The sequence below is a fragment of the Ureibacillus chungkukjangi genome, assembly GCF_044795995.1.
GTDB lineage: Bacteria > Bacillota > Bacilli > Bacillales_A > Planococcaceae > Ureibacillus > Ureibacillus chungkukjangi.
This window is the reverse complement of record NZ_CP085009.1, coordinates 2,494,527-2,552,197: the sequence shown is the minus strand read 5'-3', so window position 1 is coordinate 2,552,197 and position 57,671 is coordinate 2,494,527. Positions and strand designations below refer to the sequence as shown.

The 57,671-nt window shown below is 36.8% G+C and carries 53 protein-coding genes and 2 other annotated features (1 of these 55 only partly in view); of the genes, 50 read left to right on the top strand and 3 right to left on the bottom strand.

What is annotated here, in order from left to right:
• The 35 genes from LG296_RS12670 to LG296_RS12500 all read left to right on the top strand — a co-directional run.
• Positions 1–416, top strand: partial view of a DUF4097 family beta strand repeat-containing protein gene (locus LG296_RS12670; protein ID WP_404427003.1) — the 3' portion only. It extends 634 nt beyond the left edge of the window; the window shows 416 of its 1,050 coding nt (coding positions 635–1,050); its start codon lies off the left edge, out of view; its stop codon occupies positions 414–416.
• Between the two features lie 19 nt (positions 417–435).
• Complete coding sequence (locus LG296_RS12665; RefSeq protein ID WP_404427002.1) at positions 436–1,317, top strand: NAD-dependent epimerase/dehydratase family protein; 882 nt, start codon at positions 436–438, stop codon at positions 1,315–1,317.
• A gap of 343 nt (positions 1,318–1,660) precedes the next feature.
• Positions 1,661–2,668: a tetratricopeptide repeat protein gene (locus LG296_RS12660; protein WP_404427001.1), complete on the top strand. Its 1,008-nt coding sequence runs from the start codon at positions 1,661–1,663 to the stop codon at positions 2,666–2,668.
• A gap of 106 nt (positions 2,669–2,774) precedes the next feature.
• Positions 2,775–4,067, top strand: a complete 1,293-nt coding sequence (gene tig, locus LG296_RS12655; RefSeq protein WP_251401364.1) for a trigger factor — start codon at positions 2,775–2,777, stop codon at positions 4,065–4,067.
• A gap of 301 nt (positions 4,068–4,368) precedes the next feature.
• Entirely contained in the window at positions 4,369–5,637 is a 1,269-nt protein-coding gene (clpX, locus tag LG296_RS12650; protein ID WP_107934632.1) for an ATP-dependent protease ATP-binding subunit ClpX, read from the top strand.
• 286 nt (positions 5,638–5,923) lie between these two features.
• Complete coding sequence (gene lon / locus LG296_RS12645) at positions 5,924–8,242, top strand: endopeptidase La (protein ID WP_107934631.1); 2,319 nt, start codon at positions 5,924–5,926, stop codon at positions 8,240–8,242.
• Between the two features lie 3 nt (positions 8,243–8,245).
• Positions 8,246–8,827: a ribosome biogenesis GTP-binding protein YihA/YsxC gene (gene yihA, locus LG296_RS12640; RefSeq protein WP_107934630.1), complete on the top strand. Its 582-nt coding sequence runs from the start codon at positions 8,246–8,248 to the stop codon at positions 8,825–8,827.
• A 268-nt stretch (positions 8,828–9,095) separates the two neighbouring features.
• Entirely contained in the window at positions 9,096–10,457 is a 1,362-nt protein-coding gene (gene hemA / locus LG296_RS12635; RefSeq protein WP_107934629.1) for a glutamyl-tRNA reductase, read from the top strand.
• A gap of 329 nt (positions 10,458–10,786) precedes the next feature.
• Complete coding sequence (locus LG296_RS12630) at positions 10,787–11,614, top strand: inner membrane protein YpjD (RefSeq protein WP_107934628.1); 828 nt, start codon at positions 10,787–10,789, stop codon at positions 11,612–11,614.
• A gap of 121 nt (positions 11,615–11,735) precedes the next feature.
• Complete coding sequence (hemC, locus tag LG296_RS12625) at positions 11,736–12,665, top strand: hydroxymethylbilane synthase (protein WP_107934627.1); 930 nt, start codon at positions 11,736–11,738, stop codon at positions 12,663–12,665.
• Positions 12,658–13,425, top strand: coding sequence for a uroporphyrinogen-III synthase (locus tag LG296_RS12620; protein WP_107934626.1), 768 nt, complete (start codon positions 12,658–12,660; stop codon positions 13,423–13,425). Before hemC ends, LG296_RS12620 begins: the two co-directional genes overlap by 8 nt.
• Positions 13,412–14,392 carry a porphobilinogen synthase gene (gene hemB / locus LG296_RS12615; RefSeq protein ID WP_107934625.1) on the top strand — a complete coding sequence of 327 codons (981 nt, stop codon included), beginning with the start codon at positions 13,412–13,414 and terminating at the stop codon, positions 14,390–14,392. The genes LG296_RS12620 and hemB overlap by 14 nt, the downstream gene beginning before the upstream one ends.
• Before the next feature lie 2 nt (positions 14,393–14,394).
• Positions 14,395–15,681, top strand: coding sequence for a glutamate-1-semialdehyde 2,1-aminomutase (gene hemL, locus LG296_RS12610; RefSeq protein WP_107934624.1), 1,287 nt, complete (start codon positions 14,395–14,397; stop codon positions 15,679–15,681).
• A gap of 141 nt (positions 15,682–15,822) precedes the next feature.
• On the top strand, positions 15,823–16,767 hold the full coding sequence (locus tag LG296_RS12605) for a hypothetical protein (protein WP_107934623.1): 945 nt from the start codon (positions 15,823–15,825) through the stop codon (positions 16,765–16,767).
• A gap of 166 nt (positions 16,768–16,933) precedes the next feature.
• Positions 16,934–17,190: a binding site (T-box leader), on the top strand.
• 91 nt (positions 17,191–17,281) lie between these two features.
• A complete protein-coding gene (locus LG296_RS12600; protein ID WP_107934622.1) occupies positions 17,282–19,933 on the top strand; it encodes a valine--tRNA ligase in 2,652 nt (883 codons plus the stop codon).
• Positions 19,934–20,088: 155 nt separating this feature from the next.
• Complete coding sequence (locus tag LG296_RS12595) at positions 20,089–21,378, top strand: folylpolyglutamate synthase/dihydrofolate synthase family protein (protein WP_107934621.1); 1,290 nt, start codon at positions 20,089–20,091, stop codon at positions 21,376–21,378.
• The gene (locus tag LG296_RS12590; RefSeq protein WP_107934620.1) at positions 21,368–22,615 is read left to right on the top strand and encodes a folylpolyglutamate synthase/dihydrofolate synthase family protein; all 1,248 of its coding nucleotides are present in this window, start codon (positions 21,368–21,370) and stop codon (positions 22,613–22,615) included. The genes LG296_RS12595 and LG296_RS12590 overlap by 11 nt, the downstream gene beginning before the upstream one ends.
• Before the next feature lie 171 nt (positions 22,616–22,786).
• The gene (locus tag LG296_RS12585) at positions 22,787–23,434 is read left to right on the top strand and encodes a hypothetical protein (protein WP_107934619.1); all 648 of its coding nucleotides are present in this window, start codon (positions 22,787–22,789) and stop codon (positions 23,432–23,434) included.
• Between the two features lie 93 nt (positions 23,435–23,527).
• Positions 23,528–24,115, top strand: a complete 588-nt coding sequence (locus LG296_RS12580) for a nucleoside triphosphate pyrophosphatase (protein WP_107934618.1) — start codon at positions 23,528–23,530, stop codon at positions 24,113–24,115.
• 14 nt (positions 24,116–24,129) lie between these two features.
• Entirely contained in the window at positions 24,130–24,828 is a 699-nt protein-coding gene (gene radC / locus LG296_RS12575) for a DNA repair protein RadC (RefSeq protein WP_107934617.1), read from the top strand.
• A 512-nt stretch (positions 24,829–25,340) separates the two neighbouring features.
• Positions 25,341–26,360 carry a rod shape-determining protein gene (locus LG296_RS12570; protein ID WP_107934616.1) on the top strand — a complete coding sequence of 340 codons (1,020 nt, stop codon included), beginning with the start codon at positions 25,341–25,343 and terminating at the stop codon, positions 26,358–26,360.
• A 12-nt stretch (positions 26,361–26,372) separates the two neighbouring features.
• Complete coding sequence (mreC, locus tag LG296_RS12565; RefSeq protein ID WP_107934615.1) at positions 26,373–27,299, top strand: rod shape-determining protein MreC; 927 nt, start codon at positions 26,373–26,375, stop codon at positions 27,297–27,299.
• Entirely contained in the window at positions 27,300–27,824 is a 525-nt protein-coding gene (gene mreD, locus LG296_RS12560) for a rod shape-determining protein MreD (RefSeq protein WP_107934614.1), read from the top strand.
• A gap of 29 nt (positions 27,825–27,853) precedes the next feature.
• Entirely contained in the window at positions 27,854–28,522 is a 669-nt protein-coding gene (locus tag LG296_RS12555) for a septum site-determining protein MinC (RefSeq protein WP_107934613.1), read from the top strand.
• A 1-nt stretch (position 28,523) separates the two neighbouring features.
• Positions 28,524–29,321: a septum site-determining protein MinD gene (gene minD, locus LG296_RS12550; protein ID WP_107934612.1), complete on the top strand. Its 798-nt coding sequence runs from the start codon at positions 28,524–28,526 to the stop codon at positions 29,319–29,321.
• Between the two features lie 186 nt (positions 29,322–29,507).
• Complete coding sequence (locus LG296_RS12545; RefSeq protein WP_181417916.1) at positions 29,508–30,083, top strand: M23 family peptidase; 576 nt, start codon at positions 29,508–29,510, stop codon at positions 30,081–30,083.
• Positions 30,056–30,694 (top strand): site-2 protease family protein, encoded by a 639-nt coding sequence (locus LG296_RS12540; protein ID WP_235867530.1) that lies wholly within the window; start codon positions 30,056–30,058, stop codon positions 30,692–30,694. The genes LG296_RS12545 and LG296_RS12540 overlap by 28 nt, the downstream gene beginning before the upstream one ends.
• 43 nt (positions 30,695–30,737) lie before the next feature.
• Positions 30,738–30,818: a sequence feature (ribosomal protein L21 leader region), on the top strand.
• Between the two features lie 14 nt (positions 30,819–30,832).
• Complete coding sequence (gene rplU, locus LG296_RS12535) at positions 30,833–31,141, top strand: 50S ribosomal protein L21 (RefSeq protein WP_107934610.1); 309 nt, start codon at positions 30,833–30,835, stop codon at positions 31,139–31,141.
• 17 nt (positions 31,142–31,158) lie between these two features.
• Positions 31,159–31,503, top strand: coding sequence for a ribosomal-processing cysteine protease Prp (locus tag LG296_RS12530; protein ID WP_107934609.1), 345 nt, complete (start codon positions 31,159–31,161; stop codon positions 31,501–31,503).
• A 16-nt stretch (positions 31,504–31,519) separates the two neighbouring features.
• On the top strand, positions 31,520–31,819 hold the full coding sequence (gene rpmA / locus LG296_RS12525) for a 50S ribosomal protein L27 (RefSeq protein WP_107934608.1): 300 nt from the start codon (positions 31,520–31,522) through the stop codon (positions 31,817–31,819).
• Positions 31,820–32,056: 237 nt separating this feature from the next.
• Positions 32,057–32,584 (top strand): Spo0B domain-containing protein, encoded by a 528-nt coding sequence (locus tag LG296_RS12520; protein ID WP_107934607.1) that lies wholly within the window; start codon positions 32,057–32,059, stop codon positions 32,582–32,584.
• Positions 32,585–32,589: 5 nt separating this feature from the next.
• Entirely contained in the window at positions 32,590–33,879 is a 1,290-nt protein-coding gene (obgE, locus tag LG296_RS12515) for a GTPase ObgE (protein WP_107934606.1), read from the top strand.
• Positions 33,880–33,920: 41 nt separating this feature from the next.
• Complete coding sequence (locus LG296_RS12510; RefSeq protein WP_107934605.1) at positions 33,921–34,376, top strand: ACT domain-containing protein; 456 nt, start codon at positions 33,921–33,923, stop codon at positions 34,374–34,376.
• A gap of 109 nt (positions 34,377–34,485) precedes the next feature.
• Positions 34,486–35,358: a prephenate dehydratase gene (gene pheA / locus LG296_RS12505; protein WP_107934604.1), complete on the top strand. Its 873-nt coding sequence runs from the start codon at positions 34,486–34,488 to the stop codon at positions 35,356–35,358.
• A gap of 13 nt (positions 35,359–35,371) precedes the next feature.
• Positions 35,372–35,758 carry a thiol-disulfide oxidoreductase DCC family protein gene (locus LG296_RS12500; RefSeq protein ID WP_107934603.1) on the top strand — a complete coding sequence of 129 codons (387 nt, stop codon included), beginning with the start codon at positions 35,372–35,374 and terminating at the stop codon, positions 35,756–35,758.
• Between the two features lie 59 nt (positions 35,759–35,817).
• Here the strand turns inward: LG296_RS12500 and LG296_RS12495 are convergent, their stop codons facing one another.
• A complete protein-coding gene (locus LG296_RS12495) occupies positions 35,818–36,348 on the bottom strand; it encodes a transcription repressor NadR (RefSeq protein ID WP_107934602.1) in 531 nt (176 codons plus the stop codon).
• A gap of 146 nt (positions 36,349–36,494) precedes the next feature.
• On the opposite strand from LG296_RS12495, the gene LG296_RS12490 reads away from it, so the two are divergent.
• From LG296_RS12490 to LG296_RS12455, 8 genes are all read left to right on the top strand, one after another.
• A complete protein-coding gene (locus LG296_RS12490; RefSeq protein WP_107934601.1) occupies positions 36,495–37,757 on the top strand; it encodes a LysM domain-containing protein in 1,263 nt (420 codons plus the stop codon).
• Position 37,758: 1 nt separating this feature from the next.
• A complete protein-coding gene (locus tag LG296_RS12485; protein WP_107934600.1) occupies positions 37,759–38,616 on the top strand; it encodes a phosphotransferase in 858 nt (285 codons plus the stop codon).
• A 251-nt stretch (positions 38,617–38,867) separates the two neighbouring features.
• Positions 38,868–39,488, top strand: coding sequence for a Holliday junction branch migration protein RuvA (ruvA, locus tag LG296_RS12480; RefSeq protein WP_107934599.1), 621 nt, complete (start codon positions 38,868–38,870; stop codon positions 39,486–39,488).
• A 12-nt stretch (positions 39,489–39,500) separates the two neighbouring features.
• Positions 39,501–40,505: a Holliday junction branch migration DNA helicase RuvB gene (ruvB, locus tag LG296_RS12475; RefSeq protein WP_107934598.1), complete on the top strand. Its 1,005-nt coding sequence runs from the start codon at positions 39,501–39,503 to the stop codon at positions 40,503–40,505.
• Between the two features lie 17 nt (positions 40,506–40,522).
• Positions 40,523–41,563, top strand: coding sequence for a tRNA preQ1(34) S-adenosylmethionine ribosyltransferase-isomerase QueA (gene queA / locus LG296_RS12470; protein ID WP_107934597.1), 1,041 nt, complete (start codon positions 40,523–40,525; stop codon positions 41,561–41,563).
• An 89-nt stretch (positions 41,564–41,652) separates the two neighbouring features.
• A complete protein-coding gene (tgt, locus tag LG296_RS12465; RefSeq protein WP_107934596.1) occupies positions 41,653–42,798 on the top strand; it encodes a tRNA guanosine(34) transglycosylase Tgt in 1,146 nt (381 codons plus the stop codon).
• 143 nt (positions 42,799–42,941) lie between these two features.
• Positions 42,942–43,205 (top strand): preprotein translocase subunit YajC, encoded by a 264-nt coding sequence (gene yajC / locus LG296_RS12460; RefSeq protein ID WP_107934595.1) that lies wholly within the window; start codon positions 42,942–42,944, stop codon positions 43,203–43,205.
• A gap of 142 nt (positions 43,206–43,347) precedes the next feature.
• A complete protein-coding gene (locus tag LG296_RS12455; protein WP_107934594.1) occupies positions 43,348–43,986 on the top strand; it encodes a DUF421 domain-containing protein in 639 nt (212 codons plus the stop codon).
• Here the strand turns inward: LG296_RS12455 and LG296_RS12450 are convergent.
• Complete coding sequence (locus tag LG296_RS12450; RefSeq protein ID WP_107934593.1) at positions 43,972–45,489, bottom strand: oligosaccharide flippase family protein; 1,518 nt, start codon at positions 45,487–45,489, stop codon at positions 43,972–43,974. The genes LG296_RS12455 and LG296_RS12450 overlap by 15 nt on opposite strands.
• A gap of 92 nt (positions 45,490–45,581) precedes the next feature.
• Between LG296_RS12450 and LG296_RS12445 the strand changes: the two genes are divergently transcribed.
• From LG296_RS12445 to dtd, 7 genes are all read left to right on the top strand, one after another.
• Positions 45,582–45,899, top strand: coding sequence for a post-transcriptional regulator (locus LG296_RS12445; protein WP_107934592.1), 318 nt, complete (start codon positions 45,582–45,584; stop codon positions 45,897–45,899).
• Between the two features lie 269 nt (positions 45,900–46,168).
• On the top strand, positions 46,169–48,436 hold the full coding sequence (gene secDF / locus LG296_RS12440; RefSeq protein WP_107934591.1) for a protein translocase subunit SecDF: 2,268 nt from the start codon (positions 46,169–46,171) through the stop codon (positions 48,434–48,436).
• Positions 48,437–48,647: 211 nt separating this feature from the next.
• The gene (gene recJ / locus LG296_RS12435; RefSeq protein WP_107934590.1) at positions 48,648–50,981 is read left to right on the top strand and encodes a single-stranded-DNA-specific exonuclease RecJ; all 2,334 of its coding nucleotides are present in this window, start codon (positions 48,648–48,650) and stop codon (positions 50,979–50,981) included.
• Positions 50,982–50,997: 16 nt separating this feature from the next.
• Positions 50,998–51,510 carry an adenine phosphoribosyltransferase gene (locus LG296_RS12430; RefSeq protein WP_107934589.1) on the top strand — a complete coding sequence of 171 codons (513 nt, stop codon included), beginning with the start codon at positions 50,998–51,000 and terminating at the stop codon, positions 51,508–51,510.
• Positions 51,511–51,715: 205 nt separating this feature from the next.
• Positions 51,716–52,999 carry a glycosyltransferase family 2 protein gene (locus tag LG296_RS12425; RefSeq protein WP_202973773.1) on the top strand — a complete coding sequence of 428 codons (1,284 nt, stop codon included), beginning with the start codon at positions 51,716–51,718 and terminating at the stop codon, positions 52,997–52,999.
• Positions 53,000–53,204: 205 nt separating this feature from the next.
• A complete protein-coding gene (locus LG296_RS12420; protein ID WP_107934588.1) occupies positions 53,205–55,403 on the top strand; it encodes a bifunctional (p)ppGpp synthetase/guanosine-3',5'-bis(diphosphate) 3'-pyrophosphohydrolase in 2,199 nt (732 codons plus the stop codon).
• 18 nt (positions 55,404–55,421) lie between these two features.
• On the top strand, positions 55,422–55,874 hold the full coding sequence (dtd, locus tag LG296_RS12415; RefSeq protein ID WP_107934587.1) for a D-aminoacyl-tRNA deacylase: 453 nt from the start codon (positions 55,422–55,424) through the stop codon (positions 55,872–55,874).
• 52 nt (positions 55,875–55,926) lie between these two features.
• On the opposite strand, the gene LG296_RS12410 is transcribed toward dtd, so the two are convergent.
• Positions 55,927–57,603, bottom strand: coding sequence for an SH3 domain-containing protein (locus LG296_RS12410; protein ID WP_107934586.1), 1,677 nt, complete (start codon positions 57,601–57,603; stop codon positions 55,927–55,929).
• Between the last annotated feature and the right edge of the window lie 68 nt (positions 57,604–57,671).

Sequence of the window (57,671 nt, the reverse complement as noted above, 5' to 3'; positions counted from 1 at the left end):
GAATTGTCTTGGATCATTCAAATTTCACGAACGTTATTGCAACAACGGATAATGGTAGAATTTGTGTGGATCATTCAAGATCGGAAAAATTTGAGCTTTCAACAGATAATGGCCGAATCGAGCTTAACGAAGTAAGCGGTGAAATTTGGGCAACTACTGATAATGGTAGAATTGAAGGGTATATTCCTCAAGTGACAAAACCGTTACAATGGAAAACAGATAATGGCAGCATTGTTTTAAAAACTGATGAGGTATTAAATAATGTCACCTTATCCGTTAAGTCAGATTTCGGTCGAATCAGTGTTTATGGGGAAAAAGGGAAGAAGTTTCAATTTGGTGATGGCACGATTCCAATTCGTTTTAAAACGGATAATGGCCGTATAACAGTTGAAACCGCAGTACTTCAAGAAGTATAGGGATAGGGGGATTAGCGGTATGAAAAAGATATTGGTATTTGGCGGTACAAGATTTTTTGGGAAAAAGCTTGTTGAAACACTTCTGGAAGAGGGGCATGACGTGACAATTGCAACTCGTGGTAAAACTGCACATTCTTTTGGGGAAAAAGTCAATCAGCAAATCGTAGATCGCACGAATAAGAGTGATTTGGCATCAGCTTTTGCCGATACTCAATGGGATATTATTTACGATAATATTTGCTACTCACCTGATGATGCCTTGGCTGCGTGTGAGATCTTTGCAGGTAAAACCCAAAAATATGTATTTACTTCAACTATGTCTACCTACTCAGATTTAGGGGCTGAGCTTTCTGAGGGAGAGTTTGATCCCTACCATTATGAAATTCGTTACGGAGGTTTAAATGATTTTTCATATGGTGAAGGTAAGCGACTGGCAGAGGCGGTCTTCTTCCAAAAGGCGAATTTTCAAGTGGTGGCAGTTCGCTTTCCAATCGTTTTAGGAGAAGATGATTATACAAGACGATTACATTTCCATATCGAAAGAACTGCAGAAGGTAAGGCTATTAGCTTCTTAAATATGGATGCTCGAATGTCTTATATCTTGTCTGATGATGCAAGTGAATTTTTAAAATTTGCAGGTTTCTCGGAAATTGTAGGAGCATATAACGCAACCTCTTCGGGCACTTATTCATTAAAGGAATTAATGGAGATGATTGAAGGAAGTGTTGGGAAGAAAGCGAAAATTGCACTAGTTGGGGATGATGAGTCCCGTTCTCCTTTTGCTGTTCCAAAAGACTGGTATATGACTCAAGCCAAATCTATTGAAGCTGGTTTTACATGTCAGCCATTAGAATCGTGGCTACCAGACCTTATAAAAACTTTGTCTTCCCAAGTAAAATAAAAATTGAATGAGCTTAGTGCTACTTTTGTAAAGAGTTACTCTTTATTAAAAAGTAGCTTTTTTAATTATTAACTCATAATTTATGTACATTGAGGACTTGAAATATGAGACTTTAGTCCCTTCTATACCTTAGATTAAAAACGGGACAATACGGTTAATACTTGTATAAGTTAAAATAGATTGTTCGCATAGAAAATAAAATGATAAAATAACATGGATTGACTGGTAATATTTTCATTTGTGGATGTGTGGAGGTTTAAAGCTTCCTATCCACTAAAGTGCAACTAAGGCATATCGCTGTTCGTCCTATTGATATGCCAAGGTTTCTAATTGACATCCGGGAGTGAGACGTTTGAAGAGGAAACAAAAAAAGTATACAGCATTTAAAAATGTCGTAATATTTCCTGGTACAGTTGAAACATTAATTGCTCGTGCCCATGAATATGTTGAAAACTACCAATATGATTTAGCAAATAGCAGCTTTGAAGAAGCGTTGAAATATACTGAAGGCGATGAAGTGACATTAAGTGTTTATGCTTATTCACTATATGAAACAAAGTCATTTGAAAAAGCTAAAAAGGTTTGTGAAGAACTATTAAGTATTGGACCAACGATGTATTTGGAAGTTATGGAATTATATTTAACGATTTGTATGCAGCTCAAGCAATACAAACAAGTAGAAAGTATCATTTCATCTTTACTTGAGGAAGGGGCTATTCCTCAGGAGCAAATTGATAAATTCGAGCGACTGAAAGATATAAACTCAAATATTGCAGACAATGTTAAAAAACAGGAAGATATAATTGCTAGCGTGAACGAAATTGACGAGGACTTATTCCAGCTTGAAAAATTTCTGTCTCTTCCACCGAACAGACAGCTTACGTTAGTTCATGAATTAACTACTATGAATATTCGACCGATCGTACAGCAGCTAAAGGCTATCATAGAAAATGAAGAAACACATCCTTTTATTAAAAGTATTGTCTTAATATTACTTGTGGAGCAGCAGGTAGACGTTAATATAAAGATAAGTAAGTTTGAACAAGAAAAGTATGTGAACCCTACTGTATTGGAATTACCAACAAAAATGCCACAGTTTATCGCTGTATCAAAGATTATAATAGAGAAATTAGAAAAAGAGCCATCAACGTTGGAAATGGTAGAATACTTACTTTCTAAGCATGCAATAGTTACTTATCCATTTGAGTGGCTGCATTATGAAACTGAAGATGTAGCAATTAGTTATATTGATTTAGTAAGAGCGATGTTTGGTAGTGTGCAGGAAATGGATTATGAACTAGTAGAGTTTTTACAGATTCTCGAAAAGTTAACAGAACTACAAGAAGTATGAAAAAAGTTGAAACTACCAGTATCTATGTTATACTAAAATGGTTGTCAAAATCGTAGATACGAGTGGTTTGTCTAACAATTGTAAACTAATTTTGGAGGTATTATATATGTCAGCGAAATGGGAAAAACAAGAAGGTAACATTGGTACATTAACAATCGACGTACCAGCTGAAGAAGTAAACAAAGCGATCGATAAAGCTTTTGCTAAAGTAGTAAAAGAAATCAACGTGCCTGGATTCCGTAAAGGTAAAATGCCACGCCCAATGTTCGAAAAACGCTTTGGTGTAGAAGCTCTATACCAAGATGCTTTAGAAATTCTAGTTCCAGATGCATACTCAAATGCAATTGACGAAACTGGTATCACTCCAGTAGATTACCCAGAAATCGACGGAACTGAAAACTTCGCTAAAGGTGAAGGCTTCACTTTCACAGCAAAAGTTACTGTTAAACCTGAACCAAAACTTGGTGATTACAAAGGTTTAGAAGTGAAAAAAGCTGAAACAGTAGTAACTGATGAAGAAGTAGAAGCTCAAATTGAAGAGCAATTAGCTCGTAAAGCTGAGTTAGAAATTAAAGAAGACGCAGCAATCGTTACTGGCGACACTACTACAATCGATTTCGAAGGTTTCTTAGGTGAAGAAGCATTCGAAGGCGGTAAAGGCGAAGACTACGCATTAGAAATCGGTTCTGGTTCATTTATTCCAGGATTTGAAGAGCAATTAGTAGGCTTAAAAGCTGGTGAATCTAAGGATGTAGTAGTAACATTCCCAGAAGAATACCATGCTGAAGAGTTAGCTGGTAAAGAAGCTACATTCAAAGTAACTGTTAAAGAAGTTAAAACAAAGGTTCTTCCAGAGTTAAACGACGAATTCGCTAAAGAAATCGACCCAGAAGTTGAATCTTTAGAAGCGTTACGCGCGAAAATCAAAGAACAAACTGTTGAACAAAAGAAAACAGATGCTGAAAGTGCATTACGTGATGAATTAGTGGAAAAAGCTGCTGGAAATGCTGAAATCGAAATTCCTGAAAGCATGACTCACAACGAAATTCACCGTATGATCGACGAATTCGGTCAACGCTTACAAATGCAAGGTATGACTTTAGACCTTTACTACCAATTCTCTGGTCAAGATGAGCATGCTTTACATGAGCAAATGCGTCCTGAAGCTGAAAACCGTGTACGCGTTTCATTAGTTTTAGAAGCTATTGCAAAAGCAGAAAATATCGAAGTAACTGAAGATGATATTAAAGCTGAATTAGAAAAAATGTCTGGTCAATTCGGTATGACAGCTGACCAAATTTTAGCTGCATTAGGTGGAACTACTGAAATTTTAGAGAACGATATCCGTACTCAAAAAACTGTAGAATTCTTAGTTGAGAATGCAAAAATTACTGAATAATTTTCATTTTTTCGACAAGCAATTGCTTGTAAAAGTGTAAATTATTAGTTTAATATTAAGTTATGGACAAGGTACGGCATATTACCGTACCTTGTTTTCAAACTAGGAAATTTCAGATAGTTAATAATTTTTACATTAAAGCAATGGTTCTTAGTGGAGTTAATGTTTTAATTCTGACATACTGAATAATACATAGACAAAAAATGCTTATAATATATCTATTATGAGCTTATACAAACAACTTATTTGATAATGATTCTAGAATCTTGTAAGATTGTTGCTTGAATAGGGGTGAAGCACATTGTTCAAATTTAATGATGAAAAAGGCAATTTAAAGTGCTCGTTCTGTGGTAAGCCACAAGAACAAGTGCGCAAACTAGTAGCTGGACCAGGCGTATACATTTGTGATGAGTGTATCGAGCTGTGTTCTGAAATCGTTGTAGAGGAATTAGGGGTCGAAGAAGAAATCGATTTCCAAGAAATTCCGAAACCAAAAGAAATTTTATCGATTTTAGATGAATATGTTATTGGACAAGAGCGCGCCAAAAAAGCATTAGCTGTAGCAGTGTACAATCACTATAAACGTATTAATTCGAACAGCAAAATTGATGATGTTGAATTATCAAAATCGAACATCGTTTTAATTGGACCAACAGGTAGTGGGAAAACACTTCTTGCCCAAACTTTAGCTCGAATTTTAAATGTGCCATTTGCCATTGCAGATGCAACTTCACTAACAGAGGCGGGTTATGTTGGGGAGGATGTTGAGAATATCCTTCTGAAATTAATACAAGCAGCTGACTATGATATTGAACGTGCAGAAAAAGGAATTATCTATATAGATGAAATCGATAAAGTAGCTCGTAAATCAGAGAATCCTTCCATTACGCGTGATGTATCAGGCGAAGGTGTTCAACAAGCATTGCTTAAAATTCTTGAAGGTACTACAGCAAGTGTGCCTCCACAAGGTGGAAGAAAGCATCCTCACCAAGAATTTTTACAAATAGATACAACGAATATTCTATTTATCGTTGGTGGAGCGTTTGATGGAATTGAACAAATCATTAAACGTCGCCAAGGACGTAAGGTAATTGGATTTGGTTCTGATCTTAAGAAGATGGAAGAAGAAAAAACTTCACTTCTTTCGCAGCTAATTCCTGAGGATTTACTGAAATTTGGTTTGATTCCTGAATTTATCGGGCGATTACCAGTTTTAGCTTCATTAGAGCAGCTTGATGAAGATGCTTTAGTACAAATTTTAACTGAACCTAAAAATGCCCTAGTTAAGCAATATCAAAAAATGCTTGAGCTAGATAAAATTGAGTTAGAATTTAATGATGAAGCATTACTAGCAATTGCTAAAGAAGCAATTGAGCGAAAAACGGGTGCCCGTGGATTACGTTCAATTATTGAAGCAACACTGTTAGATATCATGTTTGAGCTTCCTTCACGTGAAGACATTGTAAAATGTGTTGTAACGAAGGAAACAATCACTGACAAAGAAACACCAAAATTAATTCTTGCTGATGGTACAGAATTAAAAAAGAACGATGAAAAAACTTCAGCTTAAGTAGCTTGAGTTCAGCATAGTTTATGATGATAAGAGCTGACTTCGAACTAGCGTCAACAACGCTTGTCGTAAGTCAGCTCTTTCTTCCAAAATAAACTTTATACATATAGAGTCTAATTTGAGCATTTATTTACATAATAAGTAGTAGGTAGGATAAAATGAATAAATGGAATTTATAATCCTGATTACAAAAATTTCTATGATTATGTAAGTGAAATGTAGATTTTTTAAGACATACTAACAAAGCGGGTTGTTTCGGAAAACGTGGATGGAGGTGAATACCCGCATGAGTAAAACAATCGAAAGTATACCACTCTTACCTTTACGTGGTTTATTAGTTTACCCTTCAATGGTTTTACATATCGATGTAGGGAGAGCAAGATCTGTAGCGGCTTTAGAGCATGCAATGTTAAATGACAATCAAATTTTCTTGGCAACACAACAAGATTTACGTGTTGAACAACCAAAGGAAGATGAGCTTTATTCAATTGGAACTTTAGTTAATGTAAAACAAATGTTGAAGCTTCCAAATGGTACACTTCGCATTTTAGTGGAGGGTATTAGTCGTGCAAAGATGACTAACTATCAGGAAGAGAAAGACTTTACGACAGTTGATTTAGAAGTGCATGAGGATGAAAAGGAAAAGGATCCTGAAATTGAGGCTTTAATGCGCACTCTTGTGAGCTATTTTGAAAAGTACGCTAAATCCTCAAATAAGATTACGACTGAAACGATTGATTCTATCACAGATATCGAAGAGCCAGGACGTCTAGCAGATATTGTGGCTTCTCATTTACCTTTCAAAGTTGCAGAAAAACAAGAGGTTCTGGGCATATTTAATGTCAAAAAGCGTCTTGATCATTTAATTATTCGCCTGCATGATGAGCAAGAAGTATTAAATCTTGAGAAAAAGATTAATTCTAAAGTGAAGCAAGCGATGGAACGAACGCAAAAAGAATATTATTTGCGTGAACAAATGAAAGCAATTCAAGCTGAGCTTGGTGATAGAGAGGGTAAAACTGGTGAAGTAGCAGAGCTGCGTAAGCGTGTTGAAAATGCTGGTATGCCTGAATCAACTCAAAAGGTTGCTATAAAAGAATTAGATCGTTATGAAAAGCTTCCTGCAGCTAGTGCAGAAAGTGGCGTTATTCGAAATTATATCGAGTGGCTAGTAACAATTCCGTGGAAAGAAAGTACAGAAGATCGCCTTGATATTCAGCATGCTGAAGAAATTTTAGATCGTGACCATGATGGTTTAGAAAAAGTAAAAGAGCGTATTTTAGAGTACTTATCTGTTCGTCAGCTGATGAACTCTGTGCGTGGACCAATTTTATGTTTAGCAGGACCTCCAGGGGTTGGTAAAACTTCTTTAGCAAGATCGGTTGCAGAAAGCTTAAACCGTAACTTTGTCCGTGCTTCACTTGGTGGGGTTCGAGATGAATCTGAAATCCGAGGACACCGTCGAACTTATGTTGGCGCGATGCCAGGTCGAATCATTCAAGGTATGAAAAAAGCAGGAACAGTGAATCCAGTCTTTTTACTTGATGAAATTGATAAGATGTCAAATGATTTCAGAGGCGACCCATCCGCAGCTATGCTAGAAGTACTCGATCCAGAGCAAAACGGTACATTTAGTGATCATTACATCGAAGAGCCATATGATTTATCACAGGTCATGTTCATCGCAACTGCAAATGATTTAAGTACTATCCCTGGACCATTACTAGATCGTATGGAAGTTATTTCGATTGCTGGATATACTGAAATTGAAAAAACGATGATTACAAAAAACCATTTAATTCCAAAACAGATTGGTGAAAATGGTTTGAAAAAGAATCAGTTAGTTATTAAAGATGAAGCAATTATTGATTTGATTCGTTACTATACACGTGAAGCAGGTGTACGTAATCTTCAAAGACAAATTGCGGCGTTGTGTCGTAAGGCTGCTAAAATAATCGTGTCAGGTGAGAAAAAACGTGTAACCGTAAATTCTAAGGTTTTAGAAGAAATGCTTGGTAAACACAGATATCACTATGGTCAAGCAGAAGAGGAAAACCAAGTTGGTGTATCTACGGGGCTAGCTTATACAACTGTTGGTGGAGATACACTTCAAATTGAAGTTTCCCTAACACCTGGTAAGGGTAAGTTAATTTTAACAGGTAAACTTGGGGACGTTATGAAGGAATCAGCTCAAACAGCGCTATCCTATGTACGTTCACTTTCCGAAAAACTGCAAATTGATAACGATTATTTTGATCAGAATGATATTCATATTCATGTTCCAGAAGGTGCGGTACCAAAGGATGGTCCTTCTGCAGGGATTACAATGGCAACAGCTTTAGTTTCAGCTATTTCTAACAAACCGATCAAACGTGAAGTTGGTATGACAGGTGAGATTACCTTGCGTGGCCGTGTTCTTCCTATTGGTGGACTAAAAGAAAAATCATTAGGTGCTCACCGTGCAGGGTTAACAACAATCATTATTCCAAAGGATAATGAAAAAGATATTGATGATATTCCAGAGAGTATTCGTGAGCAACTTACGTTTAAGCCTGTATCATCTGCAGAAGAAGTGCTGAATATAGCACTTGTTGGAGGTTTTTAAACAATGAAAGTCCATAATGTAGAAATGGTCATCAGTGCCGTAAAGCCAGAACAGTATCCAGAGGATGGACTTCCTGAATTTGCATTAGCTGGTCGATCAAACGTTGGTAAATCATCATTTATCAACAAAATGATTGGAAGAAAAGCATTAGCTCGTATTTCATCAAAACCGGGTAAAACTCAGACCCTAAACTTTTATAGAATCGAAGAGCAACTGTTCTTTGTAGACGTACCTGGTTATGGCTACGCAAAAGTTTCGAAAACTGAGCGTGAAGCATGGGGAAAAATGATTGAAAGATATATAACAGCGCGTAGTGTATTGCGTGCTGTTGTATTAATCATTGATTTACGTCATCCGCCTACTAATGATGATATAATGATGTATGATTTCTTAAAGTATTACAACATCCCTGCGATTATTATAGCTACTAAAGCTGATAAAATTAAAAAAGGGAAATGGGATCAGCATAAGAAAGTCGTTAGAGATGCGTTAGAAATGGACAAGAATGATCCATTAATTGTTTTCTCTTCAGAAACAGGACTTGGATTTGAAGAAGCTTGGCAAGAAATTGAAAAACGAATGTAAGTAATGCCTACATACTTTAATGCACTAGTGAAATTTCGCTAGTGCATTTTGTCTAATTTCGTCCTTTTATGCTAATAGAATATTCGCAATAGTTCTTTATAAGGCATCATTATTGAAACCCCATATAATATTTGGTACACTTACTTTAGAATAATTCTAATTTAAAATGATAAATAATTTCATAGCATGTTCACAAAATGAGTGTGGATAACGCTTTCTTTATGTTAGAATAGAATTTATGAAATAGATCGTGTGAGGTGTAAAGTTCATGCATACACTTGTAGTAGGCTTGAATTATAGAACTGCGCCAGTCGAAATTCGTGAGAAATTGTCGTTTATTGAGAGTGAACTACCGAATGCGATGGCTGCATTGAAAAAAGAAAAAAGCATATTAGAAGACGTAATTGTTTCAACTTGTAACCGAACTGAAATATATGCAGTTGTAGACCAATTGCATACAGGTCGTTATTATATTAAACAATTTTTAGCTAAATGGTTCGATATTTCTGTTGAGCAATTTGATGAGCATCTTTACATCCGTGAAGATGACGATTCACTGCATCATCTTTTCCGCGTTACGTCTGGAATCGACTCAATGGTATTAGGGGAGACGCAAATTCTTGGACAAGTGAAGAAAAGCTTTTTAGATGCACAAGAAGTAGGTACAACAGGTACTATTTATAATCAGCTATTTAAACAAGCTGTTACATTTGCAAAACGTGCACATAACGAAACAACGATAAATGAAAATGCAGTTTCTGTTTCTTATGCAGCTGTTGAGCTTGCAAAGAAGATTTTTGGATCATTAAAAAATAAGCATGTAGCTATTTTAGGCGCTGGAAAAATGGGCGAGCTAGCAATTCAAAATCTTTATGGCAACGGTGTAGGTAAGGTTACAGTTGTTAATCGAACTTTTGAGAAAGCAGAAAAGCTTGCATCTAAATTTAATGGTGATGCAAAATCGATGCAAGAGTTGCAATGTATGCTATTAGAAGCTGATATTTTAATTAGCTCTACTGGTGCTACTGACTATGTGATTGACTTTGAACTAATGCAATTTGTTGAACGTTTACGTAAAGGAAAACCATTATTTATGGTAGATATTGCTGTGCCACGTGATATTGATCCACGTATTAGCGATTTACCAAATGTTTTCTTATATGATATTGATGACTTACAGGGTATTGTAGAAGCAAATTTAGCAGAACGTGAACAAGCAGCAAAAGAAATCACTGATATGATTGGACAAGAGGTTCTTCAATTTAAGGATTGGTTTGCTACTCTTGGTGTTGTTCCTGTCATTTCTGCATTACGTAAAAAGGCGAATCGTATTCAAGAGGAAACGATGTCAAGTATTGAAAATAAATTGCCGGATTTAACTGAACGTGAAATCAAAATTTTAAATAAGCATACAAAATCCATCATTAATCAATTATTGAAGGATCCGATTTTACAGGCGAAGGAATTGGCAAATTCTCCTAAGGCAAATCAACAGCTTCAGCTATTCCAACAAATTTTTGGGATCGAAGAAGATGTAGTAGAAGAAGTGAACGCACAACAACTAAAAGACAAAGCGTTTATCGATAATTCACAGAACAAGTCTGTTTTAGATGGGAAATTGTCATTCTAATTTTATTCAACCTAGACGTTAGATTTGTTCTTAAAATCACAAATTTTTGTACAAGTCTCAAGTAAATTAACACTAACCAAATAAGAATAGTGTCAATTTAGTCAAGGCGTAATAATGATTATGAAATTGAGGCGTTTTCGTATCTGTATGTTAAAATTAGATACGAGGACGCCTATTTTTACAAAAATTTCATGCTTGCTACAAATTTAGACTTTAAAGTTCAGGACCATGTAGCTTGCAGAGGGATTTTATACATATGTATTACGCAAAAATTGTAAAAATGGTATTAGACTTCATAAAAGTTGTAAAAGATGAAGAAGGGTAGCGAAATGACACAATTAGCAATGGCTAGGCTTTATGAAATAATGGTTGTCTTATATGCAATTGGTATCGTTTTTTATTTCATTGATTTTTTCTATAAGCGTGTAAAAATTCGTCGATTTGGGTTTTGGTTAATCTCGATAGTTTGGGTATTACAAACAATATTCTTTTTACTGTATATTGTTGAAACAAAAAGATTTCCGATTCTTTCGTTAACAGAAGGAATTTATTTTTATGCTTGGTTACTTGTGACGCTTTCAATACTTTTACATTGTATAGCCCGTGTAGATTTACCTGTGTTTTTTATAAATGTACTAGGGTTTATTTTTGTCACAATCCATTTATTTGCTCCAACTCAAGTAGAAAATCCGCTAGTGAAATCACTTGAATCAGAGATGTTGTTCATTCATATTTCCTTTGCGATTCTTGCCTATGCAGCATTTTCACTTTCATTTGTTTTCTCTGTTTTATATTTGATTTTATATAGATTATTAAAACAGAAGAAATATACAAAATTATGGTCAAGACTGCCAGATTTGCATCAAACAAGTAGGTGGATGCTTTATTCGATTTTAGTCGGGGTGCCGATTATTTTTATAAGTCTGCTTTTAGGACTTGAATGGGCGTTTTTAAAACTTGATGCATTATCTATTTTTGATGTGAAAATTTTAGGTTCATTTGTTATTACGATTATCTATTTATTAATATTAGTGCTTCACCATAGTGGAAGGTTAACAGGGTTGAATTTCGCTTGGGCACAAATTTACACATTCTTGCTTGTAGTAATTAATTTCTTTTTAGGCAGTAAATTATCAAATTTTCATATTTGGTATTAACATAAAGGGTAAATATTGGGGTGAATCCTCCATTAGGTGCCAAAGAATTTAAATGTAACGCATGCTTGCGACATTAATATTTCCTTAGTCGCATTTGAAATAGAAAGGTAGGCTCATCATTATGAGAAAAATTATAGTAGGTTCTAGAAGAAGTAAGTTAGCTCTAACACAAACAAACTGGTTTATTAACGAGCTAAAAAATGCTGGAGTTCCTTTTGAATTTGAGGTTAAGGAAATTGTGACAAAGGGAGATCGAATCCTGGATGTTCAATTGTCTAAAGTTGGTGGTAAAGGCTTATTTGTAAAAGAAATCGAACAAGCTCTATATGACAAAGAAATTGATTTTGCGGTTCATTCTATGAAGGATATGCCAGCAGTTTTACCAGAAGGCTTAGTAATTGGTTGTATTCCTCCTCGTGAAGACGCAAGAGATGCATTTATCTCTAATGGACATGTTAAATTTGCTGACCTTCCAAAGGGAGCTATCGTTGGGACAAGCTCATTACGTCGTGGCGCACAGCTACTGCAAGAAAGACCAGACCTAGAAATCAAATGGATTCGCGGTAACGTAGAAACGCGTTTAGCTAAATTAGAAAACGAAGGCTTTGATGCAATAATCCTAGCAGCTGCTGGACTAAAGCGTCTTGGCTGGAGTGATGACGTAGTAACGGAATATTTAGATACAGATATTTGTTTACCAGCTGTGGCACAAGGGACATTAGGCATTGAATGCCGTGCGGATGACCAAGAGCTTTTAGCTGAATTAGCAAAATTAACGGACAAAATCACTTGGGACGAAGCACATACAGAAAGAGCATTTTTAGCTGCTATGGATGGCGGCTGTCAAGTGCCGATTGCAGGATATGCAACTACTGAAGGTAATTCAATTACTTTCACAGGATTAGTTGCGGCACCTGACTCGTCTGTTATTTTTAAAGAGACATTAACAGGAACAAACCCTGAGGTACTAGGTAAAGAAGTAGCAAAAATTTTAACTGAGCAAGGAGCCTATGATTTAATTCAAAAAGTAAAGGCTGAGTTAGATGCATAAGCCACTTAGTGGAAAAACAGTCGTTGTGACAGGGTCTTCTAAAACAACGGCTGTCCTTTTTGAAATTGCGGAATTAGGTGGGGAAGCAGTATTTTTTCCGCTTATAGCAACAAAGGAATTAAATAGTCCGGATGATAAGCTGAAATTAGAGAAAACGCAAAATTTTGATTGGCTGATTTTTACTAGTCAAAATGCTGTAGAGGCTTTTTGTGCAAAATTAAAGCGTCATCAGTTGAATCCTTCAGATTTTAATGGGAAAATTGCTGCAGTCGGCTCTAAAACGGCACAGTTACTGAAGGAAAATCATTTTGAGGTAAGCTTTACACCAACTGTCTTTAGTGCAGATGTATTTGTCAATGAGTTTCCTCGAGTAGCAGGGGACCATCCGAGCTGTCTATTTTTAAGAGGTAGTAAGGCTAAGGATACATTACGGACAGGACTGCCGTTTAAATTACTTGAATGGACAGTCTATGATACACAGGATAATTTGACTTCAATCTTACCGTTTATTCAGCTTATCAAATCTGGGAAGCAACCTATTATTATTTTTGCTAGTCCTTCAGCAGTAGATATGTTTGCAAAGCATATTGCTCCAGAGGTTGGATGGGGAAATGCTGTATATGCAAGCATTGGGCATATTACAGCTGCTCGTCTCGAGCATTATGGAGCTCAAGTTACATATAAACCGACTGATTATACAATGGTAGCGGTTATAGAAGAAATACGAAAGAGAGAGGAAATTAGACATGACAGAACTTAATTTTAGAAGACATCGACGTCTCCGTTCATCCCAAGCAATGCGTTCAATGGTGAAAGAAACTTATTTACACAAAGAAGACTTAATCTATCCGATTTTTGTGATGGAAGGTGAAAACGTTAAGAACCCGGTAAGCTCGATGCCTGGTGTTTTCCAATTTTCTTTAGATACATTAAACGCAGAAGTAGATGAAGTAGTAGAGTTAGGGATTCCAGCAGTGATTCTATTTGGCTTACCTGCTGAAAAAGATGCTGTAGGTACAGGAGCTTTCCATGATCACGGTATCGTTCAAGAAGCAACTCGACAAATTAAAGAACGTCATCCTGAGCTAATTGTAATCGCTGATACTTGCTTATGTGAATTCACTGACCATGGGCATTGTGGAGTAGTTGAAGGCGAGAAAATTTTAAACGATGCTTCTCTTGATGTATTAGGTCGTACAGCTGTATCTCAAGCAAAAGCAGGGGCAGATATTATTGCGCCATCTAACATGATGGATGGGTTTGTAGCAGCAATTCGTGTTGCTTTAGACGAAGCTGGCTTTGAAGATGTACCGATTATGTCATATGCAGTTAAATATGCCTCAGCTTATTACGGACCATTCCGTGAAGCGGCTGATGGTGCTCCTCAGTTTGGAGACCGCAAAACATATCAAATGGATCCAGCAAATCGTTTAGAAGCTTTCCGTGAGGCAGAGTCTGATATTGAAGAAGGTGCAGATTTCTTGATTATTAAACCTGCTCTATCTTATTTAGATATCATTCGTGATGTGCGAAATAACTATACTTTACCAATCGTTGCTTATAATGTATCAGGTGAGTATGCAATGATTAAAGCAGCGGCACAAAATGGCTGGATTGAAGAAAAACCAGTTGTAATGGAAACTTTACTTGGAATGAAGCGTGCAGGAGCAGACATGATTTTAACATATCATGCAAAAGATGTTGCTCGCTGGTTGGAGGGTAAATAATTATGTCATATGAAAAATCAATTCAAGCTTTCTCTGAAGCTGTAGATTTAATGCCTGGTGGAGTAAATAGTCCAGTTCGTGCATTTAAATCAGTAAATACAGATCCAATTTTCATGGAGTCTGGTAAAGGAGCCATCATTAAAGATATCGATGGCAATGAATATATCGACTACGTATTAAGCTGGGGGCCACTAATTTTAGGTCATACACATCCAGAAGTAGTAGCTGCAATTCAAGAACAGGTTGCAAAGGGTGCTTCATTTGGTGCTCCAACTCTATTAGAAAATAAATTAGCTCAAATCGTAATCGACCGTGTTCCATCTGTTGAAATGGTGCGTTTTGTTTCTTCAGGTACGGAAGCTACTATGGCAGCGTTACGTCTTGCACGTGGGTTTACTGGAAGAGACATCATCCTAAAATTTGAGGGCTCTTACCATGGTCATGGAGATTCATTACTGATTAAAGCTGGTTCAGGTGTTGCGACACTTGGATTACCAGATAGCCCTGGGGTACCTGCTGATATCGCTAAAAATACTTTAACTGTTGCTTATAATGATATAGAAGCAGTTCAAGTTGTATTTGAAAAGTTTGGCCAACAAATTGCTGGTGTAATTGTTGAACCTGTAGCTGGTAATATGGGGGTTGTTCCACCTAAACCAGGTTTCTTAGAAGGATTGCGTAAAGTAACTGAAGAAAATGGGGCACTTTTAATTTTTGACGAAGTAATGACTGGCTTCCGTGTAGATTACAATTGTGCACAAGGTTACTTTGGCGTTAACCCTGATTTAACATGCTTAGGTAAAGTAGTAGGTGGCGGCCTTCCTGTAGGTGCTTTTGCTGGTAAACGTGAAATTATGGAGCATATCGCACCAGCTGGTTCAGTTTATCAAGCAGGTACGTTATCTGGTAACCCGCTAGCTATGACTGCTGGAATTGAAACCTTATCACGTTTAACGCCTGAGTCTTATGAGCATTTCAAAAAGCTTGGAGATCAATTAGAGGCAGGTATTCGTGAGGCTGCAACGAAGTACAATATTCCGCATACCGTGAACCGTGCTGGATCAATGATTGGCCTATTCTTAACGAATGAAGAGGTAGTAGATTTTGAATCTGCGAAAACTTCGGATTTAGCGATGTTTGCTGAATACTTCAAGTTAATGGCTGAAGAAGGAATTTACTTACCGCCTTCACAATTTGAAGGGTTATTTATCTCAACAGCTCATACTGAAGAGCATATTGCTAAAACAGTACAAGCCTTCCATAACGTATTTGCTAAGCTAGCAAAATAAAATATTTAAACTCAAGAGCCCCCTTTTTCTTAAATGAAAGAGGGGGCTCTTATTTCTATGACATTCTTAAAGTGATATTTCATATGTGCTTTAGCATACTTAAAATCTTCTAGCATATGGTAGTTACGGGAGGGATGCGAGATGCAAAAATTTAATTGGGATATGATGACGCAATTTGTTTTTCCAGAGCAGCTAGGTGTTGTTGAAGAAGTGGTTTCTGTAGATATTAAACCAATTTGGCAGCAAATTGACACGGAAGACTCTGTACGATTAGTTGGTATCTATCATATTGCTGCGATTGCTCGTTTTAATCCAGCTGAAATTCCGGATTCTTGCGATGGGACGTTAATCGAGGAGCTAGAATTTGAAGGTAATAATGGTTATTTTGAATATGCTTTACCTTTGGAGGTAGATTTACCTCGCGATAAGGTTGCTTTTGAGTGCACACCACAGGTTTGTGTTAATGATGTTTCCTCTTTTGTTTATGATGGTTCAAATTGTACGTTTAAATGGGATGTCGATTGTCAATTTGACGAATCTGTAGAAGGTGGACTATTTCAATTTGACCAACAGGCTCCTATTGATCTTCAACAAGTTCCATTACCAGAAAAGCCAGTAATTCAAGAGGTTGCACCAATCACTGAAGTAATACCGGAGCCTCCAGTGTTTGAACAGCCTGAAGTGCCTTTAATTGAAGTTGCGCCTTCCTATGAAGATTTTCTACCTAAAGAACAATCACCGATTACGGAAGAAATTCGCTTTGGTGGAGCTGATGGAATTTTCCCTGAAGAAGCATCAGTAGCTGATGGACAACCACCAGCTGGAGCGATTGACAATATTGAAGTGCCAAAGGCTGATGAAAGTCCGAGCTTGAAGGTTAAGCCAAGTGTTGAAGTAAGTGATGGTTCGGTTATAGAAGATATTGATAAGAAAAAAATTGAAGAACCACAAGCAGAGAATGATGAAAAGGAAAAGGTTGTAGAGGCTAAAAACCAATATTTCCCGACAGATGCGGATGATTTTTATAATGACCTTTCAGAGTCATATACTTTACTAAATGTTTCTAATAAAGCTTATCGTGAATAACTATCTGAACTCAAAAACAATGCTTGTTTTTAAAAAAATTTCTTCCTTTTATTAAAATTGTTGTCACTTGAAAACTGTTGGTGGTATATTATACATTAAGAACAGTCATACTTCGTTTATAAGAACCCTATATAGGGAGACATAAGGGAAGTACAAGTGAATAATGTGAGATGCGTTGAAAAGGAAGAGTAAAATGTTCTTGCTTGCTATAGAGAGGAAACGGTAGCTGAAAAGTTTCTGCTAGCAATCATTTGAAGGTAGCCTTGGAGCAGCTTTTGTGAAATAGTAGTAGCAAAATGCCGGGTAAAACCCGTTAGCTAATTGAGAGCCGAGCCTGGTGGAAAATCGTTTTTAATCTATATGAATGAAACTAACTCGGAACTAAAGGTGGTACCGCGAATTCAAAACTCCTTCGTCCTTTTATTAGGGCGAAAGGAGTTTTTTTATTTGGTAAGAAATTTCCCCTAAAAATGAGCTGTTATTACATTAATAAAATTTATAAGGAGGAGTCAATATGACAGAACAACAAAACTTATCGATGCCAACAAAATATGATCCACAAAGTATTGAAACTGGACGTTATGAATGGTGGTTACAAGGCAAATTTTTCGAAGCACAACCAGAAAGCGGGAAGCAGCCATATTCCATCGTAATTCCGCCTCCAAACGTTACAGGTAAATTACACTTAGGCCATGCTTGGGATACGACTTTACAAGATATCTTAATTCGCATGAAGCGCATGCAGGGGTATGACGCTCTTTGGTTACCAGGTATGGACCATGCCGGGATTGCTACACAAGCAAAGGTAGAAGAAAAACTACGAGCAGATGGTATTACGAGATATGATCTTGGCCGTGAAAAATTCCTTGAAAAAACATGGGAATGGAAGGAAGAGTATGCAAGCCATATCCGTTCACAATGGGCAAAGCTTGGTTTAGCATTAGACTATTCACGTGAGCGCTTTACTTTAGACGAGGGCTTATCTGATGCGGTTAAGGAAGTATTCGTTAAATTATATGAAAAAGCTTTAATTTACCGTGGAGAACGCATTATTAACTGGGATCCAGCAGCAAAAACAGCGTTGTCTGACATTGAAGTAATTCATAAAGAAGTAGAAGGTGCCTTCTATCATATGGAATATCCATTAGCAGATGGTTCTGGTAAATTACGTGTAGCAACAACTCGCCCTGAGACAATGTTAGGGGATTCTGGCGTAGCTGTACACCCAGAAGACGAACGCTATAAGCATTTAATCGGCAAAACAGTAATTCTTCCAATCGTTGGTCGTGAAATTCCAATTGTTGCTGATACTTATGTTGATATGGAATTTGGAACTGGCGTTGTGAAAATGACACCAGCACATGATCCGAACGACTTTGAGGTTGGTAACCGCCATAATCTAGAACGTATTCTTGTTATGAACGAAGACGGAACGATGAATGAGCTTGCTGGTAAATACTCAGGCATGGACCGCTTCGAATGTCGTAAACAAATTGTTGCCGATTTACAGGAAGCAGGCGTTTTAGTTGAGATTGAGCCTCATGTTCACCAAGTTGGTCACTCAGAGCGTTCTGGCGCTGTAGTAGAGCCATATCTTTCAGCCCAATGGTTTGTTAAAATGGGACCACTTGCAGAAGAAGCGTTAAATATGCAAAAACAAGAAGACGAAAAAGTAAACTTCGTACCAAATCGTTTCGAAAATACGTATAACCGTTGGATGGAAAATATCCATGACTGGTGTATTTCTCGCCAGCTATGGTGGGGTCACCAAATTCCGGCTTGGTATCATAACGAAACTGGTGAAATCTATGTAGGGAAAGACGCACCAACAGACGTAAGCAATTGGACACAAGATGAAGACGTATTAGATACTTGGTTCTCTTCTGCATTATGGCCGTTTTCAACAATGGGCTGGCCTGATCTTGAAAATGAAGAATTCAAACGCTACTATCCAACAAGCACATTGGTAACAGGCTATGATATTATCTTCTTCTGGGTATCTCGCATGATTTTCCAAGGAAAAGAGTTCACAGGTGAACGTCCATTTAAAGATGTATTAATTCATGGTTTAGTACGTGATGGTGAAGGACGTAAAATGAGTAAATCTCTTGGGAATGGTGTTGACCCAATGGATGTAATCGACCAATATGGTGCAGATGCACTGCGCTACTTCTTAGCAACAGGCTCATCACCTGGTCAAGATTTACGTTATACAACTGAAAAAGTTGAATCTGTTTGGAACTTTGCCAACAAAATCTGGAATGCATCACGTTTTGCCCTTATGAACATGGAAGGTATGACTTATGAAGAAATCGATTTAACTGGTGATTTAAATGTTGCTGATAAATGGATTCTAACACGTTTAAATGAAACAATTGAACGTGTAACAGCTCTATCTGATAAGTATGAGTTTGGAGAAGTTGGGCGTGAGCTTTATAACTTTATCTGGGATGATTTCTGTTCTTGGTATATTGAAATGGCGAAGCTTCCACTTTACGGTGAAGATGAGGCTGCTAAGAAAACTACTCGCTCTGTATTAGCATATGTTTTAGATAACACAATGCGACTTCTACACCCAATGATGCCGTTCATTACAGAAGAAATTTGGCAGCACCTACCTCATGAAGGAGACTCTATTACAGTTGCTGCATGGCCAACAGTTAAAGAAGAATTCAACTTTGCACAGGATGCAGAAAGCATGAAGCTTCTTACTGAAATCATTCGTTCGGTACGTAACATCCGTGCAGAAGTTAATACGCCAATGAGCAAAAAAGTACCATTAACAATTTCAGCAAATGATGAAACAATTGCTAGCATCCTTGAAACAAACAAAGCATATATTGAAAAATTCTGTAACCCTGAAACGCTATCTATCGGTGTAGCTATGGAAGCACCAGCTCAATCGATGACTGCTGTTGTAACAGGAGCAGAAATTTACTTACCGCTTGCAGGCTTAATTAATCTAGAGGAAGAAATTTCTCGTCTAGAAAAAGAGCTTGAAAAATGGGCTAAAGAAGTGAAGCTTGTAAATGGAAAGCTAAATAACGAAAAGTTTGTATCTAAAGCACCTGAGAGTTTAGTTGCAAAAGAACGTGAAAAACTAGCTGAGTACCAGGAAAAACACGAAGCGGTTGAAAAACGCTTAGCAGAGCTTAAAAGAATGTAATCAATCAGTGATTTTATTGACTGTAGCTACCTTGAAATTTCAAGGATAGCTGCAGTCTTTTTTCATATACATTCGCAATTTTGATATTTTACAAATGGAGTTGAGTATGCGAAAGTTTATTATATAACTATTATGAATGCTTAGGAGAATTTGACATGTTTCATTCTATTGATGAATGCACCGAATTTATATTTAACTTAAGAGCTAGTACATATAAGGGCGAACCGTTAGAGGCAATGCGTAAAATATTATTTGAATTAGATAATCCTCATGAAAGAGTAAAATTCATTCATTTTGCAGGCTCAAATGGAAAGGGCTCAACATTAAATGCTACACGAGAGATTCTATTGCAGCATGGCTTACGTGTTGGAGCATTTATTTCTCCGCATCTAGAACGGGTCAATGAACGTATAACCATTAACCATGACCAGATTACAGATGAGCAATTTTTAAGCTACTCAAACCAGGTAATGGATGTCATACAACGAAAATTAGATAGTCAGTACCCAAGCTTTTTTGAAATAATGACCGTAATCGCTTGTTTACACTTTGCGAATGAGCAAATTGATGTCGCTTTAATGGAAACAGGCATTGGTGGAAGAATCGACTCTACTAACGTGATTATTCCTGAGGTGTCAGTCATTACGACAATATCACTGGAGCATACTGAAATTTTAGGAAATACGATTGAAAAGATCGCTTATGAAAAAGCTGGAATTATTAAAAGGGGAAAACCGGTTGTCGTAGGTGTGAAGCAACCAGAAGCTAGTGAGGTTATTAAACTAAAAGCAGTAGAATGTGAATCAGATGCCTTTTTCTTAAACGAGGAAATTGAGATTGGTAATATTGAAAAGGGCTTTCCACAGCATTTCGACTTTTCCTTTGAAGGTTATCAATTTAAGAGCATTCCTTTAGCAATGCAGGGTGAGCATCAGGTTAACAATGCTGCACTTGCTATAGCAGCTACTTTATTATTTGATAAGTCCATAAAGGAGACGACGATTCATGAAGCATTACAAAAAGCTAAATGGGAGGGGCGTTTCGAGCGTTTAAGTGAACAAATTATTATAGATGGTGCACATAATTCAGAAGGTACCAGTGCCTTAATTCGTACTTTACAGCAAGTCTTTCCGACTAAAAAATATAAGTTTGTTTACGCAGCTCTACAGGACAAGGATCATGACGTAAGTATTCAAATGATGGACGAGATTGCTGCTACTATGTGCTTTACGCAAATCGATTTGCCAAGAGCTGCGAAAGCAGTAGATCTTGCATCAAAATCGAACCATCCCAATATCCACATCAATGAAAATTGGCAGCAGTTAATAGAAGATGAAAGACAGTCCCTGAAAACAGATGAGCTACTGATTATTACTGGGTCTTTATATTTCATAGCCGATGTGCGAAAAAAATTAGTAGAGAAGGTAGAAGCATATGATTCCTAGATTAGATGACTATAAGAAAAAATGGGCTGTGGATAGTGATCTATCTATTAAACCGGGATTAGATGCAATACTAGAGGCCTTGGAAATGCTGCAGAACCCTGAACAAAAGTGCTCTTATGTGCATGTTGCAGGGACGAATGGAAAAGGCTCAACAATAGCGTTTCTAGAGCAAATTGCGAGAAATCACGGATTAAAAGTTGGAAAATTTATGTCGCCGTGTATTGTAGATGTGCATGATCAGCTACAAATAAACGGAAAATCCATTACTGAAAATGAAATGGATGAGCTTTTTATTCAACTAAAGAATGCAGGACTTAGCGGGAAGCTAACAGATTTCGAGCTTTTAACCTGTGCAGCATTTCTTTATTTCTCTCAGCAAGAGGTAGATCTAGTATTATTGGAAACTGGAATGGGCGGACGTGAAGACAGTACAAATGTCATCACTCCCATTGTATCAATCATCACCAGTATTGCATTAGAGCATACGAGGTTTCTTGGTTCAACCATTGAAAGTATTGCAAAGCATAAAGCAGGAATTATAAAAGAAAATATCCCCGCTGTTATTGGAAGATTACCACAAGAAGCTTTTCAGGTAATTGAAGCTGAAGCCTTTGCAAAACATGCACCAATAATAGCTCTTGGTGATCATTTTGATGTCACTGTAGATGATACTGATGTTTATACAAATGATGGAAAAGGTTTGGAAATTAATAAGCTTGTACGTGTATTGCCTGGTGCTCATCAAGCTGACAATATGGCGTTAGCAATCACTGCATTTTTTGAGGTAGCCGACTATTTAAAAATCCCTATAGAGATAGATGAAATTCGAAATGCTGTTCGCATGACGAGCTTACCTGGTCGCTTTGAAGAGGTTTTAGCAAATGTTTATTTTGATGGTGCTCATAATCCTGCAAGTGCTGAAAAACTAATGGAAACTATTAAACGGCAATTTCCTAATGAGCCAATACGTTTTGTCATAGGTATGTTAGCAGATAAAGATGTTAAAACAGTTTTACAGCTATTGGAGCAGGTTAGTGATGAGTTTTACTTTGTTGATTTTGAAAATGAGCGGGCGATGACTTCAGAAAAAATGATGGCCCTATCAGCGGCTTCGAATGTGGCGGTATTGACGGATTACATTTCATTTCTCGAGAATGTAAGTACCAAAGAAGGTAAAACCTTTGTTACAGGTTCACTATATTTATTAACCGAAATTAGAGAGCAATTATTAAAATAAAAATATATAAGTATTGATTTAAAAATTCACTAAATGTAAATAGTAGTAATAGATATTGTTTAGAAAGAGCGTTTAATGACGATTTTTGCGATATATTTTTTAAGTGAGACGACATCTGTCTCGCTTTTTTTTAATCTAGATTTGTTACCGTTAATATATGAGGTGATGCGTATGAAATTTCCAAATGTAATAGGAAGACGAGAATTGAGAAACGCAGCAGTAATTGGTTCCGTTGCGGGGCTGGCTGGTGTTGTATTTTTTATCCTTTTACTCAGTTCTATGAATTCATCAACAAACCAAGAGCAGCAGCAAGCAAGTTCAGGGAAGGGTGAAGAAGAAGTAATCCCTGTACAATCATCTAACGAGGCCATTGAAGATACTTCTTCAGTAGAATTTTATGCAAACCAATATGGAGTTTTTCAGAGTGAAGAATCTGCATCGGATTTTATCTCTGAACATCCAGTTTTAAATACAAGTGCAACGGTAGAAGTAGATGGGAAATACTATGTCTGGTCTTCAGTAACGCCGATTAGAGAAGAGCTCATCTTATCGGAAACGCCAACTTCTTTTGCTAAGGCATTTAAATTTTCTGGTGCTGCTTGCACAGAAGAAACGTTAAAGGGCTTGCCGACTGTTTTAGAAAACAATGACCCCTCAAAATTTTATTTTCAAGAGGGTGCTGTACCAGACAATATTCCAGATGATTGGCAAACAATAACATCAGCGTTATCAAGCTTTTCACAGGATTTAGGTATAGCTCGTTTGCATCTAGTTGCCCATTATTTTGACAAAAATGATTGTATGAAAATCGAGTTTTAATCATTAAAATTACGTCAAAATCTAGTTTTGTAAATTATGAAGGATTTTTCAAAATTCCATTCCTCGGCTATCATAGAAGTAGGAGGAATGGATATGAATTTTGATACGAATCATCAGCTTGTTTTAGCATCTGCATCACCTAGAAGGAAGGAACTCTTTTCAAAATTAGGTGTCCCCTTTGAAGTCATCACAAGTAATGTAGAGGAAACGTCTGTACAAGCTGAAACAATGAAAGAATATGTACGTGAAGTTGCGTTGTTAAAGGCACGTGATGTAGCAAAAAAGGGGAAGGGCAAAACAATCATTGGTGCAGATACAGTAGTTGTCTTTGAAGACACATTACTACATAAGCCCAAAAATGAAGAAGAAGCAATAGCTCACTTAACAAGACTATCTGAGAATGTTCATCAAGTAATGACGGCGGTTGTCATTATTCAAGCAGATGGCACAGAGGAAGTCATTGTTGAAGAAACAAAAGTCTATTTTAAAAAACTATCGAAAGAGCTAATTGAAAGCTATGTAGAAACTGGTGATCCTTTTGACAAAGCAGGGGGCTACGGGATTCAAACTGATGGCGTACTCTTTGTGGATCATATTGTTGGAGATTATAACAATGTAGTAGGTTTACCATTAGCTAGCTTGTTCGAAAAGCTCATAGCACTAAACATTCTAAAACTGTAGGAAGTGATAAATGAATGACGATTGCCCCATTTCCCGAGCTTATGATACGTGATGTACATGTAGAGGACCGGCCAAGGGAGAGGTTAATTCGACAAGGCGCCCAAAGTTTATCTAACCAGGAATTAATAGCTATTTTATTACGTACAGGTTCAAAGCAGGAGTCTGTGTTAACTCTTGCTAATCGTGTATTAACTTATTTTGAAAAGTTACATGAGTTAAAGCACGCGACAATTGAAGAAATCATGTCGATCAAAGGAATTGGTGAAGCGAAGGCAGTCCAGCTGCTAGCTGCAGTTGAGCTAGGTAGACGATTATCTCAAAAACAAGTCGATGACCGGTTTACCATTCGTTCTCCGCAGGATGCAGCAACGTATTTGATGCCTGAAATGTCTTCTCTTCAACAAGAGCATTTCGTGGTTTTATTTTTAAATGTGAAAAATCAAGTAATGCACAAGCAAACAATTTTCATAGGAAGCTTAAATTCCAGTATTGTTCATCCTCGCGAGATTTTCCGAGAAGCAGTCAAACGTTCGGCAGCATCTATTATTTGTAGCCATAATCATCCATCAGGTAATGCAACACCGAGTCCAGAAGATATTGAGGTAACGAAACGGCTGCAAGAAGCAGGATATATTATTGGCATTGAATTGATTGACCACGTAATTATCGGTGATCATCAATTCATTAGCTTAAAGGAAAAAGGATATATGTAACTTTCATAAAGAGTTTTAGTCGAATGTCCGTTTTTATGGATATTCGACTTTTTTGGGGGTAAATTAAAATAAAATAGCTTAACAAACAAATGACATTGTTGTTACAAAAGAATTAAAGAAGAGCTCGTAATTTGTAATTTTATACTTTTAATATTTCATTTTGATATCAGAGAACCTATTTCGTGGATTTTCGTCATTTCTATGGAGTACTTGTTACATGAATGTAAAAACTTACATAATTATTTTATTTGTTTCAAGGGCAAAATCGAAATAAAATGAAAAATGTCGATTAGAAATCACGATTTATCGCCGGAATAGCGAAAATTGATGAGTTTTCTTATGCGGATAACTACGAAATATAAATTCGCGTATCCGTGTAAAATTAAATCATTAGAGAAATATGGTAGAACAGTACATGTGACACTATAAATTTTCGAGCTTATCAGCTATAATAATTCTTATGATTTTAAGCGCTTTAATAGTTTGCTTAAAAAAGAAAGGGAGTACTAAATTTGTTTGGATTAGGAAATAAAGATGTCGGGATTGATCTTGGCACAGCGAATACATTAGTTTTCATTAAAGGAAAAGGGATTGTATTACGTGAACCTTCAGTAGTAGCGAAAAATACGAAAACAGGAGACATTGTTGCTGTTGGTAATGATGCGAAAAATATGATTGGACGTACACCTGGGTCAATTGTAGCCATTAGACCGATGAAGGATGGCGTAATTGCTGATTTTGATATTACAACTTCAATGATTCAGTACTATTTAAAACAAGCTTTAAAAAATTCTGGCTCTAATTGGAAAAAGCCAAATGTTATGATTTGTGTACCTTATGGTATTACATCAGTAGAACAACGTGCAGTAATCGATGCTTCTAGACAAGCTGGTGCAAAGGAAGCCTTTACAATTGAAGAACCATTCGCAGCTGCGATTGGTGCAGATTTACCTGTATGGGATCCAACTGGTTCAATGGTAGTTGATATCGGTGGTGGTACAACAGAGGTAGCCGTAATCTCATTGGGTGGTATTGTGACAAGCGAGTCAGTTCGTATCGGTGGCGATGCAATGGATCATTCCATTATCAGCTATATCCGTAAAACTTATAACCTAACAATCGGTGAAAGAACTGCCGAAAAGATTAAGATCGAAATCGGTACTGCTCGAGTTGATGACAGTAACGAAAAAATGGATATCCGTGGACGTGATTTGCTAACAGGATTACCAAAAACAATTGAAATTACTGCAGAGGAAATTTCAGATTCTTTAAAAGAAGCAATATCAGCTATTATAGATGGCGTGAAGAAAACATTAGAACAAACGCCTCCAGAGCTTTCCGCGGACGTTATGGAAAGAGGAATCGTTCTAACTGGCGGTGGGGCACTTCTTCGTAACCTCGACAAAGTCATCAGTGACGAAACAAATATGCCTGTATTTATCGCAGAAAATCCACTGGATTGTGTAGCGATTGGTACTGGTAAAGCGTTAGACCATATCGATTTAGTTCGTTCCCAACAGATGAAAGGGTAAGGAGGATTCGCAATGCCACATTTTACGAACAAGAAATTAATACTGCTACTAGTTGGCACAATTTTCCTTGTGGCATTGATTAGCTTCTCTTTACGAGATCGACAAAACGCAAGCGTTCCCGAACAGTTTATTAAAGACACAGTTGGCTTTGCTCAATTCCTTGTTGCAAAGCCTGCTAATTACATAACAGGTATTTTTAATGATATTAATTCTTTACTAAATACGTACGAAGAAAATAAACGTTTAAAAATGCGTTTGGAAGATTTTGCTGTACTTCAAGCAGAAGTTAATACATTGCAATCTGAAAATGAATCTTTAAAAGAACTGGTAGACAAAAAGGATAGTTTAAAAGACTTCGACCCACTAAAAGCAACGGTGATTGCTCGAAACCCAGACCAATGGGAAGAGAAAATTATTTTAAACAGAGGTTCATCTCATGGTGTTCAACTAAATATGGCTGTCATGACTGCGAACGGCTTAATCGGTAAAATTAGTTTAGTGACGCCATTTACTTCAGAAGTTGAGTTGTTATACTCAAATAATCCGAATTATCGAGTATCTGCGATGGTTCAAGGAGAAAATTCGGATGTTTTTGGTTTAATAGAAGGATATGACGCTGAACGTAATGAATTAATACTAAAGAGAATCGATTCTAGCTTTAAGGTAAAAGAGGGCGAGCAAGTGGTGACGTCTGGTTTAGGTGGGATATATCCAAAAGGAATCTTAATTGGTGAAGTAACAGAAGTAACAACAGATGATTATGGCCTGACTAAAATGGCTTATGTTAAACCAGCTGCAAACTTCTCTATGCTAGAGGATGTAATCATTGCCAAAAGAACGTCCGTTTCCGTAAACGGCTCTGATGGTACGGGTACGAATGCAGATTTAACAAATGGTACTGAAAGTGAAACTACTGATACTATTGAAGGTGAAGAATAAATGATACGATTCTTGATACCTTTTGTAGCAGTTGTTTTATTTTTGTTAGAGCCAGAGTTTGCATTGTTTTCACCAATCAGTTGGGGAGACCAAACACTGATATTAGTACCGCGCTTTGTTATTCTCTATCTTATTTTTATTTCCATCTACTACAGCAAAAAAAGAGCCTGTTTATACGGATTAATTTTTGGGCTCTTGTATGATGTGTTTTACATTGATATTATTGGATTATATTCCTTTTTATATCCACTTGTTTGCTTTGTTGCTGGGTCAACTGTAAAATTTATCCACCAGCATCTAAGTGTAACAACAATATTATCCGTTGTATTAGTAGCTTTGATGGAAGCTTTTTTGTATTACTTCTTTTCTTTTATTCAGTTTACAACAATACCGGTGAGCGATTTTTTAAGCAACCGATTACTTCCAACTATAATCGCGAACCTATTATTCTTAATAATGCTTGGTTGGGCATTTAAATATTTAATCAATGCGCGTTTGTTACAGCGTGCCCGAGATAATTCTTAAATTGACTTGGCGTGAGGTGTCGCTTTTTTATGAATAAACAGCTTGTCCATATAAAGGGGACTAAAGCGGGGTTGGTACTTCGGCTTGATGATCAGTGCGCCTACGCAGAACTAGTGGAAGAACTTGAACGTAAGGTATTAGAAGGTGGAATCGATGGAAAAGTTGATGTACAACTACATCTTGGAAATCGCTACCTACTGAGTGCGCAGCAAAAAGAACTCATCGCAATTGTAGAAGGCCCTGGTAATATGCACGTTTCAAAAGTGCACAGTGATGTTATAACAATTGAAGAAAGTAATGAGAAAGTACTTACGGATCAGAGTGAAACCTATATAGGGATTATTCGCTCTGGTCAAATAGTAAAAACTGATGGAAATATTGTTGTTATTGGTGATGTAAATCCAAATGGTAAAATTGAAGCTGGTGGAAGTATTTATGTTCTAGGGAATTTAAAAGGAATTGCCCATGCAGGTGTAAATGGAAACAAAGAGGCGATAGTCGTTGCATCACATTTTGAACCTACTCACGTTTTAATTGATGATCAGATCGAAGTTATGTCCAACGAAAAACCCTTTGTTAAAGAAAATGCTGACCAAATCTTTGCATATATTAATAGAGATGGCATAATTTCATATGAACGAGTACAAGAAGTAAGAAAAATACGTCCATTATTAAGTACGATTAAAGGAGGAAGCTAATGTGGGTGTAGCAATCGTAATAACTTCAGGTAAAGGCGGAGTAGGTAAAACAACAACAACTGCCAATCTGGGAACTGCATTGGCTCTTCAAGGGAAAAAAGTATGTTTAGTAGATACAGATATTGGTTTACGTAACTTAGACTTAGTGTTAGGTTTAGATAATCGAATTATCTATGACTTAGTCGATGTCGTAGAAGGTCGCTGTAAGATTCATCAAGCGTTAGTTAAGGACAAACGAGTTGATGAGAAACTATTTTTATTGCCTGCTGCTCAGACAACGGACAAAAATGCCGTAAATCCAGAGCAAATGAAGAGTTTAGTAGACGAGTTAAAGCGTGAATATGATTATGTTTTAATTGACTGTCCTGCGGGTATTGAACAAGGTTATAAAAATGCAGTAGCAGGTGCTGATCGTGCTATTGTCGTAACAACTCCTGAAATTTCTGCTGTTCGAGATGCAGACCGTATCATCGGACTACTTGAACAGGAAAATATTGAACCACCAAAATTGATTATTAACCGTATTCGTAAAGATTTAATGAAAACCGGAGATGCATTGGATATTAATGAAATTACAACGCATTTATCTGTTGATTTATTAGGGATTGTGATTGATAGTGAGGATGTTATCAGTTCATCTAACAAAGGTGAACCTATCGTCATGGATCCAAATAGTAAGGCTTCTTTGGGATATCGAAATATCGCAAGAAGAATACTAGGGGAATCGGTTCCTTTAATGTCTATCGAAGATAATTCTAAGGGCATGTTTAAAAAATTTATTTCTATCTTCTCAAAATAGAGCTAAGTGTATTGCAAACTGTAGATGGACTCGAAAAATTTCGAGTATGTCTGCAGTTTTTTGTTTTTATATTTAGGTGTTCTTTTAAATACGTGGCTTGGAAATAATTTTATTGACTGTTTCGACTTAATCGGACAGTATCTTTTCATTTCCACTAGAATCGTATTTTTATATTTTTCATATACTATGAAAAAGAGAATGGATGAGGTAGTGAACAAGAAATGGAAATGGATAGCGGCTATTGTTCTCTGCGGGGTCGTCATATTAGGTACGCAACTCCAGGAGAGAGGAGAATTAGCAGTAGATGTGAAAAAAATTGTCTATAGCTCTGAAGATCTAACGATTATGCGAAATGTGTTACGAGAAGTATTTGGTCAGGATGCAGCTGAGAAAATCACGGTCTCATCAGAAACGGTAAACAAAGAGCTGTTGTCCTTTGTTTCTGTAAAAGCGTATGACCATGGTTACTTGTTAACATTTGAAGAAGCAATTCCGATTCTTGCTATCGAAAATGGTCTTGTTGTATATACAGGTCATACAAAACACACGGGCAAAACAATATCCGTTTACTATGAGAATGATACTACTGTCACATATGGAAATGTGGATTCGTTTTCATTATTGCCCTATACATCAATAGAACGAGGGGGGACCCTTGCAAATAAGGAACCTGGGGATTTATATATAAAAATAGAAGAAGGCGGCAAGGTATTAAACCTAGAGGAAACTTTAGAATGGATGAAAGAGCATACGCAATCATGATGCGTATGACCATTCATCCATTATTTTTGCCGATTCTGTTTACCATTGTGTTATATGGGAATGTTTCTTTTTATGCTCTAATATTATCATCTTTAATTATTCATGAAGTTGGACATATCCTTGCTGCCTTCTTTTGTAAGGTTAAGGTAGAGCGATGTGTTATAATGCCATACGGAGGAGAAATTGAACTAAAGGGTGGTAATACAATTGCTCCTAAAAAGCAACTGATTATTGCACTTGGTGGACCGATTGCCACACTTTGTTGTATTGCGGTAACACCGTTTCTCGATCCTTTGTTAGCCGATTTGGTATTGAAAATTCAAATTGTTTTACTTGGAATTAATCTCATTCCCATTTGGCCGTTGGATGGTGGTCGTATTATTATGGCACTTATTCATATTTTTTGCCCACGCATTCGAATGGTCGAATTATATTTAACGATTTCACTCATATTAATTACGTTTACTGTTATTATTACGTTTATTTTATTACCAAAAACTTTATTTTTACTCGTACTGAGTATCTTTTTATTTATACAAATCGTGAATGCTTGGCGATTTAGAAAATACCGTTTTGCATTTGAGAAACATGTTATTAAACGGTTGACTTGAAACTCTATCCTATGATAGTATTGTAATGTTATTGTTTGTAGCACCCGTGCTACAACCGCTCTGGGAAGGTTTTAAAGTGTCGATTTTCGAACACCTTTCGTTACAGGCGAGTCTGAGTCTAAGAGGAGGTGCATTTTAATGTACGCAATTATCGAAACTGGTGGAAAACAAATCAAAGTAGAAGCTGGACAAGAGATCTATGTTGAAAAACTAGGTGTTGAAGCTGACGAAGTAGTTACTTTTGATAAAGTTTTATTCGTAGGTGGAGAAACAGTAAAAGTTGGAGCTCCAACTGTTGCAGGTGCTACTGTTACAGCGAAAGTTGTAAAAGAAGGACGCGCGAAAAAAATTACTGTATTCAAACTAAAAGCGAAGAAAAACTACCGTCGTAAACAAGGTCATCGTCAACCTTACACTAAATTAGTAGTTGAAACTATCAACGCTTAAGAGTCGAGGTGAATGAAATGATAACTGTTACAATTCATCACGATGAAAATAGACATGTTTCTGCATTCGAATTTTCAGGTCATGCCGAGTACGATCAAACAGGTAAGGATTTAGTATGTGCAGGTGCATCTACAATTGCCATTGGTACTGTAAATGCCATTTATGCATTATTACAAATCGAGCCGAAAATCGACCAGGCAACAGAAGGTGGAGGCTATCTTCGTGTAGATCTTCCTACTGATATTGACGCAGAAGTCGATGCAAAATTACAACTTATTGTCCAAGTTATGACAGCTCAAGTTTACTCGATGGTTCAAACTTATGGACAATATATCAAAATTAACTACAACCAAGTAGCCTAGTAGGAGGTGGAACGATATGAAATTGTTACTTTCTTTAGACCTTCAATTTTTCGCTTCGAAAAAAGGGGTAGGTTCTACAAAGAACGGACGTGACTCTGAGTCAAAACGCCTTGGTGCTAAACGTGCTGATGGTCAATTCGTAACTGGTGGTTCAATTCTTTACCGTCAACGCGGTACAAAAATTTACCCAGGTACAAACGTAGGCCGCGGTGGAGATGACACACTTTATGCTAAAGTTGACGGTGTTGTTAAATTCGAACGTTTAGGTCGCGACAAGAAAAAAGTTAGTGTATACCCTGCAGCTCAAGAAGCTTAATAGTATATATTATCAAAAAGGACTGCTAGCCAGCAGTCCTTTTTCATTTATTGGAGGAGTTATGCTAATATAATTCCTTTTGATTTATACAATTTACTGGTACATATCTATGGATATCTGAAATTTTCTTATAGTATTACTACACGCTTTAGAGCAAACAAAAGCGAAAAATAGAAAAACTTGTTATACTAATAAACATATTGGTAGAATTTTTCTATTTAAGTTTGGAGGTTAACTATGAAAACTTCAACACTTTCGGTTAATGATGTTTTAAGATTTGCTAATCATGATTATATGAATCAAATTCAATTATTAAAAATGAATTTAGATCTGGGTAGAATTGAAGAAGCAAAATCGCTGATTGAAAAATTTTCAGAGCAAAGTAAGACTCTTTCAAATATCAATAAACTAAAATTACCTAAAACTGGGGAATGGCTACAAACTATACAATGGAGATTTCAAGCATTTGAAACTACCATAAATAGTAATATATCTTTTCCAATTGATATGAAAAATGATGAGCAAATTGTAGAATACTTAGAAAAGACAGTTATTCATGTATACGATACTCTAGATCCTTTTTCAGAACAACAGCTAGAGATCTCAATCGAATCAAATGAGAACGAATTCACTTTGCTTTTTGACCTGAAAGGGAAGTGGGAAGCTCAAATTTTCGATCATGAAGAGAATAACAATTTAAAGGTTCAAACATATGAGCAAACTACTAATGAGTGGAAATATGCTTTGAGCATAGAACAGGAGTGAATGTAATGTTTGTCGATCACGTCAAGATTTTTGTCAAAGGTGGAGACGGCGGGGACGGTATGGTTGCCTTTCGTCGTGAAAAATATGTACCAAATGGTGGACCAGCAGGTGGCGATGGAGGAAATGGAGGAAATGTCGTTTTCCTAGTAGAGGAAGGACTAAGAACTCTAATGGATTTCCGTTATCAACGTCATTTTAAAGCTGACCGTGGTGAGCATGGAATGAGCAAGGGGATGCACGGAAGAAACTCTGGTGACCTAGTGGTAAAAGTTCCACCAGGTACAGTAGTTATGAATGAAGAAACTGGAGCTGTTATTGCTGATCTAGTTGAGCATGGACAAACTGCCATTATCGCACGTGGCGGGCGTGGCGGACGTGGGAATAGCCGCTTTGCAACACCTTCAAACCCAGCTCCTGAACTTGCTGAAAAAGGTGAGCCAGGACAAGACTTAAATGTTATATTAGAATTAAAAGTACTAGCTGATGTAGGGTTAGTTGGGTACCCAAGTGTAGGTAAATCAACATTACTATCTGTAGTGTCTGCTGCTAAACCAAAAATTGGTGCTTATCACTTTACAACAATTGTTCCTAATCTTGGGATGGTTGAAACTGAAGATGGACGAAGCTTTGCAATGGCAGATTTACCTGGATTGATTGAAGGAGCACATCAGGGTGTTGGATTAGGGATGCAATTCCTTCGTCATATCGAAAGAACAAGAGTAATTGTTCATGTTATCGATATGTCTGGTATGGAAGGCCGTGAACCATATGATGACTTTTTAACAATCAACGAAGAACTAAAACAATACAACCTACGTTTAACAGAACGACCACAAATTGTTGTAGCAAACAAAATGGACATGCCAGATGCTGAAGAAAACCTAAAAGGATTTAAAGAAAAAATTGGAGATTCTGTTAAGGTTTACCCAGTTTCTGCTGTATCACGACAAGGCTTAAAACCTGTATTATTTGAAATCGCAGACTTACTTGAAGTTACACCTCACTTCGAATTAAATGATGTGGTTGCGGAGGATAGTGATGCAACTGTACTTTATAAATATGAGAAAAAAGGTGACGACTTCGAAATTACTCGTGATGATGACGGGGCTTATGTACTGTCAGGCTACTCAATCGAACGTCTATTCAAAATGACTGATTTCAGTCGTGAAGATGGTATTCGTCGATTTGCAAGACAATTACGTGGTATGGGTGTAGACGATGCTTTACGTGAGCGTGGAGCAAAAGATGGAGATATCGTCCGCCTAATGGAATTCGAATTTGAATTTATAGAATAACCTTATAGATTTTGGATCGTAGAAGATTTTGGGGGGAGAGCATGAAAAACGTTGCCAATCAACGGTATTATTTAGTTCGGGAAGATGTGCTAACAGATGCTATGCAAAAAACTTTAGAAGCGAAGCATCTATTACAAAGTGGAGCAGTTTCTTCAATCTGGGATGCGGTAAAAGAAGTGGATTTATCGCGAAGCGCATTTTATAAATATCGAGATGCCGTTTTTCCTTTTCACTCCATTGTACGCGAACGAATCCTAACGATTTTTATACAATTGCAAGATGAAAAAGGAACACTCGCAAGTCTGTTAGAGATTATTACGGTAGCACAGTGCAATATTTTAACGATACATCAAACTATCCCTATTCAGGGCAGAGCGAATGTAACGCTATCCTTAGACGTAACGAGCATGGTATACGAACTTGATGAACTCATTCAACAACTAAAAAAATTAGAATTTGTTGAATCAGCAGAAGTAATCAGTTCTGGTGCACTTTAACTTAAAAGTAGTACAATAAAGAAGAGAGCAAAGACTTAATATTGCTCTCTCTTTTTCAATATAGAAAAGATTGAAAAATGACACTTGTTAGAATTTGGGGGAGAAAAGATTGAGGAATGGAGAGAGACATCAAAGGATTGCGTATTTAGGGCCTGAAGCTTCTTTTACATACTTGGCGACAAAGAGTTTATTTCCTAATGAGGAGCTTGAGGCTTTTTCAACGATACCTGAGTGCATCGAGGCGGTATCTGAGGAAAAAGTAGACCTAGCAGTAGTACCGCTGGAAAACACAATAGAAGGTACGGTAACCTTGACGATAGATTATTTATATCATGAAGCCGATTTATATATTGTTGGCGATTGCTTATCGAAAATTCAACAGCATTTAATGGTACACAAAAATCAAAAAGACAATTGGCAAAGCATTGAAGAAATTTATTCTCATCCTCACGCTCTCGCGCAATGTCATAAATACTTGTATTATCGTTTTAGCTCAGTTCCTTTGCAGCGTTATTCTTCAACATCTGCAGCCGCAAAGCTGGTATCAGAAAATCCAGACCGTTGTATTGCTGCAATCGGTAATGTCTCTTCCGCAGAGAAATATGATTTAGAGATTGTACAAAAAAATATTCATGATTTTCAGTTTAACCATACGCGATTCCTAGTTCTATCAAAAAGTAATACCCGTCTTCCAGTCGATCACTCAGAGGGAAAAGCGAAAACGACGTTGATGATTACATTGCCAGTAAACGTTTCAGGGGCATTGCATCAAGTACTTTCTGTATTTGCTTGGCGTAAACTGGACTTGAGTAAAATTGAATCCCGACCTTTAAAAACTGGTTTAGGGGAGTATTTTTTCATCATGGATGTACATGCAGATGAAAATGGAGCGATGATGAAAGGAGCAATGGAAGAGCTAGCTGCACTTGGCTGTAATGTGAAATCTCTTGGTACATATTATACATTTTTAACACGAGAGTAAAAGAGGGGTAGATATGAATATCATACTTTTTGATGGGGAATGCCACTTTTGTAATACTAGTGTTCAATTTATTATAAAACGAGATCAAAAAAAATATTTTAAATTTGCTTCTCTTCAAAGTGAAATTGGGCAAAAGCTGTTAGAAGAATTTCAAATACCGAAAACAACTGACAGTCTAATATTCATTGAAGGAAATAGTAGCTATGTAAAATCTACAGCAGCTTTAAAAATTTGTAGAAGGTTAGATGGTATGTGGAAATTGTTGTACCCATTTCTAATCATTCCAAAATTTTTAAGAAATACTGTCTATGATGTTGTGGCAAAAAATCGCCATAAGCTAATGAAGCAAACCGAATGTCGGATTCCAACCAAAGAAGAGCTAGAAAGGTTTTTACATTAAAAGAGTGGGCTTCTCAAATTTTCAAGCCCACTCTTTTTGTTTAGTTAAAGCCTGGGCCTTCATTCTTCAACTAAGTAGCCTTTTTCTCTTAGCATTTGCTCTGTGCGATCTAAAAGTTCTATAGATGAAGCAGAAATCTCATGCAAATGAGTACCGTCAGTTAAGACCGATAAATAATTTGCTTTTGTATCATTTACCCGTTGAAGAAAGCTTTTTACATCGTGTCGATTTGATAACATCATGGATGCGGTAATTTCACCGTATACGGGATGATCTATGATCACGTTTTTTAGAGTGACACCACAGTCTACAATTGTTAACATTTCATCTTCAGCTTGCTCTGCTGTATGTAGACAAACGATTTTCCGCTCGAAAACCTCAGATTTATCTTCACGCTTTAAATACACATAACCTTGACTTGTTGCAACAATTGGTTCGTTTCGTGCTTTTAGTAAATTCATATCGTTAACTATGACTTGTCTAGAGACATTCGCGTGTTTTGCCAAGTCTGTTCCAGTGATTGGCTCATTTTTAGTTTTTAAAATATGGAGTAGCTCATGTCGACGATCCTCGCCTAACATTTTTTTCATTATAATACCTCTTTCATATGGAATTTCATGTATATACATCACTCTATCATTCATAGTTTATCACGAGGAACTACACAAAGCGTTTTAATTTTTTGTGTCCTTTTCATATGAATCACATATTATAAAACGAGAAAAGGAGGATGTTTGTGCGAATTCATATTGTTCAAAAAGGTGAGACTCTTTGGCGTATTGCTAAACAGTATGGGATTGGGCTTGATGAACTTAAACGTTTAAATGCGCATTTGGCTAACCCTGATTATATTGTTCCCGGTATGGAGATTATTTTACCTGAAGGTGGTACAGCAGCACTGAAGTCTACAATGACAAAAGCTCAGCAAACTGCACCGATGTCGAAAGAAATGGCTACTGCACCAAAAGTACAGCAAACAAAACCTGTCGAAAAAGCTCAACCTGTTAAAGAAGCGCCAAAGGCTAAGGAAACTGCACCAATTCCTGAGCCAGTACCAATGCCTATGCCTCAACCGGCGCCGCAAGTAGAACTGACGCCGCAATTTCAATTTGATTTTGCGCCACAAATGCATTTCCAGCAGCCACAACCTTTACCGGCGCCAGTACCAGCACCACAACCGACGCCACAGCCGCAGCCGATTTATATTCAAGTACCGCAAACACAAGTTGAAACAAATGTCGAAACAACAGTAGAAAAAGAAGTAGAGTATGTTCAAATACCAGTACAGCCGCAGATTATTTACGTATACTGTCAACCACCACAACCATGTGTAGGTCATGAGCCAGTATATTACCATAACCCATGCGGTTGCCAAGAACAGCAATTTCATCAACCACACCCATGCGGTTGCCAAGAACAGCAATTCCATCAACCACACCCATGTGGATGTCAAGAACAGCAATTCCATCAACCACACCCATGTGGATGTCAAGAACAACCACATTTTCAGCAAGCAGCATTTGACTTCCAGCAAATGCCTCAGCAGCAACATGACTGTGGCTGTGGAGGAGGATATCCTGCACAAGAAATGATGCCTTATGGAATGCCGTATTTCGAGCCAAATTATGATATGGCGCCAATGACAGATGTAGCTCCTGCGATGGAAGGTCCCTATGAGGAACATCATGATGGATTACCAGAGTGGTTACTAGATTCTTCAGAGATGAAAGCAAATATGGTTGAACAGGATTGTGAACCAGAGGTAGGACCACAAGCTTTTGATGAGTATAACCCATACGACCAAATGGCTGACCATGGGCAAGTAGCTAACTACTATCAAGATGGATACAACTATGGAAACAGCGCTTATCCTTATCCTCAAAACCCTTATGGATCATATAATATGCAACAAGGTTTGCCACAACAAATGATGCAGCCTAACTGCCAAGGATATCCTTATAACCCTTATTTAACACAAAACAAACCTTGGAATTATTAAAATGCAAATCAAGAGCAATATATGGAAGAAAGAGACATCTCAAGGGACGTTGTTTATAAAAAAATACGATCATATCAATGTTGCAGAAAAGGTCAAAACAATTCACAGTCAACTTGAGGATATAAAGTTTCCATATGTTATTCCATTAGTTAAAAGTAAGGATGAAGATTTAGTTGTGCAATATTGGCAGCATGGAAGCTTTAGTGCAGATTTTTCAAACGAATCGCATCGAAAACAAAGCTTCAAAATCCTAAAAGCATTACATGACACAGGAGATAAAATTGATTGGACCAACCAGGTCATTTTACCGAGACAACAGCTATATCAAAAATGGAATGCTCGATTGGAACGTTTTTTAATCAATGAAAAAGAGCTGCTGCCGATACTGCAGCATGCTTATTATGATATAACGTTGTATGCAAGTAGGGTACTAAAACAAATGCGTAAGCAAAAGCATAAAATAAATGGGAAGCTAACATTGTTGCATGGCGATGTTGTGCATCACAATTTTTTAATTTGCAAAGACAAAAAGATGAAATTAATCGATTTTGATTTGGCGGTTGTAGGTGATTCGGCGGAAGAAATGCTTCTTTGGATGCATCGCGTATTACCTACAATTAATTATGACCTAGAAAAATTATTAAATGAAAATCCATTTTTATATCATCTTTGCTTGCCGAAAATCAATTACTTGCAGTATCCCAATGAGCTGCTAAGAGAATGGCTTTATGTACTGCAATTAGGCAAATATGAAAGAGAAGCCTTCTTAGACTATCTAATGCCATTTACAGAAAAAGCTTTAAGGCATTGGCCTGAATTAATGATACAAACTGAAAAATTATATTCGAACCGTCACTAATAACGGATTTTATGATAAAATGAAAGAATCATTTATAAACTATAAAGTCAACTCGGCCGTCTAAAAGGACGGTCTTTCTTTTGGCGAAAAACCATTGCAAGAAGAAAAAACATCAACTCGATCTAATAGGGTCGAGTTGTGTTCTTCTATCGAATTTTTAAACTAGTTTTAAAGAGTAGGCAGTTGAATTTGTTCGGGGTATGACCGAACAATATGCTATAATTTATAGCAGTGAATGTGGGGGAACGAAGATGTATGATTATATAATTGGACAAATAAAACGTATTACACCAGAGTATGTAGTTTTAGAGCAGCAAGGCTTAGGCTGGCAGATATTCACACCAAATCCTTTTGCCTTTCGTATAAAAGAAGAGCTTCAACAAATTTTTATACATATGCATGTACGGGAAGATGCCCAGATGCTATTTGGCTTTAGATCTCTTGATGAAAGAGAGCTATTCCGCAAACTTATTCAAGTTTCAGGAATAGGTCCAAAGGGAGCGTTAGCTATTTTAGCTAGTGGAAATCCTTCACAAGTAATTTCAGCTATTGAAATGGAAGATGAAGCATTTTTAGTTAAATTTCCTGGCGTAGGAAAAAAGACTGCAAGACAGATGATTCTCGATTTAAAAGGAAAGCTTGGTTCATTACTCGAGCAGGTAGAATTGCCGAGTTCAGAGGATGAATTACCGTTATTTGGCGTGAATCCGAACAAGCAAGAACTAGAGGAAGCTATCTTAGCATTACTTGCACTTGGGTACTCTGATAAGGAGCTAACGAAAATTAGACCTAGCTTAGAGGATAATGGCGAGCTTACGACAACTGAAAGCTATATGAAACAAGCATTGCAGCTGTTGCTAAAAATGAAGTAAGGAGGAGGAATCATGTCCGAACGAATTATTTCAAGTGAATCAAATGATTTTGATGAGCAATATGAGCTATCACTTAGACCACAAAAGCTTTCTCAATATATTGGGCAGCATAAGGTAAAAGAAAGTTTAAGTATTTTCATAGAAGCTGCAAAGCTCCGTCAAGAGAGTTTAGATCATGTATTATTATATGGACCTCCTGGATTAGGGAAAACCACGTTAGCAACAGTCATTTCAAATGAAATGGATGTAAATATTCGTTTAACAAGTGGACCTGCGATTGAACGACCTGGAGATTTAGCAGCCATTGTTAGCTCGCTGCAACCGGGAGATGTTTTATTTATAGATGAAATACACAGACTCCCAAGAGCGATAGAAGAGGTTCTCTATCCTGCTATGGAGGACTTTTGCTTAGATATTGTAGTAGGGAAGGGACCAGAGGCAAGGTCGATACGTTTGGATTTACCGCCATTTACTTTAGTTGGTGCTACAACAAGAGCTGGTGCCTTATCAGCCCCATTAAGAGACCGATTTGGTGTTTTATTGAGACTTGATTTTTATGATGAAGAGGCACTAGTAGAAATTGTTTTACGTAGTAGTCAATTATTTAATGTGGAAATCGATCGACTGGCTGCACGAGAAATAGCGCGTCGTTCCAGAGGGACTCCACGTATTGCCAATCGCTTATTAAAACGGGTTCGTGATTATGCTCAGGTGTTAGGGGATGGATCTATCTCACATCCATTAGCCAACCAAGCACTCGAATTACTGCAAGTTGATCCTCAAGGACTTGATCATATCGATCATAAGCTGATGGTTAGCATGATTGAGCGCTTCCGAGGCGGTCCAGTTGGCCTTGATACAATTGCTGCTTCTATCGGTGAGGAAAGCCAGACAATTGAGGACGTATATGAACCATATTTAATGCAAATTGGGTTTATTCAAAGAACACCAAGAGGTCGAGAAGCAACGAAATTAGCCTATGACCATTTTGGTTATACTTATCCAGAACAATCATAATGAAAGAAGTTGTAAAAATGAAAGTAGAAGATTTTGATTTCCATTTACCTGAAGAGCTAATTGCTCAAACGCCATTAGAAGACCGAACAGCAAGTCGGTTAATGATTGTAGATCGTAAAACAGGTGAGGTTGAACATAGTCACTTCCCACAAATTGTAGATGAATTACAAAAAGGGGATTGTCTTGTTTTAAATGATACAAGAGTTATGCCTGCCAGACTTTTTGGTGTCAAGGAAGAAACAGGTGCACATATCGAGGTTCTTTTGCTGAAGCAAGGAAATGATGATGAATGGGAAACTCTAGTTAAACCAGCCAAGCGTGTCAAAGTTGGGACAGAAGTTACATTTGGTGACGGGCTACTAAAAGCAATCTGTACAGGAGAGCTAGATCATGGTGGTCGTCTATTTAAATTTAGTTATGACGGTATCTTTTATGAGATTTTAGATCAGCTAGGTGAAATGCCACTTCCTCCATATATCCATGAGAAATTGGAAAATCGCGAACGCTATCAAACCGTTTACTCTAAAGAAATTGGTTCTGCAGCTGCTCCAACAGCCGGGTTACATTTTACCAATGAAATTTTGGAGCAGATTAAAGAAAAAGGCGTCGAAATTGTCTTTATTACCTTACATGTAGGACTTGGTACATTCCGTCCTGTAAGTGTAGAATCCATTGAAAGCCATGATATGCATTCTGAGTTTTATAGTGTAACAGAAGAAGCAGCAAAAACGATTAATCGAACTAAAGCAAATGGTGGTAAGGTTGTTGCAGTTGGTACTACTTCTACACGAACTTTAGAGACTATTGCACAAAAATACGAGGGCGAGATTCGTGCTGAGCAAGGGTGGACAAATATCTTTATCTATCCAGGCTTTGAATATAAAGCTATTGATGGGCTAATTACGAACTTCCATCTACCTAAATCTACTTTAGTAATGCTAGTAAGTGCGTTAACTTCTAGAGATATTATTTTAAATGCGTATAATAGAGCAGTGGAAGAAAAATATCGATTCTTTAGCTTTGGTGACGCAATGTTTATTCGACCTGCTCGCTCGTAATTTATTTTCGAAAACTTGATTAACTAATCGGGGAAACCTAAAGACTAATTGGTGTACTGTTTTTACACCACAAGAAGGAGAAATTTTTAATGACTAAACCAGCAGTAACTTATGAATTGATTAAAACATGTAAACAAACAGGAGCTCGACTTGGGATTGTACATACTCCCCATGGTTCCTTTGAAACACCGGCATTTATGCCAGTAGGAACACAAGCAACGGTAAAAACAATGTCACCAGAAGATTTAAAAGAGATGGAAGCAGGAATTATTCTATCTAACACATATCACTTATGGCTGCGTCCAGGTAATGATATTGTAAAAGAAGCTGGTGGTCTTCATAAATTCATGAACTGGGATCGTCCAATTTTAACAGATTCAGGCGGTTTTCAAGTATTTTCATTAAGCGACTTCCGTAAAATCGAGGAAGAGGGTGTTCATTTCCGTAATCATTTAAACGGGGACAAGCTTTTCTTAAGTCCGGAAAAAGCAATGGAAATTCAAAATGATCTAGGGTCTGACATTATGATGGCATTTGATGAATGTCCACCATTCCCTGCAACTTATGAATATATGTTAGATTCCGTTGACCGTACAACACGTTGGGCAAAACGCTGTAAAGAAGCTCATGCACGTCCAGAAGACCAAGGTCTATTTGGAATTGTACAAGGTGGAGAGTTTGAGGATTTACGTAAACGTTCAGCAGAAGCCTTAGTGGAGCTTGACTTGCCAGGTTACGCAGTTGGTGGCCTTTCTGTTGGTGAGCCAAAGGACATTATGAATCGTGTGTTAGAATTTACAACACCATTATTACCAGAGAACAAACCACGTTACTTAATGGGAGTTGGTTCACCGGATTCATTAATCGATGGGTCGATTCGCGGAATTGATATGTTTGACTGTGTATTACCAACTCGTATTGCTCGAAATGGTACACTAATGACATCAGAAGGCCGTTTAGTCGTGAAAAATGCAAAATATGCGCGCGACTTCAGCCCAATTGATCCAAACTGTGACTGCTACACATGTAAAAACTATACTCGTGCATATGTGCGTCACTTAATTCGAACAGAAGAAACTTTTGGTATTCGTTTAACAACATATCATAATCTTCATTTCTTATTAAAATTAATGGAACAAGTTCGACAAGCAATTCGTGAGGATCGTCTTGGTGATTTCCGTGAAGAATTCTTCGAAAAATACGGATTTAACAAGCCAAATGCTAAAAATTTCTAAAAATAAGCTTATTAATATGGCGGAAATTTGAAGAATATGAAAAAGTGTGATTATTTTCATAAAAATAATAGTTTCAAATCGCTTTTTCTATTCGAAATATACTATACTTAAGAAGTGAGATTTAGAAAGGAGGACATATAACTATGGATACAATCGTTGGTTTACTTCCAATTCTTATTATGTTCGTTGCGATGTGGTTCATTTTAATCCGTCCAGCACAAAAGAAACAAAAACAAACTGCTCAAATGCAAAACAGCATTAAACGTGGAGACCAAGTGGTAACAATTGGTGGACTACATGGTGAAGTTGATGCTATTGAGGATGCTGCAGTTTACATTCTTGTTGATGGTAAAACTCGTTTAAAATTCGAGCGCCAAGCAATCGGTCGAGTACTTACTGAAAAATAATATCAAAAATAAAAGCTTACTAAATCGGACAAGCTCCGAGCTTAGTAAGCTTTTTTGCTGTTAGGACAAATTGCAGAAATTCTTTTTCAATGCATACTTCTTTCCTCTAGTGCTCAAAATGAGTAGTGGAGGGTGAGGATATATGGAAACTTATATTGAGATTCTTATTAGAACAGTATTTCTGTATATTTTTATACTAGTTGTATTTCGTCTTATGGGCAAAAGGGAAGTTGGCGAACTAAGTATCATGGACTTAGTAGTCTTTGTATTAATCGCTGAATGTGTTGCGTTTGCTTTAGAGGATGTGGATAAACCCGTCTTTCAAAATATCTTCCCCATTATTATTTTACTGATCATTCAATTTATCAATTCTTTATTAACTTTAAAGAGTAAAAAAATGCGTGATGTCATTGATGGAGATCCGTCTCTAATTATAAGAGATGGTGTTATTGACCAAGAGCAAATGCGAAAACAGAGATATAATTTAGATGACTTATTTCAACAAATGCGTGAAGAAAGGGTTCCATCAGTGCAGCAAATTGACTATGCCTTTTTAGAACCCTCAGGGAAACTATCTATATTTTTAAAAAGTGATGATCCACTGATACTGCCACTAATTGTGGATGGTTATATCGTTGAAAAGCATTTAAAGCTTATGAACAAAGAAAAAGAATGGCTACTAAGTGAACTTAAAAAACAGGGCTATGAAAAAAGGATAAAGGATATCTTCTATTGCTGCTTTGAAGACAACGAGCTTCATGTTCAACTAAGAACGACGTGAAACGACTGAGCGTAAAACTTTAAAGTCACTCCATTTGATTTGATTTGTAAGGATTAATAATAGAGTTAAGATAATCAAGGTCAACGCACTGTTTGTCCAAAAATTAAATGATACCTTAGGGATAAGATAGGTTTGTAAAAAGCAAGTTAATATGAAAATCCCATACGGAATAGCAAAAAATCTAAATCCAGCTGCAATCATTTTGTGTCCACGTAGTGTTGCCATATGCAAGAATGAAGTAACTAATACACCAAAGCCAATCGCAATAATGGCACCGTATTCTTGTATAAACGGTTGAGAGGCTAGTACAAACATAACAAATAGCTTTCCTAAACCACCGTAAATAGAATTCATCATAGCAGGACGAGCTTCATCCATTGCCTGTAAAATAGAGTGAAGCGGACTTTGAATATAATAGAAATAAAATATAGGTGCTAAAATCTTCATAAAACCACGATTCTCTTCTAAGTCGAAGAGCTTCATTGCAAGCTCATCACCATGGATGAAGAAATAAGTGGCAGCATAACAGCCTACTAAAGAAGAAAGTCGTAAAGAAATACCAATCCGTTCATTTAATAATTGAGTATTACTTCTTGCAACAGCATCACTGACAGCTGGGATAAGAACAATTGCTAGAGCGTTTGGAATGAAGGAAGGGAATAAAAGCAATGGTACATGTACACCTGAAATAATTCCGTACAAGGTAGTTGCTCCTACTGCAGTAAGCCCTGAAACGGTCAAGGCTTTTAGGAAAACGATAGGCTCTAAAAACCAAGTAAATGTCCCAAATAATCGGCTTCCTGCTGATGGCACAGCAATTCTTAATAGTGGCATCGCAGGATAGGCCTTATCTGCTTCTGATTTCTTTGTTTTCTTTTTCTTATATTGATAGTGAATGTATAGATATATGAATGAGAAAACCTCTCCAAATGCTGTGATACCCATTGCATAACCCGCTGTTAAAGCAGGGTTATCTGCTGTAACAAGTAAAGGTAGAAGTAAAGTGATTAACCCGATACGAATAACCTGTTCTAGCATCTGTGACCAAGCAGTTGCAGAAATAACAGCAATACCCTGTAAATACCCTCTTATTAGCGCTGAAAAAACTACAATCGGAACAGCCCCTAAACCAATATAAAGCGTTAGTCTTGTTGCATCGTTATGTAAAAGTGTCCCAGCTAAGTATGGTATAAACAAAAACAGTAACGGTGTAAAAATGATAATCGAAATAATTGCCCATCTAGTGGCTGTTGTCATAACTGATTTTAATAGGTGATCTCTTCGTTTAGCATGGAGCTCAGCTATTACTTTTGCAACAGCAATAGGTATACCTAATTGTAATAGTGACACGAAGAAGATAAATGCAGGATAGGCAGTCATGTAAATACCTACAGCTTCTGCTCCGGCCACCCGCATGAACTGCATCCTATATATGAAGCCGAACAATTTAGATAAAAAAATTACAAACGTTAGAAAAACAGTTCCTTTAACAAATGAACTCATTCATTCAATCCCTTCTCATTTCAAGAAATTTCAGATACAATATTTGTATGCTTGAATGTAGTAAGTTAAAACTATTGGTTGGGGGGATTGTCATGATTCAGTTCGAACAGCTATACAAAGAGGTTTTACCAGTATTACAAAGCAAAATGGATGAAATAAATTACTATGAATATGATGGAATCACTTTAGAGGATATCTGGAATTTTTGCATCAAGAAAAGATGGAGACGAAAAAAAGTAGAGGAACTGCGATTATATGAAATAGTCGAGACTATTTATTCAGTGAAGCCGTCAGAAATTGTTAGCTATTTCCAAATCCAGCAATTCCGTTCAGAAAATTGGTTTGAGGACATAAGTAACCACGAATTACAAGAGTTATTAAAGTCCAAAACTGTAGAAAGTGATAAATAAAACCATGTACATTGGTTTGACAGCTAGCGAATCGTGTTTCATAATTAGTTTTGTACATAAACTAGTCCTATTTAGTTTAGTTGTTTAAACTAATAGAAAATGAAAAGCGATAGTAATTGCTAGTTGTTAAAGTCTAATATGATATCTATTTTCTATAGCTATTCTATTAGAACACGCAACATTCTATTTACTGCCTAAATGCAGTGAAATAGTGTTTTTCTAATGTGTATACATCAAGCTGTATACACTAATTTGAGGAGGATTTACATATGAAGCTTAAAAGCCGTATTTTTACTTTTGTACTAATAGCAGTTGTACTATTTGCTGCAATGGGTGCAACAGTACAAGGAGTTTTGAAGGATGTAAAACTCGGGCTTGATTTACAAGGTGGGTTTGAGGTTTTATACAAGGTAGAAACACTGCACGATGATCAGGAAATTACAAAGGCTATAATGACTGATACAACGACTGCACTTTCTAATCGTATAAACCAATTCGGTGTAAGTGAACCGAGTATACAAGTTGAAGGTGAAGATCGAATTCGTGTACAGCTTGCAGGAATCGATGATCAATCTTCAGCACGTGAATTGTTATCAAGTACGGCGAACTTAACATTCCGAGATGTCAATGACAATATTTTGTTAGATGGGACGGATTTAAAAGAAGGTGGAGCAGCTGCTACATTTGACCAACAAAACAGTCCAATCGTAACACTTACATTAAAAGATGCTGCTAAATTTGCGGAAGTAACAAAACAAGTTTCTCAAATGGGAATTGGTCAAAATCTATTGGTAGTATGGCTAGATTTTGAAGAGGGCGTTGATTCGTATGCTGCTGAAGCCCAAAAGGAAGATCCGAAATTTGTTTCTGCAGCAGCTGTTGATCAGGTTTTAAATACAACTGACGTAATGATTAGCGGTAATTTTACTGTTCAGGAGACAAAAGATTTTGCCAGTGTTTTAAACGCAGGGGCATTACCAGTTAAGTTAACTGAAATTTATTCAACCTCAGTTGGTGCTCAATTCGGGGAACAAGCATTAAATAGCACAGTATTTGCGAGTGTAATAGGGGTACTAGTCATTTTCATTTTCATGCTATTCTACTACCGCTTACCAGGTTTTGTATCAATAATTACATTATCGGTATTTACTTACTTAGTATTAGTTGTATTTAATGCAATCAATGCTGTATTGACATTACCAGGTATTGCTGCACTTGTTCTTGGTATCGGGATGGCAGTTGATGCTAACATTCTAACTGCTGAGCGTATTCGAGAAGAACTACGTGTAGGCAAGAGTGTCAAAGAGGCATATCAGCATGGCTCAAAACAATCGTTATCAGCAATTATTGATGCACAGGTAACAACTTTACTTGCAGCAGCAGTACTATTCTTCTTTGGTACAAGCTCGGTAAAAGGGTTTGCTACTACTTTAATGATTTCTATCGTGCTAAGCTTTATTACAGCTGTATGGTTATCACGAATCTTAATAGGCTTACTTATTAATAGCGGCTATTTTAATAGTCCAGCCCTATACGGCGTTCGTAAATCCAAAATTCATGATGCATCTGAAGGTTTAGCAACATTAGATTTAACGACGAATTTCGATCGCTTAGACTTTGTAAGAAATCGTAAAAAATATTATAGCTTCTCAATCGGTATTCTAATAGTTGGAGCCATACTTATTGGTATCTTCAAGCTAAATCTGGGTATTGATTTCTCTAGCGGTACTCGAGTAGAAATACTTGCAGATCAACAGTTAACACAAGAGGAAGTAACAGAATATGTTGAGGAAATCGGCTTCCCGGCAGAAAAAATAGTTATTTCAGGTGAAGAGCAAAATACGGCTGTTATTACGTATAATGAAGATTTAACACAACAAGAAATATTAGACTATAAGTCCACAGTGCTTGAAGACTATGGTCATGAACCTAGCGTAAGTACAGTTTCACCAACTGTTGGACAAGAGCTAGTGAAAAATGCGATGTATGCCTTAGCTATTGCAGCATTGGGCATTATTATCTACGTGGCATTCAGATTTGAATGGCGTATGGGTATTGGCGCCATTGCTTCATTAGTACATGACGTATTCTTTATGGTTGCAATATTCAGTGTGCTGCGTTTAGAGATAGACATTACATTCATCGCAGCGATTTTAACAATCGTTGGTTACTCTATTAACGATACAATCGTTACGTTTGACCGTATCCGTGAAAATGTGGATCGAAAAGGTAAAATTACAACAAAAGAAGAGCTGGCTGAGATTGTCAATAAATCTCTTCGCCAAACAATGGGACGTTCTGTAAATACAGTGCTAACAGTAATCATCGTAGTAGTTGCACTATTACTATTTGGTGCACCAGCAATTCAAAATTTCTCTATCGCCTTACTTATTGGTTTAATAACAGGTATGTATTCATCAATTTGTATCGCAGCACAAATTTGGTACTCTTTAAAAGCCCGTGAAATGGACAAAAAAGGTACTGCTGTTGAAAGAAAAGAAAAGAAACAATGGGGTTCAGATGAGCCAGTTGTTTAATAAACATTTAATTTAGAACATTAAAGACAAAGTACTTTTTAACTTCTGCACTTTGTCTTTTTTTATATGAAATATTATTGCTTTGTAAATATGGGCACAAGATTTATCTATTAACTTCTCCTAACAGTAAAAATTACTCAATTAATCTATTTTTATAGATTAGAAGTTCACATGGATTTTCGGTATAATGAGAACTTGAGGAAGTGAGTAAATGATACAATCAACTAAAAAATGGGTTGTCGAGCAACCGAACGAAGATTTAATCAAACAACTACAAAAAGAATTAAATATATCATCGCTAGCAGCGAAAATCTTAGCAGCAAGAGGCTACACAACTGTTGAAAAAGCTCAAAAAATCATCAATATGGATAGTTCAAATCTTCATGACCCATATCTATTAAACGGTATGAAAGAAGCTGTAGAACGTATTGAAGAAGCTTTGAACAATGGCGAGAAAATACTTGTTTACGGGGACTATGATGCCGACGGAATTACTAGTACCACAGTGATGATGAATGTATTACTGGATCTAGGAGCCGATGTAGAATTTTGTATTCCTAATCGTTTTTCACATGGCTATGGACCAAATGAAGAGTTATTTAGAAAAGCATACAATGATGGTGTCCAATTAATTATTACAGTTGATAATGGAATTAGTGGAATTGAACCTGTCCGAGTGGCTAAAGAGCTTGGAATGGACGTTATCATTACCGATCACCATGAAGCGGGGGAAGTATTGCCACCAGCTGATGTAATCATCCATCCTAGAGTACCTGAAGGACACTATCCTTTCGGAGAACTAGCCGGGGTAGGGGTTGCCTTTAAATTAGCCCATGCACTATACGGAGAAGTCCCAGATCATTTGTACGAGTTTGCAGCTATTGGGACTGTGGCGGACTTAGTACCACTTGAAGGGGAAAATCGATATATTGTACAGCAGGGAATAAAGCAATTAAAAACAACTAATAACCCTTGGGTACGTGCTTTGTGTGAGGTAACGAGCGTAAAACAGCAAGAGATTGATGAAGATGCAATTGGCTTCTATTTTGCACCACGACTAAATGCTATTGGTAGATTAGGAGATGCAGATCCTGGTGTTGCCTTTTTAATGAGTGATAATGATTTAGACGCTACAACAGGAGCAAAACTATTAAATCAAAAAAATGTTGAACGAAAAGAAATTGTAAATACTATTACTGAACAAGCTATAGAAATGATTGAAAATGATTCTACAATTTCAAATTCCCTTGTTTTAGTCATCGCTAAAGAAGGCTGGAATCCGGGTGTTATCGGGATTGTTGCTTCGCGCTTAGTGGAAAAGTATTATCGACCTACAATAGTACTATCACTGGACCCGGAAAAAGGAACGGCAAAGGGGTCTGGTCGTAGTATCGAAGGCTTCCACTTATACCGAGAGCTTTCGAAAAACCGAGAAATACTCACCTCTTTTGGGGGGCATCCAATGGCAGCTGGTATGACCTTTGCATTGGAGAATGTCGATGAAATACGCAGCTGTCTTCATCAGCAAGCATTGGAATGTCTAACAGATGAGATGCTTACACCAAAGCTTTCTATAGATGTACCAGTAGATATAAGTGAAGTCACTGTGGATGCAATTGAGGAAATAAAAAAGCTTGGTCCATTTGGAACTGGTTTTGCAAAGCCTGTTTACGCCTTACAGGATGTGCAGGTACGTTCTATGCGAAAAATTGGAGCCGGTGAAAACCATTTAAAGCTAGAGCTAGAAGATGCACATGGCTTTATCGATGCAATCGGTTTTAGTAAAGGACACTTGTATGACGAAATTACCTATGGAGTGAACCTCTCGTTTGTTGGAGATTTGCAAATTAATGAATGGCAAGGAAAGAAAAAGCCTCAATTAATGATTACAGATGTTCAAACAAATGAGTGGCAGCTATATGATTACAGAGGGAAAAATCAAGCTCAAAAATGGAGTAACAATCTGCCTCAGAAGGATTGCGACTTGATTGCCTTCCAACAATCAACTTTACAGGCATTTGAGGAGCAATTTACAAATCCAATCCATCTAGTAACGAATGAAGAAGATATGAAAAATCTTTCTTCTAATATTGTGCTATTAGATTTGCCTAAAAGTGCACAAACTTTAGAGAAATTGATTGAACAAGCTAAGCCGCAACGAATATATGCAGTCTTTTATACACCAGAGTCTAAATATTTCAATGGTATGCCGACTAGGGAGCATTTTAGTTGGTATTACGGCTTTTTGAAAAAACGTCCTAATTTTAACCTGCAGATGCATATCGAAAAATTGGCTAAGCATATCGGTTTAAATGTTGAAATAATAAAATTTATGACAAACGTGTTTTTTGAGCTAGGTTTTGTTACAATAGAAAATGGTCTGACAACAGTAAATAGTAATGTGCCAAAACGATCTCTAACTGAAGCTAGAGTTTATAAACAAAGAGTGGAACAGATTGAATTGGAACAACAACTTTTGTATGCACCATATATAGAACTAAAACAATGGTTTAATGAACGAATGAGGGAATATAACTATTCCTAAGGAGGACAAATTAGTAATGGATTTAACACAATATGTAACAACTGTAGAAAACTGGCCAAAAGAAGGTATTAGCTTCAAGGATATCACAACAATTATGGATAATGGGCCAGCATTTAAATATGCTACAGACAAAATCGTGGAATTCGCAAAAGAAGTAGGGGCAGAGATTATCGTAGGTCCTGAAGCTCGCGGTTTCATCATTGGCTGCCCAGTAGCTTATGCACTTGAGATTGGTTTTGCACCTGTTCGTAAAGAGGGAAAATTACCTCGTGAGGTTGTACGTGTAGAATACGGTCTAGAATATGGACAAGACGTGTTAACAATGCATATGGATGCTATCAAGCCAGGACAAAAAGTTTTAATCGTGGATGACTTATTAGCAACTGGTGGTACAGTTGACGCTACAATCCAGTTAATTGAAAAATTAGGCGGAGAAGTAGCGGGTTGTGCATTTATCATTGAATTAAATGAATTAAATGGTCGCGAAAAAATTGGGAATTATCCAGTAAAAACTTTAATCCAATACTAATTCTAAGTAAGAGCTGTTTAAAAGTGTAAAAACTTTTAAGCAGCTTTTTTATTTTGGATTTCGACTTTTGCCTGGGATTTTAATTACAATTATTTTACGCTAGATTAATATTGGCTTTATCTAATATTAGTAAAAGTGGTATATAATAACAATTTGAATGGGAATAATATTAGAAGTATAAAATTGATGTCATGGAGGTTGCACCTTGGATTCTTTTGTATCATCGTTTCTGCAGCATTTTAATATGGTCACATTTCTAGTTTTTTTATTGCTTTACTCATATCAGTTTATCTATATGCTTGTGGCTTTTAAGAGTAAAAGAGATAAAAAATACTTGCCAAAAGATGCACGGTTAAACAAATATGCAGTAATCATTGCAGCAAGAAATGAAGAGCTTGTAATAGGAGAATTGATCAAAAGTATTCGAAAACAAAATTATCCTCAAGAATATGTTGATATTTTTGTTATTGCTGATAATTGTACAGATAAAACGGCTGATGTAGCAAAACGAGTAGGCGCAATCGTACGAGAACGATTTAATAACCATAAAATTGGCAAAGGCTATGCACTTGATTTTATGTTCAAGATTATAAATAACGAATTTTCTTCAAAAAAATATGATGGGTATTTTATTTTTGATGCAGATAATTTACTAGATGAAAACTATATTCTTAATATGAATCAAACCTTCAATCAAGGCTATCAGGTTGTAACAAGCTATCGGAATTCTAAAAACTTCGATCAAAATTGGATTACTGCTGGCTATGCTCTTTGGTTTTTACATGAAGCAGAATATTTGAACCTGCCGAGGATGAAGTTAAATGCTAGCTGTGCAGTTTCTGGAACTGGATTTTTAGTACATTCCGACATAATAAAAAAGAATGGTGGGTGGATTCATCATCTACTAACAGAGGATATAGAATTTTCTATTTTTCAAATTCTGAATGGAGTTAAAATAGGGTATTGTTCAGAGGCAGTTTTTTATGATGAACAACCAGTAACATTTAAACACTCCTGGCACCAAAGATTACGTTGGGCAAAAGGATTTTATCAAGTTTTATCGAATTATGGTAAAGATTTAATGCGATGTATTTTTAATCGAAAGCATAACAGTTTTTCGTGCTTTGATATGACGATGACAATAATGCCAGCTATGATACTTACTAATTTCTCAATATTAGTTAATGGATTGTTTTATATAGCAGTCTTGATAGGTATTTTTGAGAAAGAAAGTATTGGTGATACTACTCTCCTCATGCTGCAATCTATAGGGATGTATTATAGTATTATGCTATTTATGGCTTTAATGACTACCATTACTGAATGGAATAGAATTCATTGTGCGGGGTGGAAGAAAATTGTCTATTCCTTTACATTCCCTTTCTTCATGATGACCTATATTCCAATTTCAATTGTAGCCTTATTTAAGGAAGTTGAATGGAAACAAATTCCTCATACTGTTGTTAAGTCTATCGATGAGGTTCAATAAGAAAAAAGAGTTGTCTCAAAATCCATGAGACAGCTTCTTTTTCGTACATGAATATTAAGTTTTTACCAGTTTTTCTACAAAAAAAAATAAAAATAGCCATATTTTATAAAGTAATTGCCGACGTGCCTTTACAGCATGTACAAATATTTTATACAATTGTAACTATATATCCTAATCGAAAAATTTTTAGCAAGGTGGACAACAAATGGCGAAAGAGCAAATATTGACGCCCGAAGACGTATTCGCGCTAGTCAAAGCATATATGAATGATGAACATGTTGCCTTTGTAAAGAAAGCTTACGAAGTAGCAAATGAAGCACATAAAGAACAATTACGTAGTTCAGGGGAACCCTATATCATACATCCTATACAAGTTGCTGGGATATTAGCGGAACTTCAAATGGATCCAGATACCGTTGCTGCTGGTTTTCTTCATGATGTCGTAGAAGATACAACAGTCACTCGAGAAGATTTAGTGAATGAATTTAGTGAAGAAGTTGCAATGCTAGTGGACGGGGTAACAAAGCTTGAGAAAATTAAATATCTTTCTAAAAAAGAACAACAAGCCGAAACCCATCGAAAAATGTTTGTTGCCATGGCACAGGATATCCGTGTTATTTTAATCAAACTTGCTGACCGTCTCCATAATATGCGTACGCTTAAGCATCTTTCTGCAGAGAAGCAAAGACGTATTTCAAATGAAACCTTAGAAATTTTCGCACCACTTGCTCATCGCCTTGGAATTTCAAAAGTAAAATGGGAGTTAGAAGATACTGCCTTAAGATATTTAAATCCTCAACAATATTACCGCATTGTTAGTTTAATGAAAAGAAAACGTGTCGAACGCGAAGCCTATTTAGATAATGTTATGCGTGAAGTAAAGTCACAATTAGGAGATGTCGAGATTGAAGCAGATATCTCAGGTCGTCCTAAGCACATCTATAGCATCTATCGAAAAATGGTTTTACAAAATAAACAATTCAACGAAATCTATGATCTATTAGCTGTACGTGTGCTAGTAGGCAGCATTAAAGACTGTTACGCTGTACTTGGAATTGTACATACTCTATGGAAGCCAATGCCTGGTCGCTTTAAGGATTATATAGCAATGCCAAAACAAAACCTATATCAATCACTTCACACTACAGTCATTGGACCATTTGGGGATCCTTTGGAGGTACAAATTAGAACGCGTGATATGCATCAGATTGCTGAGTACGGAATTGCAGCACACTGGGCATACAAGGAAGGTAAATCGATTCACGGTGAAAAAGAAACGATCGATCAAAAACTAACTTGGTTCCGTGAAATTTTAGAGTTCCAAAATGAGTCTTCGAATGCAGAGGAATTTATGGAATCCTTAAAATTCGATTTATTTTCTGATATGGTTTACGTGTTTACACCAAAAGGGGAAGTTATTGAATTACCATCAGGCTCAGTACCAATTGACTTTGCATATCGTGTCCATTCAGAAGTAGGGAATCGAACAATTGGTGCAAAAGTGAATGGGAAAATGGTTCCGTTAGATACACCTTTAAAAACAGGGGATATCATCGAGATTTTAACGTCGAAGCAATCCTTTGGGCCAAGTCGAGATTGGTTGAAATTAGCACAAAGCTCTCAAGCAAAAAACAAAATCAAACAATTCTTCAAGAAGCATTTACGTGAAGATAATATCCTAAAAGGTAAGGATTTAATCGAAAAAGAAATTAAGTCTCAGGATTTCGATGCAAAAGAAGTCCTTTCCTCAGAAAATATTAAACGAGTTCTCGATAAGCTTAACTATACAAATGAAGAAGACTTATACGCGGCAGTTGGCGTAGGTGGTATAACCGCTCAACAAATTGTTAACCGCTTGGCAGAGAAGAAACGAAAAGAACGTGAAAAGGAAGAAGCCTTAGAGAAGATTGTTAAGGAAATGCAAAACAATCAAGCGAAAAAACGTCGTACGGAATCAGGCGTAATCGTAAAAGGCATTGATAATCTACTTATCCGTTTATCACGCTGCTGTACACCAGTTCCTGGAGATGAAATTGTTGGGTTTATAACAAAAGGACGCGGAGTATCTGTGCATCGCGCGGATTGTCCAAACATTCAAGAAGGTGAAAATACCGATCGCTTAATCGAAGTAGAGTGGGAGCATGGTGAAACACCGATTCGAAAAGAGTATCCAGTTGATATTGAAATTTCTGCGTTTGATCGTCCAGGAATATTAAATGATGTTATGCACGCTGTAAGTGAGGCTAAAACAAATATTTTAGCAGTAACAGGACGTGCAGATCACGATAAAATTGCTACAATTCATTTAACGATTTCGATTTCAAATATATCCGGTTTACACAAAGTGGTAGAAAGAATAAAGCAGCTGCCAGATATATATTCGGTACAACGCGTAATAAATTAAGAAGCACGAGGTAAATTTATGCGAGTAGTTATACAAAGAAGTAAGCAAGCATCTGTAACTGTTGATGGACAAGTAACAGGTGCAATTGATTCAGGCTATGTCTTATTAGTTGGACTAACTCATGAAGACACACTTGAAGATGTACGATATGTTGCAAAAAAAGTTGCAGAGCTTAGACTGTGGGAAGACGAAGAAGGAAAGATGAACCGTTCTATCGTAGAGCATGGTGGAGAAATCCTTTCTGTATCGCAATTCACTTTATATGCCGATACAAGAAAAGGAAGAAGACCAAGTTTTATTGAAGCTGCAAGACCTGAAAAGGCTCTTCCATTATGGGAAGCGTTTAATGAGGAGTTAAAATCTACTTATGGTCTAAAGGTAGAGACAGGTGTTTTTGGAGCAATGATGGACGTCTCTTTAGTTAATGATGGCCCGGTGACGATAATAGTAGAATCAAAAGCAAAAGAGTAAATAAAAAAGGGCTTTCTAAACAAACTTGATGTTTAGGGAGCCTCTTTTTGTATTAGTTCAATTGTGCATCAAAGTAATTTAAAATTCCTTGATAGATACCTAGTGTTGCTTGCTCACGATAAAAATCAGTTGTGACTACACTTTCCTCACTAGGATTGCTTAAATAACCTAACTCGATCAGGATGGCTGCTTGTTTGTTTTCGCGAGTTACTAAATAATTTCCTGGTTGGACACCACGATCTCGTATCGTTACTTTTTTAGAAAGACCGTTATGAACGTATTCGGCTAGCTCACGTTGGTAGCTATTTGTGTAATATGTTGTAAATCCGGATATGGAGCTATCATCCGTTGCATCATAATGGATACTTATAAATGCATCAGCTGCATATTGATGGGAGATAGATACCCTTTTTCGAAGGTCAACATATTCATCTGACTCTCGTGTCAAAATAACTTCAGCACCAGCTGAGCGTAATTTAGATTTCAACAGCTCAACTGTTTTCAAGTTAATATCCTTTTCATTAGTACCGCGAACACCAGTTGTTCCTTTGTCATTGCCCCCATGACCGGGGTCGATAACAAGAGTTACGCCTTTTAAAGTTCCTTTCTTACGGTCTTCGGTCTTCGGTTGTTCTTGTTCATCATCCAAAATAGATTGAATGTCAAAATCTACAGAAACAACCCAGTTTGCCACATAAGCAATCGTGTTTTTATCAACCTCTACCTTGTACCATTCACCTTCAGTTGCAAGTACTTTATATTTTTCACCTGCATTAACATGAACAACACCATTTGAAGAAGTTGATGGCTCTTCTCGAAGATTTGTCCCATTATAAATGATAGTTACATAGGGGCTAGTAGTTTCATCTGTTTCTTTTGCTTCTTTTGGAGCAGCAGTTGCTGTGATTTTTTCATTTACATGAAATGTTCCGTAAAAGCTATAAACCCAACCTACTTTTTTACCATACTGGATTTTTACCCAATTATTTTCTCTTCCAAGAACCTCATATTGTTCACCTTTTTTAGCTGTACCAATTTTTTTGGAGGATAAATCGGCCTTTTTTCGAATATTCAAGGCATCTACAGCAATAGTAAATAGCTTCGGGTCAATTTTAACATTTGCTTTTTCCGTGTAGCTGCTAACTTCATTGTCGTCATCAGTAGCTGAATTACTTTTATTGCTCGAATCACTTTCTTCTTTTGTTTCATTCTTTTTAATCGTTACATAGTCTGTAGAAACCCATCCTATTTGTCCGTTAAATGAAATTTGAACCCAATTAGCTTCACTGTTTAGTACCCGTGCCTCGTCACCTGTGTTCAATTGACTTAAGACAGGGGATGATACAGATGGTTCTGCACGTAAATTTAAATGAGCTACTTGTGAAATAATAGAACTAGATTCAAGAGAGTTGTCATCTGATGAGGCAGTATCATTAGTCTTTGTAGCAGATGTAAGCCAGGAAGCTACCCAGCCCTCCATATCCTTTGCTTTTACATGATACCAATCATCTTGCTTTTCAATAAATGTAAGGCCTTGTCCCTTTTTTAAGGTTGTTAGAACTGGATAAGATAACCCTGGTCCTTCTCTTAAATAAAGTATATCCGCAGATACGACTAAATCTGACTCCTCGCTAGATGCAAAAGCGGTATTTGTTACATATGTATAGGGAGACAGTAACGAACAAAGTAATATAAGACTGATTAAATATTTCAATGGTTTATGATGCATCCTATATCTCCTTTCTTTGGAACTTTAGTAAAGGGAAGTAACCCGATATATACTCTTCCATTTTAAAG

Excerpts from the sequence above, each read along its gene's own strand:
- LG296_RS12665 (WP_404427002.1), top strand. The coding sequence starts at position 436 with ATGAAAAAGATATTGGTATTTGGCGGTACAAGATTTTTTGGGAAAAAG.
- tig (WP_251401364.1), top strand. The coding sequence starts at position 2,775 with ATGTCAGCGAAATGGGAAAAACAAGAAGGTAACATTGGTACATTAACA.
- lon (WP_107934631.1), top strand. The coding sequence starts at position 5,924 with ATGAGTAAAACAATCGAAAGTATACCACTCTTACCTTTACGTGGTTTA.
- yihA (WP_107934630.1), top strand. The coding sequence starts at position 8,246 with ATGAAAGTCCATAATGTAGAAATGGTCATCAGTGCCGTAAAGCCAGAA.
- hemA (WP_107934629.1), top strand. The coding sequence starts at position 9,096 with ATGCATACACTTGTAGTAGGCTTGAATTATAGAACTGCGCCAGTCGAA.
- LG296_RS12630 (WP_107934628.1), top strand. The coding sequence starts at position 10,787 with ATGACACAATTAGCAATGGCTAGGCTTTATGAAATAATGGTTGTCTTA.
- hemC (WP_107934627.1), top strand. The coding sequence starts at position 11,736 with ATGAGAAAAATTATAGTAGGTTCTAGAAGAAGTAAGTTAGCTCTAACA.
- LG296_RS12620 (WP_107934626.1), top strand. The coding sequence starts at position 12,658 with ATGCATAAGCCACTTAGTGGAAAAACAGTCGTTGTGACAGGGTCTTCT.
- hemB (WP_107934625.1), top strand. The coding sequence starts at position 13,412 with ATGACAGAACTTAATTTTAGAAGACATCGACGTCTCCGTTCATCCCAA.
- hemL (WP_107934624.1), top strand. The coding sequence starts at position 14,395 with ATGTCATATGAAAAATCAATTCAAGCTTTCTCTGAAGCTGTAGATTTA.
- LG296_RS12605 (WP_107934623.1), top strand. The coding sequence starts at position 15,823 with ATGCAAAAATTTAATTGGGATATGATGACGCAATTTGTTTTTCCAGAG.
- LG296_RS12600 (WP_107934622.1), top strand. The coding sequence starts at position 17,282 with ATGACAGAACAACAAAACTTATCGATGCCAACAAAATATGATCCACAA.
- LG296_RS12595 (WP_107934621.1), top strand. The coding sequence starts at position 20,089 with ATGTTTCATTCTATTGATGAATGCACCGAATTTATATTTAACTTAAGA.
- LG296_RS12590 (WP_107934620.1), top strand. The coding sequence starts at position 21,368 with ATGATTCCTAGATTAGATGACTATAAGAAAAAATGGGCTGTGGATAGT.
- LG296_RS12585 (WP_107934619.1), top strand. The coding sequence starts at position 22,787 with ATGAAATTTCCAAATGTAATAGGAAGACGAGAATTGAGAAACGCAGCA.
- LG296_RS12580 (WP_107934618.1), top strand. The coding sequence starts at position 23,528 with ATGAATTTTGATACGAATCATCAGCTTGTTTTAGCATCTGCATCACCT.
- radC (WP_107934617.1), top strand. The coding sequence starts at position 24,130 with ATGACGATTGCCCCATTTCCCGAGCTTATGATACGTGATGTACATGTA.
- mreC (WP_107934615.1), top strand. The coding sequence starts at position 26,373 with ATGCCACATTTTACGAACAAGAAATTAATACTGCTACTAGTTGGCACA.
- mreD (WP_107934614.1), top strand. The coding sequence starts at position 27,300 with ATGATACGATTCTTGATACCTTTTGTAGCAGTTGTTTTATTTTTGTTA.
- LG296_RS12555 (WP_107934613.1), top strand. The coding sequence starts at position 27,854 with ATGAATAAACAGCTTGTCCATATAAAGGGGACTAAAGCGGGGTTGGTA.
- LG296_RS12545 (WP_181417916.1), top strand. The coding sequence starts at position 29,508 with ATGAAAAAGAGAATGGATGAGGTAGTGAACAAGAAATGGAAATGGATA.
- LG296_RS12540 (WP_235867530.1), top strand. The coding sequence starts at position 30,056 with ATGGATGAAAGAGCATACGCAATCATGATGCGTATGACCATTCATCCA.
- rplU (WP_107934610.1), top strand. The coding sequence starts at position 30,833 with ATGTACGCAATTATCGAAACTGGTGGAAAACAAATCAAAGTAGAAGCT.
- LG296_RS12530 (WP_107934609.1), top strand. The coding sequence starts at position 31,159 with ATGATAACTGTTACAATTCATCACGATGAAAATAGACATGTTTCTGCA.
- rpmA (WP_107934608.1), top strand. The coding sequence starts at position 31,520 with ATGAAATTGTTACTTTCTTTAGACCTTCAATTTTTCGCTTCGAAAAAA.
- LG296_RS12520 (WP_107934607.1), top strand. The coding sequence starts at position 32,057 with ATGAAAACTTCAACACTTTCGGTTAATGATGTTTTAAGATTTGCTAAT.
- obgE (WP_107934606.1), top strand. The coding sequence starts at position 32,590 with ATGTTTGTCGATCACGTCAAGATTTTTGTCAAAGGTGGAGACGGCGGG.
- LG296_RS12510 (WP_107934605.1), top strand. The coding sequence starts at position 33,921 with ATGAAAAACGTTGCCAATCAACGGTATTATTTAGTTCGGGAAGATGTG.
- LG296_RS12500 (WP_107934603.1), top strand. The coding sequence starts at position 35,372 with ATGAATATCATACTTTTTGATGGGGAATGCCACTTTTGTAATACTAGT.
- LG296_RS12495 (WP_107934602.1), bottom strand. The coding sequence starts at position 36,348 with ATGAAAAAAATGTTAGGCGAGGATCGTCGACATGAGCTACTCCATATT.
- LG296_RS12485 (WP_107934600.1), top strand. The coding sequence starts at position 37,759 with ATGCAAATCAAGAGCAATATATGGAAGAAAGAGACATCTCAAGGGACG.
- ruvA (WP_107934599.1), top strand. The coding sequence starts at position 38,868 with ATGTATGATTATATAATTGGACAAATAAAACGTATTACACCAGAGTAT.
- ruvB (WP_107934598.1), top strand. The coding sequence starts at position 39,501 with ATGTCCGAACGAATTATTTCAAGTGAATCAAATGATTTTGATGAGCAA.
- queA (WP_107934597.1), top strand. The coding sequence starts at position 40,523 with ATGAAAGTAGAAGATTTTGATTTCCATTTACCTGAAGAGCTAATTGCT.
- tgt (WP_107934596.1), top strand. The coding sequence starts at position 41,653 with ATGACTAAACCAGCAGTAACTTATGAATTGATTAAAACATGTAAACAA.
- yajC (WP_107934595.1), top strand. The coding sequence starts at position 42,942 with ATGGATACAATCGTTGGTTTACTTCCAATTCTTATTATGTTCGTTGCG.
- LG296_RS12455 (WP_107934594.1), top strand. The coding sequence starts at position 43,348 with ATGGAAACTTATATTGAGATTCTTATTAGAACAGTATTTCTGTATATT.
- LG296_RS12450 (WP_107934593.1), bottom strand. The coding sequence starts at position 45,489 with ATGAGTTCATTTGTTAAAGGAACTGTTTTTCTAACGTTTGTAATTTTT.
- LG296_RS12445 (WP_107934592.1), top strand. The coding sequence starts at position 45,582 with ATGATTCAGTTCGAACAGCTATACAAAGAGGTTTTACCAGTATTACAA.
- secDF (WP_107934591.1), top strand. The coding sequence starts at position 46,169 with ATGAAGCTTAAAAGCCGTATTTTTACTTTTGTACTAATAGCAGTTGTA.
- recJ (WP_107934590.1), top strand. The coding sequence starts at position 48,648 with ATGATACAATCAACTAAAAAATGGGTTGTCGAGCAACCGAACGAAGAT.
- LG296_RS12430 (WP_107934589.1), top strand. The coding sequence starts at position 50,998 with ATGGATTTAACACAATATGTAACAACTGTAGAAAACTGGCCAAAAGAA.
- LG296_RS12420 (WP_107934588.1), top strand. The coding sequence starts at position 53,205 with ATGGCGAAAGAGCAAATATTGACGCCCGAAGACGTATTCGCGCTAGTC.
- dtd (WP_107934587.1), top strand. The coding sequence starts at position 55,422 with ATGCGAGTAGTTATACAAAGAAGTAAGCAAGCATCTGTAACTGTTGAT.
- LG296_RS12410 (WP_107934586.1), bottom strand. The coding sequence starts at position 57,603 with ATGCATCATAAACCATTGAAATATTTAATCAGTCTTATATTACTTTGT.